This window comes from Nodosilinea sp. P-1105 (assembly GCF_012911975.1).
GTDB lineage: Bacteria > Cyanobacteriota > Cyanobacteriia > Phormidesmidales > Phormidesmidaceae > Nodosilinea.
Map to the genome: position 1 here is coordinate 1 of NZ_SMDQ01000032.1, position 57,671 is coordinate 57,671.

47 protein-coding genes, 1 other RNA gene and 1 pseudogene (1 of these 49 running past the window's edge) are annotated in these 57,671 nt (G+C 56.8%); 25 read left to right on the plus strand and 24 right to left on the minus strand.

What is annotated here, in order from left to right:
- Nucleotides 1-302: 302 nt before the first annotated feature.
- Complete coding sequence (locus tag E1H13_RS14405) at nt 303-665, minus strand: CU044_2847 family protein (RefSeq protein ID WP_169614116.1); 363 nt, start codon at nt 663-665, stop codon at nt 303-305.
- 135 nt (nt 666-800) lie between these two features.
- Between E1H13_RS14405 and E1H13_RS14410 the strand changes: the two genes are divergently transcribed.
- Nucleotides 801-4,529: a caspase family protein gene (locus E1H13_RS14410; RefSeq protein ID WP_169614117.1), complete on the plus strand. Its 3,729-nt coding sequence runs from the start codon at nt 801-803 to the stop codon at nt 4,527-4,529.
- A gap of 126 nt (nt 4,530-4,655) precedes the next feature.
- Here the strand turns inward: E1H13_RS14410 and E1H13_RS14415 are convergent, their stop codons facing one another.
- Together E1H13_RS14415 and E1H13_RS14420 are read right to left on the minus strand one after the other, a co-directional pair.
- On the minus strand, nt 4,656-4,865 hold the full coding sequence (locus E1H13_RS14415; protein ID WP_169614118.1) for a hypothetical protein: 210 nt from the start codon (nt 4,863-4,865) through the stop codon (nt 4,656-4,658).
- 137 nt (nt 4,866-5,002) lie between these two features.
- Complete coding sequence (locus tag E1H13_RS14420; protein WP_169614119.1) at nt 5,003-5,266, minus strand: UPF0175 family protein; 264 nt, start codon at nt 5,264-5,266, stop codon at nt 5,003-5,005.
- Between the two features lie 745 nt (nt 5,267-6,011).
- On the opposite strand from E1H13_RS14420, the gene E1H13_RS14425 reads away from it, so the two are divergent.
- A complete protein-coding gene (locus E1H13_RS14425; protein ID WP_169614120.1) occupies nt 6,012-6,314 on the plus strand; it encodes a nucleotidyltransferase family protein in 303 nt (100 codons plus the stop codon).
- Nucleotides 6,307-6,681 carry a HepT-like ribonuclease domain-containing protein gene (locus E1H13_RS14430; RefSeq protein ID WP_169614121.1) on the plus strand — a complete coding sequence of 125 codons (375 nt, stop codon included), beginning with the start codon at nt 6,307-6,309 and terminating at the stop codon, nt 6,679-6,681. The genes E1H13_RS14425 and E1H13_RS14430 overlap by 8 nt, the downstream gene beginning before the upstream one ends.
- A 112-nt stretch (nt 6,682-6,793) precedes the next feature.
- Here E1H13_RS14430 and E1H13_RS14435 read toward each other — a convergent pair whose 3' ends face one another.
- The 6 genes from E1H13_RS14435 to ssrS form a co-directional block, all read right to left on the minus strand.
- Nucleotides 6,794-7,417 carry a hypothetical protein gene (locus tag E1H13_RS14435; protein WP_169614122.1) on the minus strand — a complete coding sequence of 208 codons (624 nt, stop codon included), beginning with the start codon at nt 7,415-7,417 and terminating at the stop codon, nt 6,794-6,796.
- Nucleotides 7,418-7,607: 190 nt separating this feature from the next.
- On the minus strand, nt 7,608-8,651 hold the full coding sequence (locus E1H13_RS14440; RefSeq protein WP_240966638.1) for an AI-2E family transporter: 1,044 nt from the start codon (nt 8,649-8,651) through the stop codon (nt 7,608-7,610).
- Nucleotides 8,652-8,670: 19 nt separating this feature from the next.
- Complete coding sequence (locus E1H13_RS14445; RefSeq protein WP_169614124.1) at nt 8,671-10,209, minus strand: phosphomannomutase/phosphoglucomutase; 1,539 nt, start codon at nt 10,207-10,209, stop codon at nt 8,671-8,673.
- A 394-nt stretch (nt 10,210-10,603) separates the two neighbouring features.
- Complete coding sequence (locus tag E1H13_RS14450; protein WP_169614125.1) at nt 10,604-11,887, minus strand: pitrilysin family protein; 1,284 nt, start codon at nt 11,885-11,887, stop codon at nt 10,604-10,606.
- 89 nt (nt 11,888-11,976) lie between these two features.
- Complete coding sequence (locus E1H13_RS14455; protein ID WP_169614126.1) at nt 11,977-13,233, minus strand: pitrilysin family protein; 1,257 nt, start codon at nt 13,231-13,233, stop codon at nt 11,977-11,979.
- A gap of 412 nt (nt 13,234-13,645) precedes the next feature.
- Nucleotides 13,646-13,829: non-coding RNA, 6S RNA (gene ssrS / locus E1H13_RS14460), on the minus strand.
- 245 nt (nt 13,830-14,074) lie between these two features.
- Here ssrS and minC point away from each other — a divergent pair.
- The 8 genes and pseudogenes from minC (at nt 14,075) to E1H13_RS14500 (ending at nt 21,323) form a co-directional block, all read left to right on the plus strand.
- Nucleotides 14,075-14,983, plus strand: coding sequence for a septum site-determining protein MinC (minC, locus tag E1H13_RS14465; protein WP_240966639.1), 909 nt, complete (start codon nt 14,075-14,077; stop codon nt 14,981-14,983).
- 162 nt (nt 14,984-15,145) lie between these two features.
- Nucleotides 15,146-15,943 (plus strand): septum site-determining protein MinD, encoded by a 798-nt coding sequence (gene minD, locus E1H13_RS14470; protein WP_169614127.1) that lies wholly within the window; start codon nt 15,146-15,148, stop codon nt 15,941-15,943.
- Between the two features lie 124 nt (nt 15,944-16,067).
- Nucleotides 16,068-16,331 (plus strand): annotated as a pseudogene (gene minE, locus E1H13_RS28000) (cell division topological specificity factor MinE); the annotation flags it as partial.
- 223 nt (nt 16,332-16,554) lie between these two features.
- On the plus strand, nt 16,555-16,950 hold the full coding sequence (locus E1H13_RS14480) for a ferredoxin (RefSeq protein WP_169614129.1): 396 nt from the start codon (nt 16,555-16,557) through the stop codon (nt 16,948-16,950).
- 178 nt (nt 16,951-17,128) lie between these two features.
- Complete coding sequence (gene cbiT / locus E1H13_RS14485) at nt 17,129-17,728, plus strand: precorrin-6Y C5,15-methyltransferase subunit CbiT (RefSeq protein ID WP_169614130.1); 600 nt, start codon at nt 17,129-17,131, stop codon at nt 17,726-17,728.
- A gap of 297 nt (nt 17,729-18,025) precedes the next feature.
- Nucleotides 18,026-19,378: an NAD(P)/FAD-dependent oxidoreductase gene (locus E1H13_RS14490; protein WP_169614131.1), complete on the plus strand. Its 1,353-nt coding sequence runs from the start codon at nt 18,026-18,028 to the stop codon at nt 19,376-19,378.
- Nucleotides 19,379-19,387: 9 nt separating this feature from the next.
- Nucleotides 19,388-19,693: a hypothetical protein gene (locus E1H13_RS14495; RefSeq protein WP_169614132.1), complete on the plus strand. Its 306-nt coding sequence runs from the start codon at nt 19,388-19,390 to the stop codon at nt 19,691-19,693.
- A 274-nt stretch (nt 19,694-19,967) separates the two neighbouring features.
- The gene (locus tag E1H13_RS14500) at nt 19,968-21,323 is read left to right on the plus strand and encodes a D-alanyl-D-alanine carboxypeptidase (protein WP_240966640.1); all 1,356 of its coding nucleotides are present in this window, start codon (nt 19,968-19,970) and stop codon (nt 21,321-21,323) included.
- A gap of 304 nt (nt 21,324-21,627) precedes the next feature.
- Here the strand turns inward: E1H13_RS14500 and E1H13_RS14505 are convergent, their stop codons facing one another.
- From E1H13_RS14505 to E1H13_RS14535, 7 genes are all read right to left on the minus strand, one after another.
- The gene (locus E1H13_RS14505; protein WP_169614133.1) at nt 21,628-22,473 is read right to left on the minus strand and encodes an ABC transporter substrate-binding protein; all 846 of its coding nucleotides are present in this window, start codon (nt 22,471-22,473) and stop codon (nt 21,628-21,630) included.
- 220 nt (nt 22,474-22,693) lie between these two features.
- Entirely contained in the window at nt 22,694-25,075 is a 2,382-nt protein-coding gene (locus E1H13_RS14510) for a TonB-dependent hemoglobin/transferrin/lactoferrin family receptor (protein WP_169614134.1), read from the minus strand.
- A 189-nt stretch (nt 25,076-25,264) separates the two neighbouring features.
- Complete coding sequence (locus tag E1H13_RS14515; protein WP_169614135.1) at nt 25,265-26,062, minus strand: ABC transporter ATP-binding protein; 798 nt, start codon at nt 26,060-26,062, stop codon at nt 25,265-25,267.
- A 1-nt stretch (nt 26,063) separates the two neighbouring features.
- A complete protein-coding gene (locus E1H13_RS14520; protein ID WP_169614136.1) occupies nt 26,064-27,101 on the minus strand; it encodes an iron ABC transporter permease in 1,038 nt (345 codons plus the stop codon).
- Nucleotides 27,102-27,203: 102 nt separating this feature from the next.
- Nucleotides 27,204-27,638: a ferritin-like domain-containing protein gene (locus E1H13_RS14525; protein ID WP_169614137.1), complete on the minus strand. Its 435-nt coding sequence runs from the start codon at nt 27,636-27,638 to the stop codon at nt 27,204-27,206.
- Nucleotides 27,639-27,883: 245 nt separating this feature from the next.
- The gene (locus E1H13_RS14530) at nt 27,884-28,303 is read right to left on the minus strand and encodes a biopolymer transporter ExbD (RefSeq protein WP_169614163.1); all 420 of its coding nucleotides are present in this window, start codon (nt 28,301-28,303) and stop codon (nt 27,884-27,886) included.
- 267 nt (nt 28,304-28,570) lie between these two features.
- Nucleotides 28,571-29,206 carry a MotA/TolQ/ExbB proton channel family protein gene (locus E1H13_RS14535; protein ID WP_169614138.1) on the minus strand — a complete coding sequence of 212 codons (636 nt, stop codon included), beginning with the start codon at nt 29,204-29,206 and terminating at the stop codon, nt 28,571-28,573.
- Nucleotides 29,207-29,445: 239 nt separating this feature from the next.
- Between E1H13_RS14535 and E1H13_RS14540 the strand changes: the two genes are divergently transcribed.
- The 4 genes from E1H13_RS14540 (at nt 29,446) to E1H13_RS14555 (ending at nt 32,986) form a co-directional block, all read left to right on the plus strand.
- On the plus strand, nt 29,446-30,912 hold the full coding sequence (locus tag E1H13_RS14540; protein ID WP_169614139.1) for a TonB family protein: 1,467 nt from the start codon (nt 29,446-29,448) through the stop codon (nt 30,910-30,912).
- Between the two features lie 194 nt (nt 30,913-31,106).
- Complete coding sequence (locus E1H13_RS14545; protein ID WP_169614140.1) at nt 31,107-31,523, plus strand: YeeE/YedE family protein; 417 nt, start codon at nt 31,107-31,109, stop codon at nt 31,521-31,523.
- A 249-nt stretch (nt 31,524-31,772) separates the two neighbouring features.
- A complete protein-coding gene (locus tag E1H13_RS14550; RefSeq protein WP_169614141.1) occupies nt 31,773-32,231 on the plus strand; it encodes a YeeE/YedE family protein in 459 nt (152 codons plus the stop codon).
- Between the two features lie 203 nt (nt 32,232-32,434).
- Complete coding sequence (locus E1H13_RS14555) at nt 32,435-32,986, plus strand: hypothetical protein (protein WP_169614142.1); 552 nt, start codon at nt 32,435-32,437, stop codon at nt 32,984-32,986.
- A 152-nt stretch (nt 32,987-33,138) separates the two neighbouring features.
- Here the strand turns inward: E1H13_RS14555 and E1H13_RS14560 are convergent, their stop codons facing one another.
- The gene (locus E1H13_RS14560; protein ID WP_169614143.1) at nt 33,139-34,593 is read right to left on the minus strand and encodes a PP2C family protein-serine/threonine phosphatase; all 1,455 of its coding nucleotides are present in this window, start codon (nt 34,591-34,593) and stop codon (nt 33,139-33,141) included.
- A 428-nt stretch (nt 34,594-35,021) separates the two neighbouring features.
- On the opposite strand from E1H13_RS14560, the gene E1H13_RS14565 reads away from it, so the two are divergent.
- From E1H13_RS14565 to E1H13_RS14585, 5 genes are all read left to right on the plus strand, one after another.
- Nucleotides 35,022-35,228 carry an acetyltransferase gene (locus E1H13_RS14565; protein ID WP_169614144.1) on the plus strand — a complete coding sequence of 69 codons (207 nt, stop codon included), beginning with the start codon at nt 35,022-35,024 and terminating at the stop codon, nt 35,226-35,228.
- A gap of 83 nt (nt 35,229-35,311) precedes the next feature.
- Nucleotides 35,312-36,631, plus strand: a complete 1,320-nt coding sequence (locus tag E1H13_RS14570; protein WP_169614145.1) for a Mur ligase family protein — start codon at nt 35,312-35,314, stop codon at nt 36,629-36,631.
- Nucleotides 36,632-36,782: 151 nt separating this feature from the next.
- Nucleotides 36,783-37,580, plus strand: coding sequence for a glutamine amidotransferase (locus tag E1H13_RS14575; protein ID WP_169614146.1), 798 nt, complete (start codon nt 36,783-36,785; stop codon nt 37,578-37,580).
- Nucleotides 37,581-37,582: 2 nt separating this feature from the next.
- Nucleotides 37,583-38,671, plus strand: coding sequence for a signal peptidase I (gene lepB / locus E1H13_RS14580; protein WP_169614147.1), 1,089 nt, complete (start codon nt 37,583-37,585; stop codon nt 38,669-38,671).
- A 425-nt stretch (nt 38,672-39,096) separates the two neighbouring features.
- Entirely contained in the window at nt 39,097-39,282 is a 186-nt protein-coding gene (locus E1H13_RS14585) for a hypothetical protein (protein ID WP_169614148.1), read from the plus strand.
- 250 nt (nt 39,283-39,532) lie between these two features.
- Here E1H13_RS14585 and E1H13_RS14590 read toward each other — a convergent pair whose 3' ends face one another.
- Nucleotides 39,533-39,820: a DUF3288 family protein gene (locus E1H13_RS14590; protein ID WP_169614149.1), complete on the minus strand. Its 288-nt coding sequence runs from the start codon at nt 39,818-39,820 to the stop codon at nt 39,533-39,535.
- Between the two features lie 7 nt (nt 39,821-39,827).
- Nucleotides 39,828-40,946 (minus strand): tRNA 2-thiouridine(34) synthase MnmA, encoded by a 1,119-nt coding sequence (gene mnmA / locus E1H13_RS14595; protein WP_169614150.1) that lies wholly within the window; start codon nt 40,944-40,946, stop codon nt 39,828-39,830.
- Between the two features lie 217 nt (nt 40,947-41,163).
- Between mnmA and E1H13_RS14600 the strand changes: the two genes are divergently transcribed.
- A complete protein-coding gene (locus E1H13_RS14600; RefSeq protein ID WP_169614151.1) occupies nt 41,164-44,586 on the plus strand; it encodes a choice-of-anchor D domain-containing protein in 3,423 nt (1,140 codons plus the stop codon).
- Here E1H13_RS14600 and E1H13_RS14605 read toward each other — a convergent pair.
- Nucleotides 44,583-45,158 carry a DUF4347 domain-containing protein gene (locus E1H13_RS14605; protein WP_169614152.1) on the minus strand — a complete coding sequence of 192 codons (576 nt, stop codon included), beginning with the start codon at nt 45,156-45,158 and terminating at the stop codon, nt 44,583-44,585. The genes E1H13_RS14600 and E1H13_RS14605 overlap by 4 nt on opposite strands.
- Before the next feature lie 198 nt (nt 45,159-45,356).
- Here E1H13_RS14605 and E1H13_RS14610 point away from each other — a divergent pair, with 198 nt between their 5' ends.
- Nucleotides 45,357-46,508 (plus strand): methyl-accepting chemotaxis protein, encoded by a 1,152-nt coding sequence (locus E1H13_RS14610; protein WP_169614153.1) that lies wholly within the window; start codon nt 45,357-45,359, stop codon nt 46,506-46,508.
- Between the two features lie 46 nt (nt 46,509-46,554).
- Here E1H13_RS14610 and E1H13_RS14615 read toward each other — a convergent pair whose 3' ends face one another.
- The 3 genes from E1H13_RS14615 to E1H13_RS14625 form a co-directional block, all read right to left on the minus strand.
- Nucleotides 46,555-47,019, minus strand: coding sequence for a GNAT family N-acetyltransferase (locus E1H13_RS14615; protein WP_169614154.1), 465 nt, complete (start codon nt 47,017-47,019; stop codon nt 46,555-46,557).
- Nucleotides 47,019-50,690 (minus strand): NB-ARC domain-containing protein, encoded by a 3,672-nt coding sequence (locus E1H13_RS14620; protein WP_347404163.1) that lies wholly within the window; start codon nt 50,688-50,690, stop codon nt 47,019-47,021. The genes E1H13_RS14615 and E1H13_RS14620 overlap by 1 nt, the downstream gene beginning before the upstream one ends.
- A gap of 109 nt (nt 50,691-50,799) precedes the next feature.
- Nucleotides 50,800-51,276 carry a hypothetical protein gene (locus E1H13_RS14625; protein WP_169614156.1) on the minus strand — a complete coding sequence of 159 codons (477 nt, stop codon included), beginning with the start codon at nt 51,274-51,276 and terminating at the stop codon, nt 50,800-50,802.
- A gap of 419 nt (nt 51,277-51,695) precedes the next feature.
- Here E1H13_RS14625 and argS point away from each other — a divergent pair, with 419 nt between their 5' ends.
- The 3 genes from argS (at nt 51,696) to E1H13_RS14640 (ending at nt 57,563) form a co-directional block, all read left to right on the plus strand.
- On the plus strand, nt 51,696-53,453 hold the full coding sequence (gene argS / locus E1H13_RS14630) for an arginine--tRNA ligase (protein ID WP_169614157.1): 1,758 nt from the start codon (nt 51,696-51,698) through the stop codon (nt 53,451-53,453).
- Nucleotides 53,454-53,631: 178 nt separating this feature from the next.
- Nucleotides 53,632-56,346, plus strand: coding sequence for an ATP-binding protein (locus E1H13_RS14635; RefSeq protein WP_169614158.1), 2,715 nt, complete (start codon nt 53,632-53,634; stop codon nt 56,344-56,346).
- Between the two features lie 65 nt (nt 56,347-56,411).
- Nucleotides 56,412-57,563, plus strand: a complete 1,152-nt coding sequence (locus E1H13_RS14640; RefSeq protein WP_169614159.1) for an adenylate/guanylate cyclase domain-containing protein — start codon at nt 56,412-56,414, stop codon at nt 57,561-57,563.
- A gap of 27 nt (nt 57,564-57,590) precedes the next feature.
- On the opposite strand, the gene E1H13_RS14645 is transcribed toward E1H13_RS14640, so the two are convergent.
- On the minus strand, nt 57,591-57,671 hold the final stretch of the coding sequence (locus E1H13_RS14645; RefSeq protein WP_169614160.1) for a CTP synthase. It continues 1,569 nt past the right edge of the window; 81 of the gene's 1,650 nt are visible here — the last part of the coding sequence; the start codon falls outside the window, past its right edge — the gene reads right to left on this strand; its stop codon occupies nt 57,591-57,593.

Here is a 57,671-nt window from a genome sequence, read left to right on the forward strand (position 1 = left end):
CCTTGCCCGTCAGTCACTAAAAGCACAAACCCTCAGTCCCTTTCACTTAGAGGGTTTCCCGGCTTAAATCACACCCCCGGGAATGATGATGGTGCCTTGCAATTTCATGCCATACCCACCTTTGTAGCTAAACCTTAAATCCCTGCCCTACCGCCAAGCGTGCCACTCACAGGTGCGCCGCGCCAGCCGTACGGTCTCATCCACGTCGCTGCGGGCCAACAGGTAGCCGCGAATGCGATCGCTGGCTTTACCCACCCCACCCAAGGCTGTTTCCCTACCGGGTCACTTCCAGTCGTGCTCTATTATTGATTGGGAGATTTAGGAGGGAATTTACATTTCACCGAGATTTCCATGCTGCCCTCAGCACTGCCCTCGGTAAAAATGACACCGGTCTTACCGCCTAACTTGATACCAAATTTCAGATTGAGTTCTTCGACCTCAGCCCCGCCCAAACGTTGAAAGGCACCAATAGCAAAATTGGCATAGGCCGTGATGTTTGACTGAATTTCCTCCATTTTAAGCAAAACCTCGTCGGTTACTCCTTTTTCTCCAGGCCGGGTGCCTGAGCGGGATGGTTCTGCAATTGGAGGTGTGGGAGGGGCTTCTACATAGATTTCGGTGATAGTACCGTTGTCTTCGACTAGAAGTCGAGTGAGCTCCGACATCGATTTACCTCGTTGAGTTCTAAATTTGAAGCAAATCTAACTGATTTTAGAATAATCTGTCCGGAAGTGGCACCTGGCGGCTTGTTTGGGTATGGTAGGTGAAACCCCAGTTCCACAACTCAAGGTTTAGCGGCTATGCCTCGATACGCTTTAGTCATCGGTATCCAGAAGTACAGTGGATCGGGCTTTCAGGATTTAGAAAAATCAACTCAGGATGCCGAGGCGGTAGCCCAGGTTCTAGAGAAGTATGGTAATTGGGAAGTCACGCGCTTGCCACAGAGGTGGAATGCGGAAAAGCAGAATTGGAACGGGGGGCAAGGGTGCTATGAGGTTGCCCCTGATGTTGCGCTTACGGGGGCAGAGCTAGGGGCAGAGATTAGTCAGTTTTTTGAGCATGCCGGACGGAACGAAGCGCTCATCTACTTTAGCGGCCATGGGTACGAATTTACAGACAGCTTGGCCGAGATAACTGGTTACCTAGTGGCTTCTGACTGCACAGCAACGACCGTTAGCGAACGGGGGCTTTCTCTAGAAAGCTTAAACAAGTTGGTTATAAGGGCGGCTTGTAGCAGTGTCGTGGTGTTGTTGGACTGCTGCCACGCGGGTAGGCTTCTAGAACGGAGCCTAATTACTCGGTCGCTCACTGCATTTCAGCAGGGAGATCGCAACTATTTTTTAGCAGCGGCCTGCCGGGGGCATGAGAAAGCCTACGAGGGGCCAGAGTTTAGTTTGTTTACCAAGGTACTGCTGGATGGATTGGCCAGTCCAGGACGCGATGGCCGAGTACTGGCATCACATGTAAATACAGCGATAGATGAGGGCTTGTCTGGTTCTGGGCAAGAACCAGTAGTTTTGAGTTCAGGCGGAGCGATTACTCTGGCAACTTACGGAGCCAGGGCAGAAGCTCTAACACAAGAAGAAGATGCGCTGCAAACTATCCTTAAGCAGCTCGGCGATGAGAAAAAGTACGATGTCCTGGATGCAGCTTTTTTTGAGGCAGTGGCTGCCCGAGTTGCAAGCAACCAGGCCCGTGCTCAGATGTTGCGTCTACCAGGGGCAAACTGGTCGATGCTGTTTCAGGGAAACTATGTGGAGCGCGACCAACAAGGGGTGGCCCTGCAACAGACTCAGCGGCTAGCTCAACAGCCAGGAATTTCGTTGATGCTAATTCGGGGGGAACCGGGGGCTGGCAAAACGGCTCTATTGCGGTGGTTGGCTCACGAACTCGTCGGCCAGGGAAAACGAGTGCTACACAAACAGGGGACGGATCAGGCGGGCTGGTTAGAAGAATTACTGACTGTTTCCGAAGCAACTGGGGGCGAACATTTTTATGTGATCACCGATGATGTCTTCCGGGATGAAACCATTTTGGAGGAGTTGGAGCAAACAGAACTATTTTTTCCGCTGACGATTATTGCTACAACTCGCCCCAATGAAGATCGTCACACCGAACTTGATGGCACAGGCTATGAGACGATTTGCCTCGATTTGAATAAGCCCAGTCAGGCCGAGAAAGAGCGAATTCTGGCCTTGCCGGAAGTCCAAAGTCATCTTGTAGGTAAGTCCAACGCAGAACGAGAAGTACTGTTGGACTCACCAATTATGCTGGTGTTGATGTTGCAGCTCTCGGAGGGGAAACCCTTTGACGCCATATTGCGGGATATTGTCAAAAGTTTACCGAGTAGCGATGATCGCCCTATTTATCAAGCCTATGGGATACTGTGTAGTTTCTTTCAGTACAACGTGATTGTACCGTTTGAGGTTTTGCGCCTTTGCTTACCCGCTGGCAATTGGTCTGAACAGTTGATTCTGACAGAGTTAGAAGGTCTGGTAGAAACAACAACCTATGCTGGTTATGAGGGGCTGTTTCCAATTCATGAACTAATTGCCAAGACTGTGATGGACTTGGATTATAGACCTGGGTCAGCTAATCAACCCTATGCCTGGTCCCAACCGCCTTTGCTGGAGCAAAATCTGCATAAGATTGTTCCTGGTTTAGATGCGAGCGAGGAAATGCAGGAACGCTGGCTTCGTCATAGCATAAGGCTGCTTACACTCAACGGTTCTGTAGACCTGGTCGGATCTATATTGAAATACTACACACAAGAAATAGAAGCGGTTCAGCAGCAGGGAAATACTATATCCAGCTGGGTAAATTGGCATAAGGTTTACACCTTACTGAATCGGAGAGATGATCAAAACCGCTGTCTTGATGCTTTATTGGGTACGCAACCGCAAACTTCGTGGGAGTGTTCACATTGGCTATCGCGAATCTCTAAGTCTGGAACAGAGCAACAAAGGCAGGATGCGATCGAAACCACTCAAACCTGGCTCCAACAGCATCCAGATGATAGTTCTGTCCGCACTCACTTTTTAGCCTTTTTGAGTCAATGGGGAACAGATAAACAGAGACGGGATGCAATCGACACTACCCAACCCTGGCTCCAACAGCATCCAGATGACAGTTCTGTTCGCACTAAATTTTTAGGCTTTTTGGGTCAATGGGGAACAGATAAGCAAAGGCAGGATGCGATCGACAACACCCAAATCTGGCTCCAACAGCATCCAGAAGATACTAATGTCCGCACTCAATTCTTGGCCTTTTTGAGTCAATGGGGAACAGATAAACAGAGACGGGATGCGATCGACACCACTCAAACCTGGCTCCAACAGCATCCAGATGATAGTTCTGTTCGCACTCACTTTTTAGCCTTTTTGAGTCAATGGGGAACAGATAAACAAAGGCAGGATGCGATCGACAACACCCAAAATTGGCTCCAACACCATATAGAAGATAATTTTGTTCGCAGACAGTTTTTGACCTTTTTGGAGCGATGGGGAACAGAGCAACAGATGCGGGATGCGATCGACACCACTCAAACCTGGCTCCAACAGCATCCAGAAGATAGTTCTGTTCGTACTCAATTCTTAGCGTTCATCGGAAAGCAAGGAGATGATATTAAAAATATAGAAGATTTGATTATCGAGCAGTGGCATTGGCTCAGGGATCAAAGACTAGCCCCACAAAGTTCCTGGGAAGCTTTTTTGCCTGTTCTCTATCACCATGCTTCTCCTGACCTCTATCAACCAGCTACAGATCTAGTGCTCCAGCAACATCTTGGAAATAAATCGATCCAAAACCTTATCTTTGGCTATTTTCGTGACTATCTTGACCAAGTCACCTGCTATGCCTTAGCTACCAATGTGACTAAATCTAACTTACCCCCTGATAAATGGCAAAATTACATCCATGCAGCTAACTTTTTCAGAGATCAGGGTGAGTTCGAAAAGGCTGAGAAAATATACCGTAAAACATTTGGGGCCGCTAGAGCACAGGTATCTCAAATTCCACAATTGTCGAAAACAATTGACTTTATCAATCTGAGCTATGCAGAACTGCTGCTGCTCACTGAGTCGCCTAGTCCTGATGCAGCGATCAAAAAAATTAATTGGGTTCTTAAGAAAAACTCAAAGCACGGTTATGCTCATCTCTTAATGACTCAAGCATTTCAAATTAAAGGAGAATCTTGTTATGGATGGGCGATAGCTCATTTCGAGCAAGCTATAAAGTTTGATAATCGGCTGAATGGCTTTATGTACTGTCAGCTTGGCCAATTCTATCGTTATACCCTTAGTGATATCCCCGCAGCTCGTAACTGCTATGAGAATTCGATAGGTCAGCAGGTCAACTTACCTGCTTGTGTCGAACTGGCTGAGTTGGAGATTGAGAATGGCAATTTAGAGCGGGCTAAATCGCTGCTGGAACAGGGCCTAGCACTGCCACTGCTGAAACGTACTGAGCAAGAAATGCGAGACAAGCTAAGTGGACGTATTGCTTTACTAAGGCAGCAAACCGGTTTGTAATCGGTAGTAAACTCGCGGGTTTTGGTGATGGACAGGGTTGGTCTGGGTGGATTGGGCGGCCAGGGCCTGGAACCGTTGCCAGAGGCGTTGGATCTGGGTTTCGCGACCAAAGTAGCGATCGCCATCCTATTCCGTAAACGCCGCCAGTCCCTGGTAAGGGTTGGGGCCAAGTTTAGCCGAGGTGTCAGCAGCAGATCCCTGGCGCAGTGGCGGGGTCTGGTGAATCACATAGATGGTGTTGCCATCGCCAGAGACGATCGCACTGCCCACCGCACTCTCCTGAATCTGAATGCTGCGATCAGCTCCCTCAGTATTCTGATGACCGCCTGCTGACATTTCTGACTCTCCTCAATCAATTGGCAAATAATCTCTAGCTATGCTTTTGACGCAACTTTTTTATCAACTTTGAGGATGCCCGAAAATTAGTCTGCTGGAGTTTAGTAATTGGGGACGTATTGGAAACAACCCGCATATCAGGAGAGAAGCTCCCTCAAAGTGGCTGCATCATTCTCCATATCAATGGCGCGGTAAGGTGGTTCAGCGTTTTTTTGCTTGAGAAAGTCATAGGTATCCCATCGGGAGGCGAAACCCAAAAGTTGTCCAACTTCCCCAGCGCCAATATTACCTTTGCAATAGGCTTCAACAGCCAGCAACTCTAGAGAGCGGCGAGTAAGGGTTTCAGGGCTATCTGCAAGTTGGCTAGCAATGCTGTCAGGAATATCAAGGGTGATTTTCATGGATCCAAGTAATGGGTATATAGCCTCAAAGTTAGCTCACTGAACCAGGTGCCTACAACACCAACTCTACCAAACGTCTTACTCCTGGTCTTTGGTCACACCAACAATCGTCATTAGCCGTGGTGACAGGTCAGGTGGCCTAGTCACAGCTAAGCTGATGTCTCAAGATTTTGGTGTGGGGTAGCTGCGGAAGCGCTGCGATCGCAGTAGGTTTGACCAGCTCGCCCCCATCTGGCTGCTGCTGTCAGTGTTGCGCAGTGTGTGGCCAGAGCCCCCGACGGCGAATCCAGAGTAGGGCTTGGGAGACCAGAGCCAGGACGGGCAGTTCAATCAGGGGGCCAATGATCAAAGGGGGCGAGGGCCAACCCCACCGCCACTGACAGGAGGATCAAAACTGGCTGTAACCGCTCAAACCGGGTCGTCTGCACAGGGAAAAGGTTGCCGTTGGGCCAAAACCGCATTCTAAACCAAATTCAGCTCAAGCCCTGGAGTTCGCCTGGGGGAAAACTCCAGAGACTGAACTGGACATGGTTTAGCTGGCCTATAGGGCTGACAGCACTGCCCCCAAGATCGCCCCTGTGACCGGGTTCACCCACCACAATGTGATTACCCAACATGACCAATGAGCCCTAGGTCTGGAACCATTGCCACCGCCCTATAGTTGGCTCAGTCAATGTCAAAACTGGTATAACTCAATCAGCAGTGCAGCCTTGCACCTCATCTTTATCCCAAAACCTATCCTGGTATGGATAATAGCGAAATCAACCTAGCCCAAGTTTTGCAGCGGCTACACCACCACCAGCCCGATCTACAAACGCGCTATGACGTGACTCGTATTGGGATTTTTGGCTCCGTTGCCCGTGGCGAGGCTACTCCTAGCAGCGATATCGATATCGTGGTTCACATGAAACCCGACCTGCTCCAGCGCGTGCGACTCAAGGCTGAATTAGAAGCCCTATTAGGTCGATCCGTGGATGTGATCCGCTATCGCCCCACTATGAATCCCTACCTCAAAGCCCGAATTGATCAAGAGGCCCGGTATGTATAACCGTTCACTTTTGCTGGAGCTGTTGCTTGAAATCGACGAGGCCATTCGTAGAATTGAACGACGATTTGCCGGAATTCAGTCGCCTGATGACTTTACCTGCAACGATGACGGACTAGACAGATTGGATGGCATTAGCATGATGCTGATTGCCATTAGCGAGAACATTCGCCGCATCGAGGAAGCGACCGATAGTAAGCTTGAAGATGAAGAACTCAGTATTGATTGGGAAAGCATCAAGGGCATCCGCAATATTCTGGCTCATGATTACTTCAACATCGATCCTGACGAGATTTATGTCATTTGCAGCCATGATCTAGGTCATCTAAAACAGGCGATAGCTCAACTTCGAAACAACATTTTTAGCTAGTGGTCTGTATTGATTCATGAAGGGAGGAGAAAGTTTCAACCAACGCCAAGTCCATCCCTGGAGTTCGCCTGGGGAAAACTCCAGAGACTGAACTGGACATGGTTTAGCTGGCCTATAGGGCTGACAGCACCGCCCCCAAGATCGCCCCTGTGACCGGGTTCACCACCACAATGTGGTTACCCAGCATGACCAGGGCCGTATTTCTCGGCTGGCGAATCAACGCGGACACCCGTTGGGGTACCCGCAACCGTCTGACCAACCCTGTGGGCATCCAGCGGCGGCGGCCCACCTGCCGTTCGATCACAGGGAGAACATCGATGTGAGATAACACCTCTGGGGGCAGCTCTGCCACCAGGTTTTCACGGGTTGGGGCTTCCGCTGTGGAAAGTATAGCCGCGATCGCCGCCAGTTTTTCCTCAGAAAGCTGCGCCAAAATGTCTGGGGTGACGGGCGCGATCGCCAGGGTCTGGGGCTCGACTGGCTCAGACTCCAATCCAGGAGCCAGCTCCACCACAGCTTCCTGGTTCAGTACCTCCAGCCGGTCCTGGCTGGGGGCTATCTCCTCCATCTGCCCATACTCAGTCTCTGGGGTTTCAGGGAGCAGTTGATCGACTAGCACTAAATCCAGCCCGGCTTCACTGTCTGCCGGACTGGGGTAAGCCTGGGCTACCGTCCACAGGCTACTGGCCGCTACCAAACCTAAACTGACGCCTATCGTGTGTCGCCAAAGGATCATGAACGTTCTCCAAAAAATAATGGGGATTACCCGATCGGCCCTGGTATCGGTTTCTGGCTCTCAGCGGTTGAGGGAGAACGCGCAGCGATTTCTCCTAAAGGAAAGGCTAGAGCCAAGCCGTAGTCACTATCACAGCAGGTTTATCCAGCCGGTGAATGGGGTAGAGGTTCAGTTTGTTAACTGGCTGATCTTATTGGTCTGCTCGCTCAGGTCTGGGGGCGGTGCGGACGATATCGGCTATCTTTTTAACAAAGCTAGCGGTCGGGACGGCCAGTAGCAGCCCCAGGAACCCCGCAAATTTGGCCCCAACCAGCAAGGCGATGACCACCACCGCCGGATTCAAACCCGTGATGCCGCCAATCAACCGGGGGGCAATAAAATTGTCATTAATTTGGCCCAGGACGGCAGCCACCAGCAGCACCTTCAGCCCTAGCCCTAGACTTTGAAAGGTCAACAGGGTACTCACCCCCAGGATCGCCACCGTGCCGCCAAAGGGAATAATGCTGGCCAGGCCAATGCCGAGGCCAAACAAGAGGCCAAAGGGCACCTTCAGCAACACAAAGGCGATCGATTGGGCGGTGGCCAAAATCAGGGCCAGGGTGGCCTGGCCGGAAAAATAGCCTCGAAAGCTGGGGCGTAGGGCGCTACGAATATGGTTTTGCCAGGGCTCAGAAAACCAGCTCAGCAGCCCCCTCCACAGGGGTTCCCCATTAATCACCAGTAAAATAGCCAGGATCGCTGTAATCAGTAGATTGAGGGTCTTGTCCAGGGTGCTGAGGGTGACATTAATCACTTGGCTGGTGCCAGTTTGCAGGGCGCTAGACAGTTGGTTGGCAGCCTCTACTGTCAGCTGGTCGAGGTCGACGGGCAGGTTTTGAAACATGGCCCGCTCTTCCAGACGCAGGAGCTGGGTCTTCGCCAGATCGATCCAACGGGGTAGGCGCTCGGCAAAGTCGTTCAGTTGCTGCCACACCAGCGGTCCCAAGAAGATTACTAGCACGGTGGTCAGGGTAATGGTGGTCAGCAGTACAGCCGCGATCGCTACGCCTCGCTTAGCCCCCTGCTTTTCCAGCAAACCAATGGGATAGTCCAGCAAAAAGGCCACCAGGCTGGCGGTAATCACGATACTGGTGATTGGCTGCAGCAGCATGCCCAGCTTGTACAGCAGCCAACTATTCAGACATACCAGGGGAAAGGCTAACCCCACGATCGCCCATTTGGGTAGCTTAGACATGGAAACCATAGGCCTTGGGTTATTCTGCTAATGCCGACAAATCCAGCTCGGTCAGGGGGGCAAAAAAGTCGTGCAGGCGCTGGGCGATCGCCGCCACCCCACCGCTGACGTTCGATTCAATGTTCAGGGGCAACACCGGATCGTGCAGGGAAAGCCGCAGCAAAAACCAGCCCTGCTCCTGGGCCGACTCGCAGGCTACCCGCACCCCTTCGTAATTGTTGGGGACCAGGCTCCAGTCGGGCTGCTGCTGAACAAAGCGATGCAACTGGTCAATCACCTCGGTCCCATAGGGCTTAAAGTCAGGGGTTTGAATCTTCAGGCGAAACTCTCGGCTTTCCTGCGGTTCCTGCAGGTGGGCAATCAGATCCGTCAAGCGCTGACCGGCCAGGTGGGTTTTGGCCAATTCCACCAGCAACTGGCTGACCAAATAGGCCCCATCATCCAGAAAGTAGTTCTCCTTCATGGCCCCATGGCCCGAGGTTTCAATCGCCAGCCAGCAGGGTTGACCGCTGGCATTCAGCCGCTGGGCTTCGTTGATCACAGTCTTGTAGCCCCGCTTGAACCGGTGGTGAATGCCCCCCAACTCGGTTTCGATAAACTGGGTCAAGCCGTCGGAGGTGATGGAGTCGGTGACGATGGTGGAACCCGGATGGGCCCGCAATACAATGGCCGCGATCAGGGCGATCAGCCGGTTGCGGTTGAGTTCGCGGCCCTCATGGTCAACGGCGGCCCCACGATCAACATCGGTGTCAAAAATGATGCCAAAATCAGCCCCCTGGGCTATCACCGCCTGGCAAATTGAGGCCATGGCCGCCTCGTTTTCCGGGTTGGGCATATGGTTGGGGAAGGTGCCATCGGGCTCTAGAAACTGGCTACCGCTGGTGTTAGCCCCCAGGAGTTCTAGCACCTGGCTGGCATAAAAGCCACCGGCCCCATTGCCGGCATCCACCACAATGTGCAGTCCCCGCAGGGGTTGTTCAAAGTGGTCGGGGTGGTTCACCGCCTGGCGGATCTGCTGCACCAGGCGGTCAGCATAGGCGGCAATCAGGTCCCGCTGCTCCACAGAACCGGGGCGGGGAGTTGGGGTAAAGTGGCCCGGCTCGGCCAGGTGCAGAATGGCGCTGATGTCGGCTTTGCCCAGCCCTCCCTGGGGGGTAAAAAACTTGAGGCCATTGCGGTTGAAGGGCAGGTGGCTGGCAGTCAGCATAATTGCGCCATCGCAGGCAAAGTCAGGTAGCACCGTGCTGATGAACATGGCGGGGGTAGACGCCATGCCCACGTCCAGCACCCGACTGCCCAGGGCGGTCATCCCCGCGATCGCGGCCTGCATCAGGGTAGGCCCTGACAGGCGACTGTCGCGGCCGATGGCGACAGTCAGATCCGTCGCTGGCTTATCCAGGCTAGTGGCCAGCCAGGTGACAAAGGCCTGGCCCAGGGTGGTCACCACCTCGGGGGTCAGGTTTACCGCCTCGCCGGGTACCCCCTCCAGGGCAACGCCGCGAATGTCAGAACCATTTTGTAAGGCAGCCCAGTTGACTGGGGTGGTGAATAGGGGCATGGGCGATCGCTCCAAGGGGGCAACCCTTTCACCATAGGGGCAGTGTCAGGATTTTGGCGATTTCTTCAGCTTTTTTGCACAGGAGAGCGAGCGGGTGTTAGGTGGCGGGTGTGGGGTATAGGTGGCTGAGGTAGGCCGCAGTGTACTAAGGGACTCGCAAGGTAATAAAGCCCCAAGGTTATTCCCCTGCGGGCGGGAATCCATTGCGGGGTAAGAGATCTGCGAGTTAATGGTGTACCAGGTAGCCCAAAATAGGAGCAGGAGAGTCGAAGCTTTCAAAGTCCCTCTCCCAAGCTTGGGAGAGGGATTTAGGGAGAGGGCGAAGCTGTAGGGCAGTGCCCACCGGTCTTAGGGATGCCTGCTCTAATGGATATTTGGTATTGAGTACCCATCCCTAAGCGAGTTCAGCCGCCAGTGGCCCCACAACCGCCTCTGGCCCCAGCAGGGAAATGCAGGGGCTGTGGAAAAATTCCTGGGCCACAGCTTCCACATCCACCAGGGTGACCGCCGTCACCATCTCCTGAAACTGTTCGTCAAAATCGACCCCTAGCCCCAGCACTTCGTACCAGCCCAGCATTTGGGCAATTTGGGCATTGGTTTGCTTACCCAGGGCATACTGACCCAGAAGCTTGTTTTTCGCAGCCTGCAACTCCTCTTCCGACAGCACCGTGTCCCGCAGCCGCTCGACTTCAAAACGTAGCCCCTCCAGGGCGATCGCGGCATTGGTGGGGGCCGTGCCCATATAGGTAACAAACTGGGACATCCCTAACCGGGTCGGATAAAAGGCGGATACATCATAGGCTAGCCCCCGCTTTTCCCGCAGTTCTACAAACAGGCGACTGGAAAGGCCATTACCCAGGTAGGTATTCAGCAACTTCAGGGTGGCGTAGGCTGGATGCTTGACTGGGGCGGCGGTATAGCCCACCATCACCACCGCTTGATTGGTGTCCTGGGTGGTGACGGTGCAGGTGCCGCTGGGGGTCACCGGCGGAAACACCGGGGTGGCGGGTAACGAGGCCGGGGCAACCCAATCCCCCAGGTTTTTTTCGACCTGGGCGATCGCGTCCTCAGGGGTGATCCGGCCGACAATGGTAATCACCAGATTATCGGGTCGAAAATGGCGCTGGTGGAAGGCCCGTAATGTGTCCTGGTCGAAGGCGGTGACGCTGGCTTCGGTGCCAATGCCCGGCAAGGCGTAGGGATGATCGCCGTACATGGCCTGGCGCAGTTGGTTAAACGCCACCGTAAACGGCTGCTCTTGCATTGAGCGGATCTGTTGCAGGGTGAGCCGCTTTTCCAGGTCAATTTCAGCCTCAGGAAAGCTGGGCTGGCGCAGCAGGTCAGCCGCCAGGGCAAAGATGTCAGCAAAGTCGCTGGATACCGTTTTCAGGCTAATGATGCTGTAGTCGGCAGCGGCATCGGTACCTAGACTGGCTCCGACCGATTCCACCGTCTCCGCAATGTCCATGGAGGACTGGGCTTCGGTCCCCTTAGTCAGCAGCCCCATTAAAAAGCTGGCTATTCCAGCATCTTTGGCGGTTTCAAAGGCGCTACCCGCCCGGATAAACAGTCGAGCTGAGACAATATCGGCGACTGGATTTTCTAAAACTAAAACCGTCAGGCCATTGGGAAGGACGGTGCGATGCAAACGCGGGGCTTGGAGAAGGGAAGCAGTCACTGGCTAATCGGTTTCAGGATAAAAGGTCAGCAAAGCGATAGATGGGCAGGTAAACAGTTCCACTATAGTCTGCCCAGGACGGTTAAATCCTATGCAGGCCGCAAGATAGTAGAGACATAGCGCAGAGGCGTCAGATACTGGGCTGCTAGCTGACGCAGGTGGGCCTCCTCATAGCCCTGGATAATCGGTACATAGGTGAGGCAGCGATCGGGGGCGGCCACGGTACCGTAGTAGCCGTAGAGCCCAGCAATTTGTCCGGGGGCTTCGGTAGAAAAAGCGTAGTCGTTACACAACAACCGCTTGGCCCGGACCAGCTCAGGCTCAGGGATGGGGGTTGCGGTGAGTTCGCTGATTCGATCGCAGATAATCGCCTCTACCCGATCAATGTGGTCCGCCTCTAACCAGGCCTGGATGGTGAATAAGCTGCAATCTTGCTGCAACGAAAACCCGGCGGCGATGTCCTGAACCAGCTGTCGATCCTCCCGCAGTTCCCGCACCAGGCGAGAGCTGCGCCCCTCGGCCAGTAATGCCGCCAGCAGATCTAGGCCATAGGCAGCCTCCAGTTGCTTAATTCCCGGCCCCACCCAGGCCATACATAGCCGCGACTGCTCTAGGCGGGGCAAGGACAGCACTTCCCGGTGGACTCCCTGGGCTAGGGGTAACGGCGCGATCGTCGCTGCCGGACAGGGGGGGGCGGCGGGAAAGGTGCGAAAGGCATGCTTAACCATCTCGACGGTTTGGTCTAAAGGAATGCCGCCAGTAATCACCACCGTCATGTTGTGGGGCTGATAGTGGGCCTGGTGAAAGCAGCGCATCTCTTCCGGCGATCGCTGCTGTAGAATCTCGGTCGTACCCAACACCGACCGACCGTAGGGATGGTTTTGGTACACCAGCTCTGACATGGCCTGAAACCCCAACCAGTCAGGGTCATCCTGGGCCTGGCGGATTTCTTCTAAGACCACCTGCCGCTCCCGCCCAAACTCATCAGCTGGAATGGCCGCGTGCAGCAGCAGGTCGGCCAGGTAAGGCAGGGTCTGGGGCAGCGTATCAGCGGCAATGGTCATATAAAAGTGGGCGTAGTCGTGGCTGGTGGCGGCGTTGGTCATCCCCCCCTGGGTTTCAATCGCATAGTCAAACACCCCTGGGGGGAGATGATCGGTACCCTTGAAGATCATGTGCTCCAGAAAGTGGGCCATCCCCGCCCATTCTGCCGGTTCGGCCCTAGCCCCAGCCCGGACCCACACATCGGCGACGACCACTGGGGTAGCACTCATTTCTTGATGGATTAGGGTTAACCCATTGTCCAAACGAATGACACTGGCCGGAAAATTAACCGTAGTAGTCAACGGCTCAAACCCAGTTAACGAACATCAACAACAGCCTTAGCAGCAGCCTTAACCATCCCAAGGGCAATGTTGAGGCGAGCTCACCCTATTCAACCGGGATACCCATCGAAATAGCGTGTTACAAATAGCGTGTTACTTAGACAGCTAATCATCTAAACCATAGTAACGCTATTGGTGGTCAAGCGGCAGGGGAGCGCGGTTAAAAAGCTGATGACAGGGTACCTAGTACTGGAAGGCAGAAGTCAGAAGGATGTAGAGCGCAGCCCGTGCGAAGCAGGCAGAAAGGGAACCCTAAGCCCATCAAGGCTTTCCAAAGGAACCAGTGATAGGTTTATTTCCGCCCTAGAGTACTAGTGGATACATTACGAACCAAAAACATTTCCCCCATCCGTCAGGACAGGGGAAAGCTTAAAGTTCCACCGCAGCGCCGTCTTACCTCAGTCTTCGACCTGGAGAAACCAGGTGGGTACCGTGGCGTCAGGCTTTAAGTTTCCGAGTACAAGCCCGGTCTACTGCCACCGACGCAGCTCAGTTCCCGTTAAGACAAAACATAGATCGTAAAACATTGTTGGTAGTCACCAACGCCGTAGTGGAACTGACCCTATGATAACCACCCCGCCCCACTAAACCGCAAGGGGGTTGCCCCAAGATTCTGACCCCCGTTCTGCTATGGCGACTGTGATCTAATATGACAGGACATTTAGGCGATCTCTAGGAAAGACGTTCCCAACGTTATCCTTCGACCAGCGCTAGGGTAGGATGGGTCCTGTCCACCACTGGGAGATTGTTTTCCAGAGATCGCCTTAGTGTCGCTCCAATGTTCTCTTTGGTTAGGTCCTCTATGGTTTCTGACGATGCTGCCCTCCCAATGGTGACCGACCTCCCAAATCATGGTCTGCCCCCAGATCCTCCTGCTCACTCCCCGCCAGTGGAGCCTGCTGCCGAGAATGTTGAGGCCCCTGAGTCAGCGGATCAGCCGCCCCTGGCCGACCCGCGGCAGCAGGTGCAACTCACCAGCGTAGCCGGGGTGGTGCAGTTGGTGTTGCCCCCAGAAGCTGACCCTGAAACGGGCCTGATCACCTGGCCCGAGCAGCTCAAACAGCTCAAACTGCGGCTGGAAACTGGAGAGCGCTTCTGGCAGGACGACACGCCTGTGCATCTGATGGCGCAGGAACGGCTGCTGGATGCGCGTCAATTGCAAGCCCTGGACGAGGCACTCTCGGCCGCCAAACTGCGGTTGAAGCGGGTGTTTACCAGCCGTCGTCCTACGGCCCTGGCCGCTGTAACCGCTGGCTATTCGGTTGATCAACAAACGGTGGTTCAGTCCTTAGTGCAGTCCCCTGCTGATCCGGGCAAAGCCCTGGCCGAACCCCTCTACCTGCAAACCACGGTGCGATCGGGGGTGGAGGTGCGTCACCCCGGTACCCTGGTGATTATGGGAGATGCCAACCCCGGCAGTTCCCTGGTGGCAGAAGGGGACATTTTAGTCTGGGGACGGCTGCGGGGCACAGCCCATGCAGGGGCGGCTGGGAACCGCGATCGCCGGATTATGGCCCTGCACATGCAGCCCACCCAACTGCGCATCGCTGATTTAGTGGCCCGCCCCCCAGACGCCGTCCCCGAACCCTACCGACCCGAGGTGGCCTATGTGGGCGAAGGGATGATCCGGATTGCCCGGGCCCAGGATGTGGCTCAGCAAACCCTGAATCAAACCCTCAGTCGAGGGGCTCAACCCCTGGAAACGTTCTAGCTTCAAGCGGTTGAGCCAGCGGCTGTACCCGCCCCCATCGGCATTACCTGAGAAAATCTGGCCGAGATCATCAGGACAGCGATCTAGGATGCGCCTTGTCGGGGTAAGTTATTTGGGTTAAGTCATTAAATTTATTTAGACGTTGGGAAGTTGGGTTTGTCCATGACTCGCATTATCGTAATGACCTCTGGCAAGGGCGGCGTAGGGAAAACCACCTGTACCGCTAACCTGGGCATGGCTCTGGCCCAACGCAACAAAAAGGTTGCGGTGATCGATGCCGACTTTGGTCTACGCAACCTGGATTTGCTGCTGGGCTTAGAAAACCGCATCGTCTACACCGCCCTAGATGTGCTAGCGGGAGACTGCACCGTAGAAAAGGCCCTGGTTAAAGACAAGCGCCAGCCCAACCTAGCCATGCTAGCGGCAGCCCAAAACCGCAATAAAGAAGCGATTACCCCAGAGCAAATGAAAACCCTGGTGGCTGGGTTAGTAGGGCAGTACGACTTTGTGTTAATCGACTGCCCAGCCGGGATTGAGTTGGGCTTTCAAAATGCGATCGCCCCAGCCAATGAAGCGATCGTAGTCACCACCCCTGAAATCTCAGCCGTGCGGGATGCCGACCGAGTGGTGGGCCTGCTAGAGGCGAACGAAGTTAAGTACCCAAAGCTGCTGATTAACCGGCTCAAACCCAGAATGGTCCAAGATGACCAGATGATGTCGGTGCGCGATGTGCTCGATATTCTGGCCGTGCCCTTGCTGGGGGTGATCCCGGACGACGAGCGGGTGATTGTTTCGGCTAACCGGGGAGAGCCCTTGGTGCTCGATCAACAACTCTCCTTAGCCGGTACCGCCTTTACCAATGTGGCCCGCCGCCTGGTGGGAGAAGAAGTTCCCCTGCTTGACCTCACAGCCTCCCACAATGACCTGTTCAGCCGCCTCCGCCGCTTTTTTCGGAACTAACCCCACCCACGCTACGAATCCAAAATCCAAAACTCCCCCATCTCCCCACCTTCCCCCTCTCCCCCACCTCCCCCATCTCCCCCACCTCCCCCTCTCCCCCTAACCCTCCGCCCTTCTTGTGCCGATGCTAAGTGAACTTCTAGATAAACTGTTCAACCGCAACCGTGCCCTCACCAGTCGGGCAGAAGTCAAGCAGCGGTTGCAACTGGTGTTGGCCCACGATCGCGCCGACTTGACCCCTGACCTGGTGGAAAAAATGCGCCAGGAAATCTTGGAGGTGGTCTCCCGTTATGTGGAGCTGGACCAGGAGCATCTGGAATTTACCCTGGAAAATGATCAGCGGGTCACCGCTTTAATTGCCAATTTACCTATTCGGCGCATCCGCCCCGACCATCCAGAGGTGAGCCCAGAACCCGCTCCCGTCACCCCAGAGGTGAGCCCAGAACCGGCTCCCGCCACCGCTGCGCCCCCCCCGACGCCACCAGACTCGACGGCTGTCGTGTCTCTGCCAGATGCCCCTGAGGCATCCGCCTCTGACACCAAACCCCCACCGGCTGACGCTCCAGCCCCGACAGACACCCCTGCTCCTGATGCTGACCCTCCCGCCACCGATGACCAACCCTGAAGCCTTACCAGATTTGGCCCCCTGCGTTGATGCCCTGGCCCTGGGCAGCATTCAGCGTCATGTGTTTTTGTGTACCGACCAAACCAAACCCAAGTGCTGCGATAAAGTCGCTAGTCTAGCCGCCTGGGACTACTTAAAAAATCGCCTCAAAGAATTGCAGCTGGACCGGCCCACCACCGATCGCCCTGTCTCAATCTTTCGCACCAAAGCCAACTGCCTGCGGGTCTGTATGCGCGGGCCGATTTTGCTGGTTTACCCCGAAGGCGTGTGGTACCACAGCGCCACCCCGGCGGTGATTGAACGCATTATCCAAGAGCACCTGATTGGCGGCCAAATTGTCCAGGAGTTTGCCTTCTTTCAGCACCCCTTGCCGCCTGCCTGACAAGGTTCTTGAGGATCTGTCCTGGAGTACCCCGCCTGCGGCATAAGTCGGCCAACCATTCCTGACACCTGACACCTGGCAACTAGAACCTGACACCCTCAGCAACGAGGTCATTTTTTGCCAGGCAGTACTGGCTGGGTCAATATGATGTAAAGGCAGACTAACTAGCTCCTCTCCCATGGCTAAACTCTGGCCCTACGCCACCCCTGGCATCCCCGACCACCTGTTCGAGCAGCTCCCCGGTATCCCCCTCAGTAGCCGGGAAGTGCGGCTGCTGCTGTTGGGCTACCTGCGGTTGCGACCTAAGGATGTGCTGTGGGACATTGGCGCTGGTACGGGCACCCTGGCGATCGAGGCCGCCTTGATGTGCCCTGAGGGGAAAGTGGTGGCGGTGGAGCGGGATGGGGACGTGGCGGAGTTGATTCGGCGCAACTGCGATCGCTTTGCCGCCAGTAATGTCACTGTCATCCAGGGCAGTGCCCCCGATTGTCTGGGGGAACTGCCTTATCACCCCGACTGCATTTTTGTGGAGGGGGGCCGCAACGTTAAGGCGATGCTGCAGGCCGTGTGGGATTATCTGCCCTCCCTGGGCCGCTTGGTGGTGACGGCGGGTAATCTGGAAACCCTCTACGGCGTTTCAGAAACCTTTGCCCAACTCCAGGTACGCAATATCGAAGCGGCTCAGCCTGCGGTCAATCGGCTGGAGGTCAAAGGCAGCAACCAAGTCTTCACAGCCGTAGACCCAATCTTCATCCTTAGCGGCGAAAAATTTGAGTAAGGTGGAACCGGTTTTCTTGTAACGCCACTGATGACGGGCTGACAGGGGCCCCGGCGCCCGGTCTCCGGTGCACGATCTACGGCTCGCCGTGAACCGCCAACCGCCAACCGTAAACCGTGAACTGCCAACCGTAAACCGTGAACCGTGAACCGTGAACCGTGAACCGTGAACCGTGAACCGTAATTCACATCTCCAGTCCTGATTTTTTTGACTGAGCGCTAGGGCACAGTCTTGTTTAAGGCTTTGTCTTATAACCAAACTACAGCCGTTGCATTTCTTTATCTTATGCAAACGCCCATGCAAACAATAGAACAACCTTCTCTGGCGACGGCCCCAGTTGCTGCCAAGGCCGGTCCTCACCAAGTGGTGATTGTAGGGGGTGGCTTCGGTGGCCTCTATGCGGCCCAACAATTGGGTCAGGCCCAGAATGTCGAGGTCACCCTGATCGACAAGCGCAACTTCCACTTGTTTCAGCCCCTGCTATACCAGGTGGCCACCGGGGGGCTTTCCCCCGGCGACATTGCCTCCCCGCTGCGGGGGGTCTTGAGCCAACAGAAAAATACCAAAGTGTTGATGGGGGAGGTCACCGATGTGGACCCCGACAGCCAGAGCGTCACCCTGAACGATGGCCGCACCCTGCCCTATGACAGCCTGATTGTGGCCACGGGCATGAGTCACTTTTACTTTGGCCGCGATGACTGGGCCACCATTGCCCCAGGGCTGAAGACCGTAGAGGATGCTTTGGAAATGCGGCGGCGCATTTTTGACGCCTTTGAAGCTGCCGAAAATACTGACGACCCTGAACTGCGCCAGGCCCTGCTGACCTTTGTGATTGTCGGCGGCGGCCCCACCGGAGTCGAGCTGGCTGGCTCCTTGGCCGAACTGGCCTACCACACCCTGAAGCCCGATTTTCGCGATATCGATACCACCGCCACCCGGGTGATTTTGGTGGAAGGCATGGACCGAGTGCTGCCCCCCTTTCCCCCCGAACTCTCGGCCCGAGCCCAGCAAGACCTGGAAAAGATGGGGGTGCAGGTGCTGACCAAGACCCTGGTCACCGATATTCAGGGCAATCAGGTTACCCTCAAAGAGGGGGATGGGGTAACGACCCTGCAGGCGGCAACGGTACTGTGGGCCGCTGGGGTGCGAGATCCAGGCATGGGAGGCATTTTGGCCGATCGCACCGGGGTAGAGCGCGATCGCTCGGGTCGGGTGATGGTTGCCCCAGATTTGAGCCTACCGAGTCATCCCAATATTTTTGTGATTGGTGACCTAGCCCATTTTGCCCACCAAGGGGAGCGTCCCTTGCCCGGTGTTGCCCCCGTAGCGGTGCAGGAAGGCAAGTATGTGGCCAAGCTGATTCAAAAGCGCCTGGGCCAAGGTTCTGAAATCCCTGGGGACGAGGTCCCCTTTCTCTATAAAGACGGCGGCACCCTGGCGGTAATTGGGCGGCATTCGGCGGTGGTTAGCCTGCCCTGGACCAAGCTCACTGGCTTCCCGGCCTGGTTTGTGTGGCTGTTTGTGCATATTTTCTTTTTGATTGAGTTTGACAATAAGCTGATGGTCATGGTGCAGTGGGCCTCTAATTACCTCACCCGCAAGCAGGGAGCCCGGCTGATTACCGAACAAAAGTTGACCACTGGATCGTGACGTTTGTCTATGACTGACTTATCCTCCACCCTGCCCGAGTATGAAAGCCACCTGCTCGCTGCCCTGGCCTACTTTCTCGGGCGTGACCCAGAGGCCCAGGCTCGGGCCTGTCTGTGCATGTACCTGCGCCAGGCCGAACCCCGGATCATGGCCCAGGTGCGGTTTTATGCCCATCGACTCTCCGCCCAGACCGGCCGTTCCATCGACGAGTATGAACTGCTGGACCTGATTATGCGATCGCCGGATCAAGTCACCGCCGCCTTCCCTCACCTGGGCGCTGTCCACCAGCCCGAGGATCTGGATGTGTTTAGCTGATGCGATAGAAGACAGGATCGTCTGGGTAAATTTCCTGCCAGGGCGGACACACGGGTCCGCCCCTACGTGATTCGTACTCGCGGCGCTTCTCCCGAGGCATGATTCCCCGCCAGGGCGGACACACGGGTCCGCCCCTACGTGATTCGCCCCACCCCCGACCGTCTAACCCACGCTACAAATCCAAAATCCAAAATCCAAAATCCAAAATCTCCTCCCCCCATCACTTTTCGCTAAACTTACTTCCGAGCCCACCCATCGGCCACCCGTGGAGGATATGCTTGTGCGCTTAGCCCGATTACCCCTACTGGTCATGCCCCTAGGGCTGTTCTCCATGCTGCTGGGAGTCGATAGCCCTAAGCCAATACGGCCCTCCGGCCTGGCCACAGCCCCTCTTCAGGCCAACTGGCAATCCCCATGGATGGCTGGACTGGCGAACGATCCAGCGATCGAGGCAGTTTTGGCCCAGTATTTAGCCGGGTTGCAGCGGCAGGGGTGGTCTATCCCTGATCAAGGGGTTTGGATTCAGGTGGGTAACAGCGCCATTGCCCAGCACCAGGGCAATGTGCCCATGTCCGCCGCTTCCCTGACCAAGCTGGCCACCACCCTGGCCGCCCTTCACACCTGGCCCATGGACCACCGTTTCGACACCCTGGTCGGCATTGACGGCACCCTAGAGAATGGCGTGCTGGATGGTGACCTGGTGGTGCAGGGCAGCGGCGACCCCCTGTTTGTGTGGGAGGAGGGAATTGTGCTGGCTAATCGTTTGCAATCGCTTGGTATCCAGCGGGTGACGGGGGATTTGCGGGTGACAGGCCCCTTTACTATGAATTTTCAGGCAGACCCCAACGACTCGGTCACTGCCCTGAAGCAGGCGATGTCCACGGCCACCTGGCCAACTTCAGCCCGGCAGGCCCACGGGAACCTGCCCCCAGGTACCCCCCAGCCGACGATCCAAATTGATGGGACGGTGCGCCGGGTACCGGTGGGGGCAACCCCCGACCCGGAGTGGGTGGTGCGCCACCAGTCGCTGCCCCTGGTGGGGATTTTGAAAGCTATGAATATCTACAGCAATAATGTCATGTCGGACATGGTGGCCGACCTGGTAGGCGGCCCCAGGGTGGTGATTGACACGGCGGCCACAGCGGCAGACCTGCCCCCAGGGGAGATCAATGTGATTAATGGGTCGGGGTTAGGCACCGCTAACCAAATGTCGGCCCGGGTGGCGGTGGCGTTGACGGTGGCGTTGCAACAGACCCTAGCGCCCCATGGCTTTTCGGTGGCAGACGTGCTGCCAGTGGCAGGGGAAGATGTGGGTACCCTAATCGATCGCCGGATTCCGCCAACCGCAGCTGTTAAAACAGGCACCCTGGCCGAGGTCAGTGCCCTGTCGGGAATGGTACCCACCGCCGAAAAGGGTCCAGTGTGGTTTGCCATCATCAACCGTGGCTGGGATTTAAGTGGCCTGCGAGTACAGCAAGACCATCTGCTGCAGGCGATCCAGGCCCATTGGGGGGTGGCCGATGCCCCCCCAGAGATGCGCACTAAGGTGCGGATGCAGCAGGGGGATTTTCGCTACGGTGACCCCGATCGCAACATTGTGCTTGCCCCAGACCTGGAGCAAGGTGGATGAGCCATTAGCGGCCTACCTAGTGTTCAGTCAAAAAAATAATGACGAGAGATGTTACTTGGGGTTCACGGTTCACAGTAAGCGGTTTGAGGCAAGCCGTGTACCGTTTACCTTAAGCCGTGCACCGCAGCCGGTTGACCCGTCACTTTTAACTTGACAGACCACTAGAACGCCGGTTTAGATCCCAGGGTTCTGTCCCTGGATGCCCAAAAAACGTGGCCAATCAGCCCAAGAACCCTGGGATCTTGACATACTGTACCGATGCTCTAGCTGCCACCCGCGATGCAACGCTATTCAAGATGCAATGCTATTCAAACAGATCTCCCAGTTGACGGCAGGTTTGCTCAATGCTGGCGATGCTGCCGGGGTTAACCAGGCCAAAGTAGTCAAAGCTGTGCACCTGTTCTTGCTGGGTGGCTTTGAGTTGGCTCCAGAACGGTTCTCCCTGAAGCTGCTCCAGCAAGTTTTCCCCGGCATCGACCACCAGCAAAGCTTCAGGGTCGGCGCTGAGCACTTTTTCTTCAGGCAGGGTGATGTAGCCTTCGAAGGGACTGTCGCCCTGGAGATCGGCGGCGACGTTCTCAATATTGAACTGGGTGAGAAAGTCCCCGGCCCAGCTATTGCGGTTGGGGGTCAGCAGGGGTTGGCGGCTGACCAGAACTAGGGTTGTCGGGCTATGATCTGGGGCTTGGGCCAGGCAGGTGTCGTAGCGTTCCAATAACGGTTGGGGGTCAGTGTCCACCGTGGCTGCTAGATCTGTCGTTAGGGTGCGCAGGTCAGCCCAACTGCTGACTTCAGTGGTGAGGGTGGCGGTACCCAGCTCTTCGAGCCGTTGCAGGGTGCGATCGTGAAAACCAGCAGCGCCAATTACCAGGGTAGGTTCCAGGGCAACAATCTGCTCCAGATCGGGTTCAGTGCGCCCTTCGCTGACAGTAGGCAGATCTGCGAACCGGGCATCCTGCCGCAGTAGCTCATTACCCGGAATGCCTACCAGGGCGTCGCCATCCAGGGTATACACCAGGTCGGCACTGAGGGAGGTGAGGGCGACAATGCGGGGCTCCTCGGTCGGATTGGGGGCCGCGAGGGGAGACTCCTGGCCGCTGCAGGCAGTGAGGGGGAGGAGTAGGAAGGGGAGGAAGAGGGAGAGTTTCATGGGTAGGGGGTGGATGGGTGGATGGGGGGATGGGTGGATGGGTGGATGGGTGGATGGGTGGATGGGTGGATGGGGGGATGGGAAGGTGAAGAGATGAGGTAGGTGGGGAGGTAGGGGCAGACCTATGTGTCTGCCCTGGCAGGGAATTGGGAGATGGGATGTGTCTGCCCTGGCAGGGAATTGGGAGATGGGATGTGTCTGCCCTCTCGCGAAGAACCAGTTAAAAGTCGTAACTCACCCCTAGGCGCACATTAATACCCGGTTGAGAGAACCGGTCAATATCTGGGGCCGTAGCCGGTACAGCACGCACATCGTTATAGATGAAATAACGGCTGTTAAGTAGGTTATAGATGCCCAGGTTAATCCCCAGATTTGGCCGCACGTTATAAGCCCCGATTAAATCCACCACCGCATAGGCTGGAGGGACAAAGGTGGTGGTGCCCTCAGGAACACGAGCTGTGCCCACAACAGTACCAATCAGTTCAGCTCGCCAGAGGTTCTCAGGCGCTCGGTAGCGTAATCCCATCACCCCCTGAAACGGATCAACACTGCGTAAGGGCTCATTGGCAGAGAGGTCATCTCCCTGGGCAAACCCTAGGGCAGCCGTTAAGCTAAAGCCGTCAGGATCAGGGCTAAAGCGATATTCCCCGGCTAGCTCAAACCCATAGATACGAGCATTGGTGATATTTTGCGACTGGAACAGATTGACGACTGGCGTGCCCACAAAGGGAGGCGTTAGCAACTCTGTACCAGCGGGCTGCAGGGTTTCAATGAAGTTGTTGTAAGTGTTGTAGAAGCCAGTAACCCGCAGATCGAACTGGTCAAACCGACCTCGCCAGCCAATCTCGTAGCTATTACTGGTTTCTGGTTCTAGATCAGGGTTGGAAATGGTTCGATATTTAAAGAAGGGACTGGTGGTATTGGTGAAGCCACTGCTAATTTCGCTGTACAGGGGAGCGCGGAACCCTCGGGCATACTGACCATAGACCGACATCTCTGGCGTAATGTTGTAAAGCACTGCCAGTCGAGGGGATAGGGAAGAGGAACTGAAATCTGCCCCTTCGGCTCCTGCTCGACCAAAAATTTCGTCCTCGCGCAGGGATAGGTCGTAGTAATCGAAGCGTAGTCCGGCAATGATTTCAAGATTTCCGAAGCGGATTTCGTCTTGCAGATAAGCTCCGATACGCAGGGTATCACCATCAGGGAAATCTTTGACTGGAAAAGTGTTAGGACCAATCACGTTAGTAGACGTGCCGGTCGTGAGATTCGTTTGTAAACCATCCCGCAGCCGGGAATTAAACGTATTAGACAGATCGAGCCCATAGGTGAGCTGGTGGGAGAGCGAACCGGTCATAAAGTCGCTGCGCAGTTGCACTTCACCGCCTAGGATCTCGCTGTCAAAACTATTGTTGTCTCGTCGCAGGAAGGGAGTACCCGCTTGAAGAATATTGCGGGTGATCGCTTCACTAACGCGGCTGTCCTGGTAATAGACTTGAGCCCGGGCAAATTGTAGCCAGGAGTCATTTTGGGGGTCGTCATACTCATAGCTGAGCCCAACTCGCCAGCGATTGGTGCTGATGTCCTCAACTTCATCGACTACACCGCCCACAAAGGACGTGCTTGAGTCGGGGATGGCGGTATTGCGGTTGATGCGAGAGTTACGATCGAGGCTTTCCCCCAACAGGCTAATGGAACTGACATCGTTAAGCCAGTAAACCAGATTGCCAAAGAACGTAGTACCATCGCGGGTTTGCGGATTAATAAATTCTGAGGCCGCCCGTACCTGGGTTTCGCGGGCATCCTGGCGACTGACAACAAAGACACCCTCTAGATCTTCAAAGCGACCCGCTAGGCGGACAGCCGTGTTAAACCCGCCGTCTTCACTGGTGTAGTTAGGGCGTAGCTGGGCGGCAAAGGTCTGGCCAGGGGCTAACAAATCGTCAGGTCGTAGGGAGCGAAAGCTGACTACGCCGCCTAGGGCATCGCTGCCATAGAGGGTAGAGGCAGGGCCACGCAGCACTTCTACGGCTTGCAGGGTGTTGAAGTCGACATAGTCACCCCGTCCTAGGTTGAACTGACCAAACTGAAATCGTTCCGGCAGGCGAATGCCGTCAAGTTGGAACAGAATGCGGTTACCTTCTATACCGCGAATGTTGACATCCTGGAGGCCAAAACGCAGATTGTTGCGAGTAGAGACACCGGGCTCGTAGCGCAGCAGGTCTCGCAAGTCTTGCACTTGATTAAATTCAAGATCCTCTAGCTCAAAGACGGTGACCGTAGCGGGCAGGTCATCCACTTCGCGGGGGGTGCGGGTACCGGTAACGGTGATCCGCAGGGTGCCGCTGGGGGCAAATTCCACCTCAGGCAGATCGTCCGTGGTTTGGGCCAGGGTGGCGGGTGCCAGATATCGGGTTTCAGGGACGGGCCGCAGGGAGGCACTTGTGGTCTCCGGGGTGTCGAGGTCAGCAAGCAGGGGAGGGGCCGTGGGCTGAACATCGATGTGGTCAGGCATCTCCTCTATGGCGGCAGCCTGTTCACCGGTAGCCAGCGGGGATTCGGGGTCAATTTGATGATAATGATCGTCATCAGATAGCTGAGACACTTCACCTGAATCTCGCCTTTCATCAGGATAAAAAGGCTCTATGGCATTTGCGATCGCTACTCCCCCAGACAATACTGGCAATAGTGGAGCAGCACAGACAAGAAAAATTCTCAATAAAAATTGCCTAAACATCATCACACTCCTCAATCAGGAATCAAAAGGTTATGGGTGAAACAGGAAACTTAAGGGTTAGGGGACGGCCAGGGGGATATCACTGGCGGCCACGGGAAACACCTGCTGGCCAAAGGGAGTCGCAAAAATCTCCACTTCTACCTGAAAGACCTGGCGCAGGTTATCAGGGGTGAGCACCTGGTGGGGTGGGCCGATAGCCCACAGGCAGCCCTGGTGTAGCATCGCCATGCGATCGCAGTACCGGGCCGCCAGATTAATATCGTGCAGCACGGTAATAATCGAGAGCGATCGCTCCCGGTTTAGCCGCTTCAGCAGTTCCAGCAGTTGCAACTGGTAGTGAATGTCCAGAAACGTCGTCGGTTCATCCAGTAGCAACACCTGGGGGTCCTGGGCCAGGGCCAGGGCCAAAAAGGCCCGCTGACGCTCACCCCCGGAAAGCTCAGTGACTGGGCGATCGCGGTAATGGTCAATTTCGGTCCAGGCCAGAGCTTGGGCCACCTGGTGCTGTCCCGCTGCATCCAAATCCCACTGCCACCAGGGTTGGTGGGGCGATCGCCCCAGGCTCACCAACTGATGCACCGTCAACCCCTCGGGCAGGGTTTGCTGCTGGGGCAGCAGGGCCAGTCGTTGGGCGACGGCGGTGGGGGATAGCTGGTGAATATCTTGACCCGAGAGAATGACCTGCCCCCCCTGGGGCTTCAGCACTCGGCTGAGTAGTCGCAGCAGGGTCGACTTACCCGAACCATTGGCCCCCACCAAGCACAGCCATTCCCCTGGTTCCACCGCCAGGTTGACACCCTGCACAATCAGCTGCTGGCCATAGCCACCGGATAAATTGCGAGATTCTAAGGGCATCTCAGTGTCCTCCTGCAACTCCACGACGGCGAGACAATAGCCAGATGAAGACAGGTGCCCCTAAAAAGGCGGTCACCACCCCCACCGGCAGTTCCACCGGGCCAGAGCGGGCCGCCAGGTCAGCGGCGGATAGGACCAGGGCACCCCCCAGGGCCGAAAACGGCAGCACCAGGCGGTAATCAGTACCCACCAGCAACCGCACCCCATGGGGTACCATTAGCCCCACAAACCCCACCAGTCCAGCAATACTGACGGACCCGGCGGCCAGAAACGTGGCGACCGCACCGATTAGCAGGCGCGATCGCGCCAGGGAGGTCCCCAGCCCCACGGCCAGGTCATCCCCCAAGTTCAATAGATTTACCTGGCGGGCCAGCAGGCAGCCTGCCGCGATCGCCACCACCAACCCCGGTCCCACCAGTCGCACCTCGGTCCAGCCGCGACCATTGAAGCTACCGATCAGCCAGTTTAGAGCCGCTTGAATCCGGCCATCTCGCGACATCAGCAGGAGTAGGGACTGAATCGCCCCAAACAATGAGCTAAAGGCCACCCCACTGAGGATCAGCCGCTCAATGGACAGCCCGCCGCGCCCATAGGCCAGCAAATAGACGAGAGCTGTGGTGGCGATCGCCCCCAGCCAGGCCCCCAGCGGCACCCACACCTGCCAGATCCCCAGGGTGATCACCACGACCACCACCAGGCCAGCCCCTGAAGATATACCCAGCAAAAAGGGGCTGGCCAAGCCGTTACGCAGCATGCCCTGCAGCAGTGCCCCCGAAACCCCCAGGGATGCCCCTACCAACAACGTTGCCAGCAACCGGGGCAATCGCAAGTCCCACAGCACCACCTGGTGAGTCGGATTACCCTGGCGCAGTAGTGCCGCCCAAAGCTCTGGTCCTGTCATTGCCACCGATCCCTGGGTCAGCGACAACCCTACCACCAGCACCAAGCCCAACACCAAGACTCCCAGGGCCAGCGGCAACCGGTACGGTCGCTGGGTTGGCCGTACCCGTTGTACTGGCGGTCGTGTCAGCGTCTTCATTGAGAGCATTCCATCTAAAAAAACATCCTGATCATTGACGCCGAACTCAGCCCCATGGACGGGTCTCACCAGCACCCTGGATAACGCTTTAGCTGGAGCACGCTAACTAAAGTCTCGCAGCATTTTTTTGATTTCCAGGTTGTGCAACTCCTCCTGGCCAATCTTGGTGCGGGTGTATTCCTCCAAGTAAATGGAGGCATCCTCCACCAGGCCTAGCAGTTGCTTATACATCTCCAGCGCCTTTTGCTCATGGTTGAGGCTTTCTTTCAACAAATCTGTCACCGCGTGGCGATGGGTCTCTTCAATGGGGGCAATGCGTTGGCTGGGGTGGCCTTCCAGCCCCGTAATGATTTCCCCCGCTTCTTGGGCATGCAGCAGAGATTCACTCGCCTGGGCCTTGAAAAAGTCCACAATGGGAATGCGATTGGGTCCGGTCACCATTAACGAGTAGTGGGTATAGCGCACCACCCCCGCCAGTTCAAATTCCATAATCTGGTTCAACAGTTCGGTGGTGGCTTGGATGTTTAGATCTTTCATAGGTATCGGGTTTGGGGTAAACGGTTCACGGTTCACGGTATCAGGTTTGGGGTGTCGGCCATGGGACTAGTACTGCCTGGCAGAAATATGACCACCGTTGCTGAGGGTGTCAGGTATCGGCATCCCCTCCTGGGAGGGGCAGGGGTGGGTTACACAGGTGTCAGAAACGGTGGGCCAACTAATGCCTCAGAGTACTAGGTCGTCCGCCGTCCGCCGTCCGCCACTCCCCGTTTGCTGTCCACCGCTCACCGCCCATTGTCCACCGGCTGCCGTGTGGCAATCCCCAATGTCGCCCCTTCAATTTCACGCAGCTCATCCATCACCGCTACCACCCGGCCATGACTCACCGCTTCATCGGCGTTGATTACCACCACCGACTCCTGGGTGTCCGCCATCAGGTCGCGCACGCCCGCCTGCAGATTTTCCAGGGCGATCGCATTTTGATTTAGCGCAATCTCCCCGGCTTCATCTATCGAGACCGCAATCCGGGTGCGTTCTTGCAGTTCGGCACTGGCCGCCTGGGGCAGGTTCACTGGCAACGACTCTGAGCGGGTCAGAAACAGGCTGGAAATAATGAAGAAGGTCAAAATCGCGAAGATCACATCGATCATTGGCACGATGTTGAGTTCAAAGTCGTCTTCGGGTTCTTCGGGGAGGTAGGGCATGGGAGGGGGAGTGGGGGAGGTGGGGGAGGTGGGGGAGGTGGGGAGTGGGAGAGTGGGAGAGTGGGAGAGTGGATGGGTTTTGGGTATACGGTTTACGGTGGGCGGTTTACGGTTCATGGCTGGCGGTGGGCGGTGGGCGGTTTACGGTGGGTGGTTTTGCCTAACACCTAACACCCGCTACCACCCCATCACCCCATCACCCCATCACCCCATCACCCATCCACCCATCCACCCATCCACCCATCACCCCATCACCCCATCACCCCATCACCCCACCATCACCCGACTCTGCCGTCCATAGTGGGTTTCATACAAAATCTCCAACTGGCCGCCGTACTCTTGAATCAGGGCGATTTGGCGTTTGTAGAGGCCGCGAAACAGGTTGGCAAAAATCAGGGTACCGATGGCGACAACCAGGCCAGCGGCGGTAGAGACCAGGGCTTCACTGATGCCGCCGGTGACGGTGTCGGCGTTGGCGGCGATGTCGCCGAGTTGAAGGGCGGCAAAGGAGCGAATCAGGCCGAGGATGGTGCCCAGCAGCCCCAGCAGAGGGGCGACGCTGATGATGGTGGCGAACACAGTGTTGAAGCGGCGCAGTTGGGGTAATTCTGCCTGCATGGCGCTGGCCAGGGCCAGGTGAAACTGGCTGGGGCTGGCGCCTTCAATTTCCAGGGCTTCTAAGAAAATGCGCACCATGGGTAAGTTCACGTTCTGCCGTAGCTTGGGATACACGTCCATGGGCGCTTGGCGGTAGGTGCGCAAGATACCTTGCATCACTGGGCGTTGGCGGCGGTTGATGCGGAACCAAAATAGGGATCGTTCGATGATCAGGGCGATCGCCAGGATGGAAAACCCCAGCAGCGGCCACATGACAATGCCCCCGGCCGCAAAAATGGTACCCATAGCCTAAAGTTTATTGAAAATTACTGTCAAAAACATTCACCCTGATTTGTCGGCTGTTGTCAAGGGGTAAGGGGCATGGATGGGGGCAACCAACCCATGGTTCTGGTGTTATGCCCCAGGGGGGTAGGCGATCGCGATCGCCTATAATTCCGGGCAGGCCAGAACTTAATCCCAAAATATCGAGCTTTTGCTGTCCGTTGCCTGATCCTCTGACAGGCCTAAGTGGATAGTTGGGCTTAATGAAAAAAACTGTTAATTGTGTAATATGGATAGAGCAGATTTCTACCATCCCTGGGCGATCGCGCATGAGCCTTTCTGATATTTGTGGTCAACAGCATCAGCAAGAGCAGCAAAAGCTGCGCAAGATTTTGCTGTGGGGTCTGCTGGGGTCTGTGGGTGTACATGCTATCGGCTTCAGCCTCAGTCAGTTTAGCTTCTGGCAGGCGGCCACCGAGGAGCTGTCGCCAATTGAATTGATTGTTACCGAAGCCATTCCTGACGATCCGGAGACGCTGGTCGAGCCTGAGCAGCCCACCGAACTTAGCACCGAGACCAATGATCCAGCTCCCCCTGCGGCCAGTGCCCCGCCGCGCCCCGCTGCCGTAGTGGCTCCTCCCACGCTGGCCCCACCTCCGGTAGAATCGGTGACCCCAGACAGCCCTGAACCAGACACCCAGGCTGAGTCAGACCTGGAGGAAGCAGTCGCTGCAGAAGACGTGGACGAGGAGAGCCCTGAGGGGGCAGAGCAGGAAGCCCCTGAAGTGGTCGAAGAAGCACCAGAGGCGGTGGATCTAGATGCGATCGCCGCTGAACTTGACGCCCCCCAGGTGGAATCCCAGACCGAACGTTTGCGCGATTTGCTGCAACGCTTGCGTGAAGCGCAGGCGCAAGGAAATTCTAACGGGGCTGAAACGGACCCCGGTCCATCAACCACTGCTGGCAGGGGCAATGTCCCCGAAGCCCCAGCGGGCAACGATACTGGGGTGGCTGCTGCCCCCTCAAACACCAGCGGTAGTGGTCAGGGGCAGGGCAATCGTACGGTGGCTTGTCAAAATTGTGTGCGCCCCAGCTATCCCCAGAGTGCTCTGAACGCCGGGGCCGAGGGCCAGCCAATGGTCAACGTCGACATTAACCCCGATGGCAGCGTGCGCAATGTCACCCTAACCCGCTCCAGTGGTAATGCCGCCATTGACCAGGCGGCGATCCAGGCGGCTAGACAGTCTCGCTTTCAGCCCATTGCTGGTGGGGCCACCAGCGTGCCAATTGAGTACGACCTCACCATCGAGGGATCTCGTCGCAACCGCGACGCTCGCCGCCGGGGGGAGCGCCAGTCTGTGGAAGTGCCGACCCCACCCCCTGCCGCCGACACCCCAGAACCACCACCAGCAGCAGCGACCCCTGCGCCGGAGCCCTCGGCAGAGGAAGCTGACACCCCCCCTACGGCAGAGACGCCAGCGCCCCCAGCCCCAGCATCTACTGCACCAGAGCCAGCTGCATCAGAGCCATCCCCGCCGCCAGCATCCACCCCGGAGCCCAACCAGGGCGGTGCTTCCCCAGAACGGACAACCCCCGCGCCGGAACCAGCAACTCCCGCTGCCCCACTGCCAGTCGCGCCACCGCCCGTTACCCCACCACCAGCCACACCGCCGCCAGCCACCCCACCATCCCCGGTGGAACCACCACCAGCTAGCGACGAAGCAAACTAACCCTAACGACTTTCAGTGATTTCGAAGACATGCAGAGCATCATGGCTTTTATGGCACAAGTCGACCAATCATTCCTGACACCTGATACCTGACACTCTCAGCAAAGGCGGTCATATTTCTGCCAACCGCTACGAGTATGATCGCGACGGGGCTTATATTGCTATATTGTTAAGTAGTTGATTAAAGGGACTGCTATGCAAGTGGAATGGTGGTATGGCCTGCTGGGTGGTGGGTTAATTGGTCTCAGCGCCACGCTGCTGCTGGCTTGTAATGGCCGAATTGCTGGCATCAGCGGCATGGTGAATGGGGCAATCACATTTACGGCGGCTGAGATTTGGCGTTGGTTGTTTTTGATTGGCCTGCTGGGGGGTGGATTGCTCTATGAGTATGGTTTAGCGCCCCAGCCCACCCCGACCTATGGATTTACCCCGTTGACCATGATTGTGGCTGGCTTTTTAGTGGGTTTTGGCACCCGCATGGGTAACGGTTGTACCAGTGGCCATGGGGTCTGTGGCCTGGGGCGACTGTCGGGGCGATCGCTGGCAGCGGTTATCAGCTTTATGGTGGCCGGTTTTGTCACGGTGTTTATCACCCGGCATCTGCTGGCTTAAGTGACTTCTGGAAAACGTTCTCCCCAGCCACGCCCCCCAGGGAGTTCACTCCCTGGCTAACCGTAGACGTCTGCGGTCGCAGACCAGAGAACTCGGCTCCCAATCCTTTTCAGAGGATTTCTGCTTTGAGCCTTGAACGTCTAGTCCTTGGCTTAGCGGCCTTAACGCAGGGATGCCCTTATTCAGAAGTCTCCTGCCAGTCACTGACTTAATGAACCAATACTTTGCACTACTCAAGGCATACAGACAATGAAAACTCAGCAACATATAGTTGCCCTGGTGGCTGGTTTAATCTTTGGCTTGGGGCTGGGCTATTCCCAAATGATTGACCCCGAGCGGGTGATCGGGTTCCTTGATTTGGCGGGGGCCTGGGACCCCACCCTGGCCTTTGTGATGGGTGGGGCTGTGGCAGTAACTGTCGTCACCTTCCGGTGGGTTCTCAAACGACCCCACCCCCTGTTTAACGGCAAGTTCTACCTGCCCACCCGCCAGGATATCGATCAGCCGCTGATTTTGGGGGCCGTCTTGTTTGGCATTGGCTGGGGGATTGGGGGATACTGCCCTGGTCCAGCGATCACCTCTCTGGTCCTGGGCCAATGGAATCCGGCGCTGTTTGTGGTGGCGATGATTGTCGGTTCCCTCACCGCCCGCTGGTGGACCGCCCGCCAAAACCGCCCCAGCCCTGCCGCCCCAGACCCCAGGGGGTAATAAACCAAATCCAAGTCCAGACCTGGAGTTCTGCCTGCAGGAAAACTCCAGTTCCCGAGCTGGACTTGGTATAAACCGTAAACCAGGTGCAGCGTCAAGCCAAAAATTCGCTACCCTAGACGGTCGTATAGTCTGATTTGGCCGTTGTCAGGTGATCTACTGATGATCAGCTCGCTATGGCCACTTGGGGAGTGGTGTGACCTATGGTTAGTCTGCACAAAATTGTTTTGGGACTGGTCCTGAGCGGCATCAGTCTGGAGTTAGGACTGGGTCGTTTACCGACTCTAGCTAAGCCAGGTTCGGGGATAGAGCCTGGGATCGCGGCTGACATCGTTCAGACCAAGCAAAATGCCGCCCAAACCTATACTCAAGCTATGCTGGCTGGCTATAACGCGGCCGAAAGAAGGGATTACCACACGGCCTTGATTAACTTTCGGCGAGCGTTAGCGGTTCGGCCTGGCGATCGCTATGCCACCGCCGCAATTCGTAATATGGAAACTTACATTGCCCAACAGCGGGCGGAAGCGGCAAAACAAGCAGAAATTGCCCGCCTGCAGGAAACCCTGGCAGCAGCGGTGGGAGCCAATGATTGGGCCTGTGCCGCCGCGACGGTGGATCGTTTAGTCACCCTGGTACCGCCCGATTCTACAGACCGGGCTCGGCTGATCGCCTATCGGGGTGAGGTGGGGGGCTTTATTCAGTCTCGGGATAATTTGGACCAGTGGTCGACCATTTGCCCTGGGGGGCAGGTTTAAACTGGTGCATCCCACTTTTGCAGCCCTCTCCCTAAATCCCTCTCCCAGAGCGGGAGAGGGACTTTGAATCCGGCCCCCCTTCTCCCATTTCAACAAGGAAACAACCCTGATACACAACCCCTCAGGAGGGGCAGGGTAGGGTCGGCGAGGGCTTAATTTTCAAACAGCTTCAGTTGCAGCTCTGGCTTCACCCGCATCACCACCAGGGTCATGTCGTCGTCATTACTGCGATCGCCGCCAATGAATCGATCAAGCAGATCAAAGACATAGTTCAAAATTTCATCAGCGGTCGTGCAGTTACGACAGGCCCATTGCAGCGCCCGCTCCAGGTTTTCTTCTTCAAACCGTTCCCCTCGGGCATTGGCTGCTTCGGTAAAGCCATCGGTGTAAAACACCACCGTATCTCCGGGTTGCAGCTCAATTTCAGCTTCGTAGTACTGGGTACTCATATCTAGCCCCAGCAACATGCCGACCGTATCCAGGCGAGTAATGGTGTTGGTGGCCGCCTGCCACAAAAAGGGCGGGTTATGGGCCGCATTGCCGTAGGCCAAAATCCGCGTTTTGGGATTGTATTCGGCATAGAACAGAGTGACAAACCGGTTGGAATTCTCCAAATCCCCATGCATCACAAAGTTCAAGTGCTGCAAAATCTGGGCCGGAGAATGGCCATTCAGTACCTCTGCCCGCAGTAGCCCCCGCATCATGGTCATGATTAGCCCGGCGGGTACCCCCTTGCCCATCACGTCGCCAATGGCAAAACTCCAAGGATCGGCGGCAGAGCGAGGAGCACTGGGATGACGCAGTTGCTCAAAGGTGGTCGGGATAAAGTCGTAATAGTCGCCCCCGACTCGGTGGGCCGTCTTACATTTGGCGGCCAGATCCATCCCTTCAATCACGGGACACTCCCGAGGCAGCAGTTGCAGCTGAATTTCAGCCCCAATTTCTAGCTCTCGGTCCAACCGCTCTTTTTTGCGTAGAGCTACCGTCAGCTCATTATTTTCGATCGCCACCGAAGTTTGATCCGCCACCAGCCGCACCAGCTTCTGGCGGGTCTCGGTCCAGGCATAGTCCGGGTCTCGGCTAAATACATAGAGCCGACCCCGCTCTACATTTTGCACGATGATCGCCGTGCCAAACAGTTGAAAGTCTTCCCCTAGGTAGCGATTCACCTGGCGATCGAGGGACAACATGGCATTGCGAGCCATGGCCATGGCACTACTTTCAGGGGCAGGCTGAAAGCTGGCGGTCACCTGGCGAGTTGCTGCTTCCAGGGCCGATCGCACATCCTGACACTGGTCTTCGCTCTGGCAGTGGAGCCGTTCTAAGCGCACCTGGCCATCGGCCCGAAACAGAACCAGTGCTCCGCCACTGGCATCGGTAACCCGACTGGCAATCATCGGAATCAGCTCTAAAAACTGATTCAGGTTGTTGAGGCTGCGGAGGGCAAACCCCAAAGAACTTAATAAGTCCTGAATTTTATATTGTTCTCGCTGCAGGCGAGCCACTAATTCCTTAAGCGCAAAAACCGGTGGCGTATCGGGTAGACCGCCAGCGCTAGCGCTTTCAAAGGAGGGGGATGGCCCTGATGGCATCGGCACAGCTGTCATGGGAGACCTAGACAAGACGAATACGTAAATGGAACGACAAACGGGCTAATTATGGACCCTAATTGCAAATTTGGAGCAAAAATTCTAAAAATTCTCCCTTAGGTATCCCTTCACTCCCATAAAACCATGATCTAAGAGCTGATTGAGACATTTGGCCTAAGCCCCAAATTTGCGCCTTAATCTTAGGCCACTACCCCAAAGCTTGGGGCCATTCTAGCGGATGAATTGAGAATTGGCTGGACGAAAGGCGAACTTATTTCCCTCCTTCGGCAGACGTTGGCCACGGGCCGTCTTCCTTAGGCTGGGCAAGGGATCAGCCTGATTGAATGACCATGAGCGATGGCAGAGCCGTCTGAGTCATTTATCTGGGTCATGTCACGGGCTGCACCTGATTTCGAGAAAACGAGCCACTTGGAGAATGAAAATCTATGTTTGTCAAAGACCGCCAAAGTCAAAGCCTGATAAAAGTGATCGATACCGATACGTTGTTTAACCCAACCCACGCTACGGTGCAGGGAAGACCACAGCAGGGGGAAGAAGAGCAACCGGCCCAGTCCTTTGATAAAGCTAAGCTGATATTTCCCTCAGGAGAGCCCCTGCCCCAATGCTGGATTGATCCTGACTATCAGATGTAGCGGCCTTCTGCCTTCTGCCTTTCTAGGCTAGACTCTGGTACGCTTTGCGGAAGATCCTGCACGTTTGGGGGGAGTCGTCTACCATGAATCAACTCTTGCTGATTCCCATTGTTGCTTTCGCCAAGTTGTTAACCTGGGTGCTCAAGGTATCGGGCCGTGGCTCTGGCACCGCCCTGCCCGGCTATCTGGTGGGTAAGTACTTCCCCTTTGCCTTGGGTGCACTGGTCAGCCAGATCCCGATCATTGTGGCGATTACTGGAACTAATGGCAAAACCACCACCCAAACCATGCTCAGCGCTACCCTGAGCCAGGTGCCAGGGGTAAAGATCTTGCGGAATAAGGCCGGGGCCAACCTCAGCCAGGGAATTTTGTCTGAACTGCTGAAGCAGAGCAATGTCTGGGGGAGGCTCGACGTGACCCACGCCATTTTAGAGGTGGAGGAAGCCACCTTGCCCCGGATTGCGGCCCTCTTGCAGCCCCAGATTATTGCGGTCACCAACCTCTATCGAGACCAGTTGGATGCCTACGGTGAAATCGATCGCACCGAAAAGCTGATTCGCGACGGCATTGCCCAATGTCCCCAGGCGGTGGTGGTGGTGAATGGTGACGACCCCCGTACAGCCCGGCTCACCCATGGCTTGGGAAATCCCACTTACTTCATGTCCTTGGCGGCCGACTACGCCAAGTTCTTACCCTACGAAGGTGCCCTGCACCAACGGCAGCAGCAGGAGCAAGGGCTGGAGGCGAGCCATATTCGCATCAACCCCGATCTGACCACTGACTTTGCCATCCACGGCACCCTGGCTGAAGCGATCGTGGAACTACCCCAGGTAAGAACCGCATCCCCAGGTTTTTTTCATGTCTATAACGCCCTGATGGCGATCGCCATTGCCAAGCTGCTGGGGGTGGCCGATGACACGGCTCTGGCTGGGCTGCAAACCTTTAAGCCGGCCTTTGGTCGAGGCGAAATTCTGACCAAACAGGTGGGGGCTAAACAGGTCCACTACCGGCTGTTGCTGGTGAAGAATCCGGCCAGCTTTAGCCTCAGCCTGGAATTACTGAAGGCCATCCCCACCCTGAAGCTGATATTGGCCATTAACGACAACACCGCCGATGGTAAGGATGTCTCTTGGTTATGGGATAGCGAGTTAGAACGGCTGAACCAGGCCCAGATCGACTGGATCCTCTGCACCGGCATTCGGGCTAAAGACATGGCAGTGCGGCTGAAGTATGCCCTGGATACCCCGCCAGCAGAGCCGATTCTCACCCTGGAGTCCATTCGGGAGGCGATCGCCCAATCTTTTGATACCGCTGCGGCTGGGGAGACAGTTTTTGTCATGCCCACTTACACCGCCATGCTAGAGTTTCGCAAGCTGATGGGCAAGACCCTGGATATTGTTTAAGCCATCCTGGGAAACACCCCCTGCTGGGCACATAGGAATCAACCCTATCCGCCAGCCCAACCCCCCACGCAGCACAGGATTCCCTTTCATCCTTCTGCCTGCTTCGCACGGGCATAGCCCTACATCCTTCATCCTTCATCCTTTCCCTACCATGCCCTACGCCCTTACCCTGACCCACCTGTACCCCGACCACCTGAATCTCTATGGGGATACGGGTAATTTAATTGTGCTCAAACGCCGCTGCCAGTGGATGGGCATTGACTGTATGGTGCAGCCGCTGACCATGGGCGATCGCCCCACCCCCGGCCACACCGACCTCTATTTTATGGGGGGTGGCCAGGACAACGACCAGGTGGCGGTGGTGGACGACTTTCACCAGCTCAAAGCCGACACCATCCAAGCCGATACCGAGGCCGGAGTGGTCTTTTTGGGGGTATGCGGCGGCTATCAACTGATGGGCCACACCTTTCTGATGGGCAATGGCGAAGAGACCCCAGGTCTTGGCATTATTAATGTCAGAACTAAGGCCCCTGGCACCGAGGTCAAGCAACGCTGTATTGGCAATTTGATCGGCGAACTCAGTGCCGACATTTACACCGAGATCACCGCCATGTATGCCAGCCCCAAACCCGTGCCGCGCACCATCGTCGGCTTTGAAAACCACTCTGGGCAAACCTACCTGGGCCAGGGGGTTGCCCCCCTGGCCAAAACCAGAGTTGGCTTTGGCAACAATGCCACCGCCGAGGATGAAGGAGCCCGCTACCGCAATGTGTTTGGCAGCTACATGCATGGGTCACTGCTGCCCAAAAATCCCCATTTTGCTGACTACTTAATCTGGCTGGCCCTGCGGCGTAAATATCAGGACGATACCCTGAGGTTGCCTGCCCTGGGCGATCGCGAAGAACTGGAAGCCCACCACTATGCTGTACAGCGCTACGGCAGAGGCTAGGCATGGGGCGCAACAGCAGCTACGGCGAGCCCAGGCGGGGGACGGGGCAAAAGCCAGAAAAGAGTCCCTGGTTGGCGGTGAATTGGTCCATGGTCCTACCAGGGGTAGGGCAGATGTACGACGGGGCGATCGCCCTGGGTTGGTTTCTGCTGCTCAGCCATCTGGGGTTGATCGGGTTTATCGCCTGGTCTATTTTCGCCCCCCAGGGCAACACCCTGCGGGGGCTGCTCACCCTGCTGCCCCTGGGAGGGCTCTACCTCGCTACCCTGTGGGACAGCCATCGAGAAGCGAAACGGGGCCTCACCCTGGAGGAATTCAGCCCCCTCAGCTACCGGTCTACCGATCCCTGGTACCCGGTATTTCTCTCGCAAATTTTGCCGGGGTTGGGGCATCTATTTTTGCAAAAGGCGCTGCTGGGGGGCGGGCTACTGCTGCTGGGCATCGGTACCGCCTACGCCGCTAATTTTCATCCAGCCCTGTTGCCCCTGCCGCCTGTGATTTGGGCTGTGGCCTGTGGTTTAGCCTATGGTGCCACCCCCGGCAAACGCACCCAGTGGCCCATGCTCAAGGCCCTGCTGCTGGCCCTGGTGGTCACTCGTCTGCTAATCACCGCCACCCCCGCCCTGATCTACCAGGTAGTGGAGCAAACGGTGATTCCCAGTGAATCTATGTTGCCGACCCTGGAGGTGGGCGATCGCCTGTTTGTGCGGCGGCGTTCCCCGGCTTACCAGCCTGCGGCCGGGGAACTGGTGGTGTTTTACCCGCCCCCTGCGGCCCTGGCCCGGCTGGCCACAGCTAGCCCCAGCGATTTATGGATTAAGCGGGTGGTGGCGATCCCAGGGCAACAGGTGGAGGTGCGCGACGGGCAAGTTTGGATCAATGGCGCTCCACTGTTTGAGTCCTACATTGCCCAGCCCCCCAACTATCAATGGGGACCCGCAACGGTTCCCCCTGGGGAATGTTTTGTATTGGGGGACAACCGCAACGCCAGCAATGATTCCCATGTTTGGGGATTTTTGCCCCAGGCTAACCTGCTGGGGAATGCCTACAAGATTTTCTGGCCTCCCCACCGGGTGCAGCCCCTGCCGTAGGTAGGAAGAGAGGGCGGAGGGCGGAGGGCGGAAGGCAGAAGGATGAAGGCAGAAGGATGAAGGATGAAGGGCGGAGGGTGGAATCCAGGAGGCAGGAGGCAGGAGGCAGGAGGCAGATCTTGCTTGTGTGCTGATCCCTGGCGCTTGGATTCGATTATAGGCATAGCTTCCCACCTGCAGGAATACGCCTCTGTTGCAGGATACTGGGGAAAATACAGATTACTTAATCAGCCGTTATCAATAGTTATCGGTAATTTTTCTGGAATTACGGTTAAATCGAAGCATTAAGCACAGGCCAGGGAACAATAGCCCTGTAACCTAGTGAAGGGAGAGTCTCAGCTGGTCCTGGTCATATCCTTGTCTTAGGATTGTCCGATAAGGTGACGGTGGGGATTCCCCAAGACCATCTGGTGCTTGTTAGTCCTATGAAAAAAATACGTCATTGCCTGCCCTGCCATCTGATTATTCGCAATGTGGCCTTGCTGCTGGGGGTAATCGCTGGGTTCCTGATCGCCGCCGCTGAGGTACAGGAAGCCGCCCAGGAACCCCGTCCGGAAGATGTGGCGATGCGTCGGCTGGTGGTATTGCAAATCATGATGAATAATGACTGACCAGACTTCGGAGGTTTTAGAAACCTCCGAAGTCTCAGTTTAATGACGGGAGATATGGCTTGGGATTCACGGTACACGGTTTAAGGCGAGCCGTAGACATTGCACCGCAGACCCTGCTGAACCGTCGCGTCTGGCTTGACAGACCATTAAATACTCTGAGGCAGAAATGACCCACCTACTTCTGCCCTCTGCCTGCTCCGTACGGGCAAAGTCCTACATCCTTCTGCCTTTATCCTTCTGCCTTCCTACACTAGCTCCAGTCTTCTCGGCCTCGGCCCAGGCCCCGATAGACCTCCCCCTGATGGTGAATGGTCCGGGTTTTCTCAAACAGCTCCGCTTCACTCAACTGCCAGCGGTTCAGGGCCTTTTTCAGGTCAGCTTGAATATCCCTGGCCCCTGGGAACCCGTCGTAGCGGATCATTAGTCGGGCCAGTTCCACCAGATTGTAATCCGTGGCTTCCCCCGCCAGCAGTTGATTGACCACCTGGCGATCGCTTTTGTACTGAGGATGTTGTTGATCTTGGGAGGTATCTGTCATCGGTCACCTAATCTACGGCGGCGGTCGCCAACTGGTCGACTTGACCTGGGGCTGGCTCAGACGCGGCAGCTTCAATCAGCCCGCCCCCCAGCACCCGGTCATGGTCGTACCATACGGCGGCCTGGCCTGGGGTCACCCCAAACTGAGGCTCGTCGAACACCAGCTTCACCCGTCCAGCCTGTTGGCCCGGTTCCAGGGGCACCAGGGTAGCCGCGACCGCTGGGCTGCGGTAGCGAATTTGCACCGATACCCGGATGGGCTCTTGGGGAGCATCTATAGAGACCCAGTTCACCCGCTGCACGGTGCAGTCAGGCCAGTGGGCATCGCTGCGATCGGCAACGATTACTTGGTTGCGACCCACATCAAACCCCACCACGTAGAGGGGGTTAGGGGCGGCAATGCCCAGCCCTTTGCGTTGGCCGATAGTGTAGTGGTGAATGCCGGTGTGCTGCCCCAAAATCCGCCCGTCGGTATCGACAATGTCGCCAGGTTTGGAGGCCAGGTATTTGTCCAGGAAGGTTTGCATCGAGCCGTGGTGCTCAATCAAACAGAGATCCTGACTTTCGGGCTTGTCGGCGGTGTGCAAGCCTAACTCGGCGGCAATCCGTCGGGTTTCGGTTTTGGTTTGGTGGCCCAAGGGAAAGTGGCAGGCGGCCAGTAACTCCTGGGTCAGGTCATAGAGAAAGTAGGACTGGTCTTTGCTGAGGTCAACGGCCCGACGCAGTTCATAGCGCCCCGTGTCAGCGTTTTGGGTAATGCGGGCGTAGTGGCCGGTGGCGATGCGATCGCAGCCCAGTTCTTCTTTAGCATATTGCAGCATAGGGCCAAACTTGACCGCCCGGTTGCACTGGGAACAGGGCAGCGGGGTAACACCACTGCCATAGCCTTCTACCAGGTAATCGACAATTTCCCGCTGGAACACCTCGCGGCTGTCGACGATGTGGTGGGGAATGCCCAGCTCATCGCACAGCTGCGCCGCATCTACCATGCCTTCAGAGCAGCACTGGCCTTTGCCCTGCATGAGCCATAGGGTGAGGCCCACAACGTCGTATCCCTGACGATGCAGGCTGGCCGCTGCCACTGAACTATCTACGCCTCCTGAGAGACCGACGACTATTCTTTCCATGGGAATCTTTGAAAACCAGCTTGATCCTAGTGTTTTATTGTAGCGTAGGCCCTTAAGCCCCATCCCAGTCCAGCCGTGGAGTCAGCCATTCTCGTGCTGAGAATGGCTCGACTGGCAGCTTCTATGTTGACAATTGTTGCGCTTACGGAATCTCAGCAAGTCGGCATGAAGTCTACAACATTGCCCCCCATGCCGTTGGTCAATCGGCTGCTATACCATGGCCCCCAGCGTTTCAGCCCCCGATGCTCATTGCTGGCATTTAGCCCAGGCGGGTGATGCCGATGCGATCGCCCGTTTGATCAATCACTCGCTGCGGGGCCAGGCGGTGCGGGCCACCGCTACGGTGGAAGGCCGATGCCTAGATATCACCCTGCGTTCCCCCTATGGCCTGCATCCAGACAAGGTATTCGCTTGGCTGCAAGCGGGGCTCTCAAAGCTAAGTCTACCTGGGGTGCAGCGCCTCAGCGTCACGGCCTGGACCGGGGAAGTTGTCGCCCCCACCTGGCAGCGAACGGTGGATTTGCCAACAGAGCCAGGGGTGGGGCATCAGACCCGAGTGGACCTTACCCCCAGCCCAGATGCCACCAGCGTCACCATCCAGGCCCGCGACATTATCGGACAGGTGGTGGTGGGCAACAACAATACGGTGATTGGCCCTGGCGGTAACTTAGTGGTGTATCCCCTGTCCCCTAATCAACGCCCTAGGGTGAGACCGGTCGCTGTGGGCGATCGCTTCTGTCCGCCGCCATTTCCCCACCTGCTGGACCGGGTTGAGGAGACCCAACAGATCGCCACGGCCTGCCAGCGGGGCCAGACTGTGGACTGCTTTAGTGCCCCGGGGTTTGGCAAAACTGCTTTGTTGCGGGCCACAGCCCATCGCCCAGAGATCACTGCCCAGTGCCCGGAGGGGGTGATCTATCTGCGGGCTGGTCGCCATACCGCTGCCGATTTGGCCCAAGCTTTGTTTGAGGCCTTTTACACCGCCGATGTTCCTTTTAAGCCCACAGACATTCAGATTCGTCGGGCTCTCAAGGGCAAAAAAGCCCTCGTTTTGATTGATGACCTGGCGATCGAACGGGAGGAGGTGCAGGGGTTACTACTGAGCTTTCCCGATCTCACTTTCCTCTTAGCCAGCCAGCGCCGATCCCTCTGGGGGGAAGAGGCAGCGGCGATTCCCCTGCCAGGATTACCCTTGAGGGATGCGATCGCCTTGATCGACCATACCCTGGGTAACCGGCTCCAGGGATCAGAGCTCCAGGCCGCCGAAGCTCTCTGCCGCCATCTGCAAGGCCATCCCCTGCGGATTTTGCAAGCGGTCAGCCAAGCCCAACACCAGCGGTTGGGGATGGTCACCCTGGCCCAACAGGTGATGGCGGCCCCCAGCCCCGAACAAGCTATTCTAGCGACCCTGAACCAACTGCCTAACTCTGACCAACGGGCGATCGCGGTGTTAGCCCTACTGGGCGGTACCCCCCTCGATATTGGGGCGCTGGCCCATGTTACCGGCAACCCGACTGTGGCTACCTTGATAGAAACCTTGCAGGCCTGGCACTGGGTGCTGGGGGATGGTCTGGGGTACCGGCTGGCCGAAAATTTGGTTCAGCCTTTGCAGCCGCTGTTTCCCCTGGGGGATTGGCTGCCCCGTCTGGCCACCGGGCTGACCACCTGGATGCAGCAGCACTCTCCGGCATTGATTGCCGATCATGGCGATGCCATTGTGCAGGTGATGGAGTTGGCGGCCCAGGCTGGACAGTGGACCGAGGTGCTGCGGTTGGGTCAGGCCCTGGATGGGGCCTTAATTGTGGAGGCCCAATGGGGGCTGTGGGAGCAGGCCCTGCAGGTGAGCTTGCAGGCGGCTCGGGCAGTGGGCGATCAGGCGGCAGAGGCCTGGGTGCTGCATCAGCGGGGCTCCCGCTGCCTCAGCCTGGGGGATACGATTGGGGCCTATCCTGACCTGCTCCAGGCGCTTGCGATCAGGGAAGCCTTGCAAGACACGGCCGCCGCTACCCTCACCCGCCATAACCTCAGCCTGTTTTCTCACCTGCTGAACCAGGATGCTGACCCGCCCCTGGAATTGCTGCCGCCAACAGTGACGACGCCCGATCTTCAGCACCGCTGGCCCCTAGGCCGCTGGCTGGCGATCGCGGCCCCCCTGCTGCTGGCTGTGGTCACCACCTGGCTGGTGTGGCCTCGCCCTAACCCCCCTGGCGATCCCGTACCGGAGGAGCCTTCTGGGGATCCTCTCAGGCCAGAAGAGGACCAGCCCCTAACCCCCGACATGCGGGTGGATCGGGCGACCATCAACTTTGAGCCCCAGGAAATTGGCACCACCAGTGCCCCTCAAACCCTGACCATCACCAACCCAGGGGAGGCCCCCCTGCCCCTTAATCCTCAGGCGTGGCTCACGGGCCGCCACCCAGAAGACTTTGTGATCACCCAGGTTTGCACCAGCGGCGATGGGGCCTTACCCGCAACCCTAGCGATCGCCCCGGGAGAGACCTGTACGGTGCAACTGGTTTTTCAGCCCCAGCAGGCGGGCGATCGCACCGCTACTCTCACCCTGTCCAGTGATGCCCTCGACCAGTCGCTGCAGATTCCCCTGGCCGGTACTGGCACCACCATCCCTAGGCTGTCGATCAGCCCATCCACCCTCACCTTTGAGTCCCAGGTGGCTGGTTCCCAAAGTGACGCCCAGACCCTGACTGTCACCAACCACGGCACTGGAGCCCTCACCCTTGACGCGGTCACCCTGACCGCAGACCAGGCTGCAGCCTTTCGCCTCGACCCCCAAACCTGCGCCGAGCAAACCCTAGAGCCCCAGGCCAGTTGTACGATTCAGGTGGCCTTTAGCCCCGGGCGAACCAGCCCCAGCCAAACCGTCCAGGCCCAGCTGCAGGTGCAAAGCAATGCCCCTGACGCCCCTCACACCATCCCCCTGACCGGCGAGGTTGTGGCTAACGACCCGGACCCCCTGCCCGAGGCCCGCTTGCAGGTTAGCCCAACCCAATTGGCCTTTGGGGCTCAGCCCGTCAATGGTGATGGCCAGTCTGCCCCCCTGGTGCTCGCCAACCCCGGCAGAGCCCCCCTGCAAGTGGAGGCATTGCGGATCGGTGGGCCCCAGGCCAGTGATTTTTCCCTCCAGCGCCGTTGCTCGGTGGTCGAACCTGGAGGGGAATGCCAGTTATCGGTGCAATTTCGGCCTACGGCCCCAGGCGATCGCCAGGCGACCCTCACCCTCACCAGCAACGCCGTCAATACCCCAACTGTGACCATTGGGCTCCAGGGGCGAGGGGTGGTCCCTGAGGTTACGGTCAGTCCCAGCACCATCAACTTTGGCTATCAAACCCAAACGGTTGAATCCATCGTGATCACCAGTCGGGGGGAAGCTCCCCTGCGGATTGAGGGCATTAGCCTGGCAGGCAACAATCCTGACTATTTTGAAATTACCGCTAACCGCTGTGCTGGTCTCACCCTAGCGACGGCGGGCAGCACCTGTACCATTGACCTGCGATACCACGGCGATAGCCGCTCACCCAATCCAACTCAAGCTGATTCGTTACCTAACGCGCAGCTGCTGATTCGCAGCAATGCCACCACCACCCCTGACACCGTGGCCCTCTCAGGGCAGCGGTTGATTTAGCTGATAGCCGCTGCCGGTTGTACCCCCTGCTTTGGTGGCTGATCGCTGTGGGGTATCACTGGAGGGCCGAAGACAAAAGACGGGCTCCAGGCGGGGTGGGCACAGTCGAATTCCCATCTGCCTGAATCTACAGTGGCCGTGGCGGGGGTGATACAGGCGGCGATCGCGGCGCCGGTCAGGTAGTGCAAAACATCGATGCATAGCCGTCCAGCCTCGGTGCGGGCAAACACCCCGTTATAAATTAAAATTTCTGCCCCCGGGGCCAGAACCGATTTCCACTGGCACAGGTCTCTGGCATAGGTGGGTAAACTATCGTATTGCAGAGACGCCGTGCCCAGGTTTAACCCGTCCGCCTGGCCCGGCATCACTAAATGCAGCCGGTGAACCGGATAGAAATTGATCAACATCTGGGTGATCGTGACCACCCCATTACCGTGCTGAGGGAGCCGCAATATGCCCACCTGAGGCGTCATGGCTTGTAGTGAATCGCGATCACCAACGCGATCGCAGCCAATTACCACCAGGTCTTTGCCCAGGCAAAGACCAGACTGCGCTGTCGGGGTAGGGCACATGGGGGGTCCTCAGAAATCGCAAAAGGCACTGAAGCCTAAGGCAGACACCTACCCTTGCAGTGTGGCCTAAGTTCGCCTGGGGCGAAAGATCAGCTCTGGATCAGATTTGGATCAGACTAGCCCCGGGTCACTGATCTTGACAGCAACTGGCCGCAGCCAGCAGTTTAGAGGCATCTACTCCAGCTCGATGGTAGTGCTATGCCGTCCTTACCCCCAGCCTTTCACGTTACTGGCAGACTCTTCCGTTCCCCCCTATCTCAGCGGATTATTTTAGGCATATTCGTTAGCCTGGTGGCGATCGAAGGGATTGTGCTAGTCCCTTCAGTACAGCGTCGCCGCCGCGAGCTGTTGGCTCAAATCGAAGATGTCTCTACCGGCAAAGTGCGATGGATTGTCACTGCCTTTCCTACGGCATCGGGGGTTGAGTTGGCAGACCATCTGCAACAGCTAAAGGCTGATCCCATGTTGCAGGGCATTGTGGGTGGGGCGGTGTTCAATGCCCAGGGAGAGCCGGTGGCCCAGTTCGGTGAGCCGCCGACCCTTGCCCCTGGCGATCGCGATGCCGAGCGGCAACAACTGGTGACCACCACCGCTGGTCAACGCTACGATCTGGCCTGGACCACCACCGCCCTAGGGGAAGGGATGATCCCCGATCTCACCGAAAACCACTGGTTGGTATTACGCCACAACGCTGACGCGATGCAGTGGGCCTTGATCGGCTACATCCTCAGGATTGCTGGCTTGGTGCTGCTGATTGCCGCCTTCATTACCCTGGTGATGATGGCCTTCTTGAGCCACCAACTGATTACCCCGATTCTCAATCTGCGGCGTGATTTGGCCATGGCTGGGGAGACCCTAACCGCTGATGCAGCGACTGAGGCAGCCCCCCCCGAATTCGCCTCTCTGGCCTATCCACGGCAGGATGAACTGGGGGAGGTGATCGCCACCTTCAATCAGATGTATCACCAAATTAGTCAGGCCATCAGCGATCGCCAGCAAGCGGAAGCCCAACTGCGCCGCCATAACGCCGCCATGCAGCAATACATTGCCCAGGTAGATCAAATCACTGCTGCGGCTGCCGCTGTCGATCAAGGCACCTTTCAACCCGCCAGCTTAGACACCGTTGCCCAGCGCAGCGACCACCTGGGACAATTGGCCCGCATGTTTCAACAGATGGCAGACCATGTGGTGCAGCGAGAACATCAGCTCAAGCAACAACTCAAACAGCTCACCATTGACATTGATCAGGCCAAGTTGCAACAGCAAGTAACGCAGATCACCCAAAGCGACTATTTTCAAGAAATCCAGGCCGAACTCGAAACCCTGCAAGTGGATGAGTTTTGGCAGTAATCTTTGGCCGTAATCTTATAGACTGCCTCCATCTATCGAGGCCGCCCTACCCCAGGTATCTTTCCACCAGATAGCGCTTGAATAGCACCCCAGAGCGGTGCGCCACCTCTGTGTCATAGCACCGAAAGCCAAATTTTTTAAATAACCCCAAACTCAACTCACTGGCCTCGGCATACAACCGGGGCAGGGCTTGCCGTTGGGCTTGGTCGAGAATTGTTTGCAGAAGTCGTGACCCAATCCCCTGATGTACCCGGTCATGGCGTACATAGACTGAGGCCACATGGCCATCGGCCCCCAGACCTGCAAACCCAACAATTCCAGAGTCATCCACCGCCAGGTAGGTGGTTACCGCCAAAATGAGCGGGTGAAACGACTCAGCATCAGCGGCCTCGGCCCAGACAGTCGTTTGGGCCGGGGTATAGTAATGGGGAGCATGGGTGAGGACTGTCTGGCGATACAGGGTCGCCAACTCTTGCAGATCAGCCGCTGTCGCCTGTCGTATCGTAGCCATTAAACTACAGCTCCCAGCAGTTGTAGGGTGGTTAGGGTGGCCGAGGTTAAGCCAGTGACCCCTCGCAGGTTCATGCCTTCATACAGGCGGTCAGCCACCAGAATTCGCAGACACTGGCCGGTTTCGACCTGCCAAAGCCGTACCGTTTGATCTTGAGAGCCACTGGCAATCACCTGGCCATCGGGGCTAAAGGCCAGGGCAGACACCAGGTGGCGGTGCCCCTCAAAGACCCGCAGGCAGGTGCCAGTGGCCACCTCCCACAGGCGGATGGTGTAGTCGTGGGAGGCACTGGCCAGGTGGCGGCCATCGGGGCTAAAGGCCACTGCAAACACCCAGTTAGTATGACCCTCCAAACGCTTAAGGCACTGACCAGTGGCCACATCCCATAGCCGTAGGGAGCGATCGGTACTGCTGCTGGCCAGGAGCTGCGCTCCACCAACAGGGCTAAAGGCCACAGACCAGACACGACTGCGATGCCCGGTCAGGGTCTGGATGGGTTGGCCGGTGGCCACAGACCAGAGGCGAATGGTTTGGTCGACGCCGCAGCTAGCCAGCAGTTGACCATCGGGGCTAAAGGCTACCCCCAGCACTTTAGCGCTGTGTTGGCTGAGGGTGTGTAAGCACTGACCTGTGGTGCAGTGCCACAGTTTGACGGTCCAGTCAGCGCTGGCGGTGGCCAGTACCGGTTGGTGGGGATGGTAAGCCAGGCCATTGATCCAATCTCCATGGCCTTGCAACACCTGAATGCAGCGCCCTGTGGCCACATCCCACAGGCGGGCGGTAGAGTCGGTGCTGCCGCTAGCTAGCTGCTGGCCATCGGGGCTAAAGGCGATGCCATAAATGAAATCCCCATGGCCGCTCAGGGTGTTTAGGCGCTGGCCAGTGTGCCAGTTCCACAGCACCACCGTTTTGTCGTTACTGCCGCTGGCCAGCAGTTGCCCCTGCCCCGCTGGGCCGGTAGCGTCACCTGGGCTAAAGGCCACAGGCAGAGCCCAGTCAGTGTGCCCCTCCCAGGTTCTGAGGCAGTGGAGGGTATCGATATCCCATAACTTCACCGACTGATCAAGGCTGACCCCCACCAGGCGACGCCCGTCCGGATGCGGGGCCACCGAGCATACTTCATTGTGATGGCCCACCAGGGTTTTGAGACAGGTGTCGGTCTGCCAGTCCCAGACCTTAATGGTGCGATCGCCGCCACCGCTGACTAGCCAGTGATCGATGGGGCTAAAGGCTACACAGTAAACACTGCTGCCATGATCTCGGTACGTAGCTAGGCAGTCCCAAGTGCGGCAGTCCCAGAGGTTGATGGTGCCATCGCCACTACCACTGGCCAGCAGATGCCCATCCCGGTTAAACGCCAGGGCATGCACCCAACCCTGGTGGCCCCCGAGGGTTCGCAGACAGGCCCCGGTCACCCCATCCCAGAGTTTGATCTGGTGATCGACCCCACCACTAGCCAGTAGGAGGTGGGAGGAGGCGATCGCAGCGGGGGCAAAGGCCACGGACCGCACCCAGTCCCTATGGCCTACCAGGGTTTGCCAGCATTGCCCCGTGCCCACATCCCAGAGTTTGATGGTGTTGTCTCCGCCGCCACTGGCCAGGGTTTGGCCGTCGGGGCTAAAGGCGATCGCAAACACCTCGTGCCCATGGCCCGTCAAGGTCTTGACCCCGACCCCATCGGCGGCCTGCCAGAGGCGAATAGTTTGATCGGCGCCACAGCTGGCGATCAACTGACCATCGGGGCTAAAGGCCACCGCCCGTACCCAGTTGGCATGCCCCCGACAAATCAGCTGCAACTGGCCGGTTTGGGTATCCCACACCCGCACCTGACAGTCCGTATCCCCGGTGGCAAGCCGCCGCCCATCGGGGCTAAAGGCCGCCGTCAGCACATTGCCCAGGGATTCTGTAAACACGCAATGGGTTAAATCGGCCCTGGCAAAGTTCACCCCATGCAGCTTCACATTCTGCAAATACGCCTGCCATACTGTCAGGTCAGAAAAGTCGTAGCCGCTAATGTCCACCGCCAGCTGCAACAAGAGATTTAAGCTGTTGCCCCCGGCGTAGCCCATCGCCTGGGGAGTTCCCCCCCGCAGGGTAGATAGCAGCTGCTGTAGGGTGGTGGCAACGGTAGCAGCACTGCCCAGGTGGTTGATCAACTGATCGACAATGGGGCGCAGAATCAGGTTGACCTGGGTTTCCCGCACAAAGTCTTTGGCCTGGGCCTGGCATAGGGCATGGCTGATGAATAACCGGGGGGACTGGGTAACAATTTCCTGACTAATGTGGTCAATCAGGCGGTGGGTGACATACTCCATGACCACCGGCTGCTGGGTGATGGCGGTGGATTTCCCCGCCTGGGTCGGGGGGGCAGCGGTCTCCACCAGACAGCGCCGCCGCAGGGAATTTAACGATTCCCACAGGTCCGGGGGGGTGACCCGGGTTAGCAGAGCGGCCTGCACCTCTGCCACCGTGGCAGGCTCGCGATCAATGGCCAGCCAGTACATGACGGTTTTTTCTAGCTCAGTCAGGCGCTGAAAGTGTTGATCGAGCAAATCCCGAATGTCGTCAAATAAAAAACCGCCCGGTTCAGACACCGCCAAAAACTGGCTGATATCACCGCCAAAAAAGTCGTGGATGGAGGACGCCACAATCTTGAGGGCCAACGGGTTGCCCCCATAACGCTGAATCAGCCGCTGCCACTGGTCTGCCGTAGCCTGAAACTCGCCTTTGAGCGCGAATAACGCTTTGCCGTCTTGGTGCGGCAAGCCAGTTAACGGCAGCGATCGCACCGGCAAGGTCTCTCCCTCTAAGGCCGCTAGACCCTTTGGCTTCTCCCGGGAGGTCACTACCACACAACTCTGGTGGGCAGATTCCGCCAGACAACGCAACACCTCCCCATAGGCCTCAAACCCAGCCCGATACCGCCCAGTGCGATCGCCCCCCTGCAAAATCGACTCAGCATTGTCTAAGACAATCAAGCAGCGATCGCGCCGCAAGTAGTGCAGCAACCGCGACAGCTGCCCTTCTAAGCGGAGGGGCAGATCCTGTTCCTGCTGGTTTGACAAGACTTGTATCAAATCCACCAGAATGTCTGAGGGAGGTGGGGGGTTGCGGAGGGACCGCCAGATCACCGCTTGCCAGCAGGCCATGGGTGAAGGACTGGGGGTGGCAATCAGATCTTGAGCCAGGCGAATGGACAGGGCGGTTTTACCAATCCCCCCCATGCCCAAGACGGTAATAAAGCGGCAACGCTCCCCCGGACTGTCGGCCAAGATCCAGCGCTTTAAGGTGGCTAGCTCCTGTTGTCGCCCATAAAAGACCGTTGCGTCAGGGGCATTGCCCCAGTCAATCCGTAGGGGGGACAGGTTGTCGAGGGTAGCTGCCGAGGCGGTAGGGGCAAAATGCCATTTAGGTCGCTCTGGGTTAGGCTGCTCTGGGTTCCACCGAGGTTCAGCCCCCTGGGCTGCCAGGCTGTCTGCCTCAGCCACGGCTTGCCAATCTAACTTCAAGACCTCACAGTAGGCTTTAAATGCACTGGCATTAATCGCTACTTTTCCGGCCAGAAACCGCTTCCAAGTGCCTTCAGAAATTCCCGCTGCCAATACCCCTGCTGTGTCCCAGTCAGTTCCCAAGATGTGGCTAGCGGCTACCACCCAACGAAAATCATTCACTGGCCAGCCTTGTTCCAGTCTGGCGCGTTTAATTTGTTCCCGCCCTGATGTCGAAGCTTTGAGGGTAATCACAAGCCATAGCCCCAGGCTGCAAAATCAGACCCAAAAGTTAGTGCAATATACTGTCAATATCCCGGTTATGTAAATATCCTACCAACATCGGGCTGATCCCTGTTATCAACGTCACAAACACCACAATGATCAGCTGTCCAGGACTGAGGCTAGCCAGCACATCTCCCAGGGCCAAACTATCGCTGGCACCTTCCCCAATAAACCAGGCATTACAAGTCAACGATGTCCATAAATCCACCAGCAGGGCCGTCAGCCACACCAGGCGCAATCCCAACAGGGGTAGGCGGGCTGCCGTCAACCGCTGACGGCGTCGCCAGATGGCCTGGGTAGAAAAGTTAAAGGCCACCACAATCAGCGTGCCAATCACGGCTAGGCTAATGGCCACCAGGTTGAGGTTATCCAAAATCAGCAAAATACCCAGACCAGTAGTTACCAGGTCCCACAAAGCACTGAGTTGTAGCGCCCCTAGCACAACGAGCTTACGCAGACTGATCGATGGCTGAGACGGTTGCATAGCTAAACCCAGGATAACGCTACCGTTAATAGCTCTACTCTAGTCTGGGTGGTTGAGGCCAGGGTAAAAACGATAGGTTTCTTCCAAGTTTTTTGCGGAGATTTAGACGTATGGCCGCCAGAGCTTTAGGCTTCCAGCACCCCATAGTCCCGCTGATGTCTACGACGGTAGAGGCGGGTACTGACGTGAGGATAGTGGCAACGATCAAAAACCAGTTTCATGGCCCAAGGACTTGCTGTGGCGGATTGCCTTAGGATTGAGAGGGCACACAAATACCGTTTCTAGCAGGGCTGCAATAGTCCTTTGAGATTGCCCTCCGGCCATCGTGCTGGCCTTTAGTAAGAGGTGGAGTGGGTGAGGGTGGTTCATAGGCCTGTTGGGAGTCAACTTAGGGAATAGAAGGTTAGGTAAAACACAACATGAAGTCTACACTTACACAGCTAACGGCACAGTTTGACCAGGCCATTGTGGCCGCTTTTGGGCCAGAACTGACCGGTACCGACCCAATGCTGGAGCCCACCACCAACCCTAAGTTTGGCGACTACCAGGCCAATCTGGCCATGTCCCTGGCCAAGCCTTTGAAGAACAACCCGCGGGCGATCGCTAGCCAAATTGTCGAGCATCTCGACGTTAGTGCCCTCTGCGAACCACCGGAAATTGCTGGCCCAGGCTTTATCAACCTGCGGCTCAGAACCGACTACCTAGAGCAGCAGCTCCAGCAGATGCAGGCTGACCCCCGGTTGGGGATCCCCCCTGTGGCCCAACCCCAGCGAGTCATTGTCGACTTTTCTAGCCCCAACATTGCCAAAGAAATGCACGTGGGCCACCTGCGCTCCACCATCATCGGCGATTCCATTGCCCGGGTGCAGGAGTTTATGGGCCACGACGTGTTGCGGCTAAACCATGTGGGGGACTGGGGCACCCAATTTGGCATGCTAATCACCCACTTGCAAGAGGCTTGTCCAGACGCTTTAGAGGCCGATTCCAGCGTCGACATTGGCGACCTAGTCGCCTTCTACAAGCAAGCAAAACAGCGGTTTGACACTGACGACGACTTCAAAACCCGCTCTCGGGAAGCAGTGGTGGCTTTGCAGGCGGGCGACGACACCGCCACCAAAGCCTGGAAGGTACTCTGTACCCAGTCTCGCCAAGAATTCCAAAAAATCTACGATCGCCTCGGTATCACCATCCAAGAGCGGGGCGAATCTTTCTACAACCCCCTGCTAGCTGATGTGGTCAAAGACCTAGACACCCAAGGCTTATTGGTAGAAGACCAGGGGGCCAAGGTGGTGTTTGTGGACGGGTTCACCAACAAAGCTGGCGACCCTTTGCCCTTGATCATCCAAAAATCTGATGGCGGTTACAACTACGCCACCACCGACCTGGCCGCCATTCGCTATCGCACCCAGCAGGATGGTGCCCAGCGGGTGCTTTACGTGGTCGATGCCGGGCAAAGCAACCACTTTGCCCTGGTGTTTCAGGTGGCCGCCAAAGCAGGCTGGATCCCAGACGGGGTAGAGCTGACCCATGTCCCTTTTGGAGTGGTGCAGGGGGAGGACGGCAAAAAATTCAAAACCCGCTCTGGGGAGACCGTACGGTTGAAAGACCTACTAGACGAAGCCGTTAGCCGAGCCCGAGCCGACCTAGAAAGGCGGATTGAGGCCGAGGGGCGGCAAGAGTCAGAGAGCTTCATTCAAACGGTGGCCGAAACCGTAGGGATTGATGCGGTTAAGTATGCCGACTTGAGCCAGAACCGCACCAGCAACTACATCTTTAGCTTTGATAAAATGCTGGCCCTGCAGGGCAACACCGCCCCCTACATGCTCTACGCCTATGTGCGAGTGCAGGGCATCAGTCGTAAGGGAAACATCGACTTTGATCATCTCCCTGACGAGGCCAGGATTCACCTGGAAGAGGCCAGCGAGTTTGCCCTGGCCCGCCACCTTTTGCAGCTGGATGAAGTGCTAGACGAGGTGGCCCAAGACCTCTACCCCAACCGCCTCTGCCAGTACCTGTTTGAGCTCAGCCAAAAGTTTAACCAGTTCTACGATCGCTGCTCCGTGCTCCAGGCCCCAGAACCCCAGCGCACGTCCCGACTGCTGCTCTGCGACCTGACCGCCCAAACTCTAAAGCTGGGCCTGTCGCTACTGGGAATTTCGGTGCTAGAACGCATGTAACTGAAGCAGGGGCGATCGCTATAGCCAAAGGCAGTAGAGCTTTACTCAAGCCACATAATGTTGAAGACATTGCGGCTTTATCAAGGGATTCCCGTTGCAGATGTCAGAGTCCAGGGAACTCTAAAGATGGGTGTTTTTCAGGTTTCAGGACTGAGTCCGGAGCGATTGTAGAGGGGTAATGTTGCAGTCTATTCAAACGTTAGGGTTGGGGTTGCCAATGGCCGCTACCCTGGGGTTGGCCATTGGGGCGGGGGGGGCTGTGCTGTTGCCGATGGCGTGGCCCAGGCTCAGGGGACATCAGCGCTGCATGGAGCAGCACTTGCAGGCGACCACCCTGGCCCAGAGTGAGCAACGGTTCCGCACCCTAATTCGAGATCTGGGGGTGGGGGTACTGCTGCTCAACCCCCAGGCTGAAGTTGTGGTCGGCAACCAAGCGGCTCGACGATTTTTTCACCTGCCGGATACATCAGTAACCACTGAACCCATAGAGTTTGGTCCTCAACTGGGTTACTTTCAGCGGCAGGACGGCACCCTTTGTCCCCCGGAAGAGTTACCCGTACAACGGGCGATCGCCCAAAAAGCGCCCCTCAACGATGCGGTGATTGGCTTTGTGGATCACGCCACAGTGGCCGTACGCTGGCTGCTGGTTAATGTCGATCCCCAGTTGGACCAGGCTGGTGAGGTGGAGCGGATCCTATGCACCTTTAGCGACATCACCCTTCAAAAGCAGGCGGAAGCAGCGGTGCAAGCGGTCGCCAACCGAGAAACCGCCATTAGTCGCATTGTGCAGCGGATGCGTCAAACACTAGATTTGGAGACGATTTTTGCGGCTACGACCCAAGAGTTACAACAGGCGGTAAGCTGCGATCGCGTTTGGATCTATCGTTTCAACCCCGACTGGAGTGGGGTGGTGGTGGCTGAAGACCTGGCCGACCCGACCGCTCCTTCTACCCTAGCAATGGCCGATGCCAATGGGGCTAGTGTGGCAATACCAGAGAACCCTCGGCTGATTGATCGCTCGGACTGTGGTGCCCGTAAGCTGCAACAGGATGGCTTCGACGATAGCTATCTAGTGTTCCAAGACACCTACCTACAAGAAACCCAGGCCGAAACCTATCGCCGCGATCGCACCTATCACTGCGTCACAGATATCTACGATGAAGGGTTTGACCGTTGCTACTTGCAATTTTTAGAACAGTGGCAGGTGCGGGCCTACGTAATTGTGCCAATTTTCGCCGGTAGCCAGTTGTGGGGGCTATTGGGCATCTATAGCCATCACCATCCCCGTCCCTGGACCCGTCACGAGGTGAAACTGGTTCTCCAGGTGGGCGTACATTTAGGCACGGCTGTCCAGCAGGCCAATTTACTCAACCAAACCCAGCAGCAGGCCCAGGCCCTGGAATTGGCCAAACAGGCTGCCGATGCCGCCAACCAAGCCAAGGGAGACTTTCTGGCCAGCATGAGCCATGAATTGCGCACTCCCCTCAACGCCATTTTGGGATTCACCCAGATTCTGCACAGGGATCCGGCCTTGGCCGATAACCACCGCAACCTGGTGGGCATTGTCAATCGCAGTGGCAACCATTTATTGGGGCTGATTAACAATGTCCTATCTTTAGCTAAAATTGAGGCCAACAAAATCACCCTGGATGAAGGCCCCTTCGATTTATCCGAGCTATTGCAGTCCGTCGACGATTTATTGCGGCTCAAGGCCGAGTCTCGGGGCCTTGAGCTGAAGCTGGTAGGAGCCGCAGATCTGCCCCCAACCCTGTGGGCCGACCACGGTAAGCTGCGGCAAATTTTAATTAACTTAATCGGCAACGCCATCAAATTTACCCCCCAGGGCTCAATCACCGTACGGTGGGTCTTGGCTAACGACCACCCAGTTCGGCCCTTGCCATCCACCGATGGCGATGGCGATCGCCCCCCCAAAAACCACCGACTAACCCTGAGCGTCGAAGATACCGGCGTTGGCATTGCTCCGGCAGAAATCCCCCATCTATTCCAACCGTTTGAGCAGACCCAATCGGGGCGTCGTGCCGCCGAAGGCAGTGGCTTAGGACTATCCCTCAGTCACACCTTCGCCCAGCTCATGGGAGGGGATATTGCTGTGACAAGCGTCCCCGAGCAGGGGTCCACATTTACCCTGACCCTACCGGTTGGCCTAACGACCGCTGCCCCCACCGTCAGGGAGGCGGAGATCAAAACCTACCGACTCCCCGCCCACCTGACCTATCGCATTTTGGTGGCTGACGACGTGGCCGAAAGTCGTCTGCTGCTGCGCCATTGGCTAGAGGAAGCCGGGTTTGAGGTGCGTGAAGCCAACGCTGGTCCAGCCGCCATTGAGGTATGGCAAGCTTGGGCTCCCCAACTGATTTGTCTGGATATGCAGATGCCAGAGCTGGATGGCTACGCTGTCGCCCGCCATATTCGCCAATCCACTCTAGGGGATGACCCGGTTATTTTAGCGGTCACGGCGAGTGTATTTGAAGCACAGCAGGGTGATTGCTTGGCCGCTGGGTGCAACGCTGTCCTGCCTAAACCCTTGACTCGAGAGCTGCTGCTGGCGTGCATTGGTGAGCACCTAGGGTTAGCCGATGCTAGGGCCACCTGGCCAGAATGGCCATCGTTCCCTGGGGTATCCCCTGGAACGGTGGGGCAGCTTCCGTCTCGGCTCACCCCAGCAGATATGGCAGTCTTGGATTCAGCCTGGCTGGCTCAAGTGCATCGGGCCGCCCAAGCCGTTGACGATCGGCAGATTCGTCAATTGATGCGCCAACTGCCCCCAGTCCACCGACCCTTGGGTCAGCGGCTCACCCAACTTCTCGATGAGTTTCGCTTTGACATCATCATTCAGTTAACGGCCCCATCCCCGGTTCAGCCCACCCCTTAACTTTCTAGCCCTCAGCCTTTTGGTGAATAGTCCCTGTGTTATATCCCACCCCAGCACTAACGCCTATGACTGCTCATTCGCCACCACCCCAGGCGGTTGATATTTTGATCGTCGATGACATCCCCGATAATTTGCGGGTGTTATCCACGATTTTGGAGACCGAGGGCTACAGCTGTCGCAAGGCCATCAGTGGTGCCCTAGCAGTACAAGCCACCCTGCTGGCCCCCCCAGACTTAATTTTGCTGGATATCACCATGCCCACCATGGATGGCTTTGAGGTGTGCCAAAAACTGAAAGCCAACCCCACCACCCAAGATATTCCGATAATTTTTCTCACAGCTCGGGATGCTGAAGCCGAAAAGAAGCGGGCGTTTTCCCTGGGGGCAGCAGATTATATTGTTAAACCTTTTCAAGCCTATGAAGTGCTACTGCGGGTGAAGCACCAACTGGCTTTGCGTTGTCAGCAGCAACAGTTAGCTCGACAAAACCAGCAGCTACAAGCCGAGATCAAAGAACGCCAGCAGATCGAAGCGGAACTGCGTCAACAGCGCTTGCGATCTGAGCAACTGCTGATGAATGTGCTGCCGTTTCAGATTGCCCAGCGGCTCAAAGAACAAGACGAAGCGATCGCCGATCAGTTTGATGCCGTCACCATTTTGTTTGCTGACATTGTCGGCTTCAGTACCGTAGCGGCCCAGCTAGCCCCTGCGGAACTGGTGCAGCTGCTCAACCAAATCTTCTCTAAATTTGACGAGTTAGCGGCCCTCTACCGCTTGGAGAAAATTAAAACCATTGGCGACGCTTACATGGTAGCAGCAGGGGTGCCAGTACCTCGCCCTGACCATGCCAAGGCGATCGCCCAAATGGCCCTGGATATGCAGGCCACCATCGGCGAATTCTGGCGTCCCGATGGCCAACCCTTCCAGCTGCGCATCGGTATTAATTCCGGCAGTTTGGTGGCTGGGGTGATTGGCATTCGCAAGTTCATCTACGACCTGTGGGGAGACACGGTCAATATCGCTAGCTTCATGGAAGCCACCGGTGAAGCTGGCAAAATTCAAGTATCAGAGGCAGCCTACCAGCATTTGCGGGATGACTTTCCGCTGATCTCCCGAGGCCAGGTGGTGCTCAAAACGGCTGATAGTCTTAACACCTACTGGTTACTGTCACAACCTATCCCAAGTCCAGCTCACAATCTGGAGTTTTCCCACAGGTAGATCTTTAGGTCTGGACTTGAGTTTGGTTTAGATCACCCCGGCCTGCTCAGGGGCCGCAGACTCAGCCAGCCCTGGACTTGATTGTCCGTTGAGAGCCGCCTGCATCAG

Bases quoted from the DNA above. Each gene is read 5' to 3' on its own strand.
- E1H13_RS14410 (WP_169614117.1), top strand. From the start codon at position 801: ATGCCTCGATACGCTTTAGTCATCGGTATCCAGAAGTACAGTGGATCG.
- E1H13_RS14635 (WP_169614158.1), top strand. From the start codon at position 53,632: ATGTTGCAGTCTATTCAAACGTTAGGGTTGGGGTTGCCAATGGCCGCT.
- E1H13_RS14415 (WP_169614118.1), bottom strand. From the start codon at position 4,865: ATGTCAGCAGGCGGTCATCAGAATACTGAGGGAGCTGATCGCAGCATT.
- argS (WP_169614157.1), top strand. From the start codon at position 51,696: ATGAAGTCTACACTTACACAGCTAACGGCACAGTTTGACCAGGCCATT.
- E1H13_RS14405 (WP_169614116.1), bottom strand. From the start codon at position 665: ATGTCGGAGCTCACTCGACTTCTAGTCGAAGACAACGGTACTATCACC.
- E1H13_RS14500 (WP_240966640.1), top strand. From the start codon at position 19,968: ATGCTTGTGCGCTTAGCCCGATTACCCCTACTGGTCATGCCCCTAGGG.
- E1H13_RS14480 (WP_169614129.1), top strand. From the start codon at position 16,555: ATGACCAACCCTGAAGCCTTACCAGATTTGGCCCCCTGCGTTGATGCC.
- E1H13_RS14615 (WP_169614154.1), bottom strand. From the start codon at position 47,019: ATGGCTACGATACGACAGGCGACAGCGGCTGATCTGCAAGAGTTGGCG.
- E1H13_RS14625 (WP_169614156.1), bottom strand. From the start codon at position 51,276: ATGCAACCGTCTCAGCCATCGATCAGTCTGCGTAAGCTCGTTGTGCTA.
- E1H13_RS14525 (WP_169614137.1), bottom strand. From the start codon at position 27,638: ATGAAAGATCTAAACATCCAAGCCACCACCGAACTGTTGAACCAGATT.
- E1H13_RS14560 (WP_169614143.1), bottom strand. From the start codon at position 34,593: ATGACAGCTGTGCCGATGCCATCAGGGCCATCCCCCTCCTTTGAAAGC.
- E1H13_RS14435 (WP_169614122.1), bottom strand. From the start codon at position 7,417: ATGATCCTTTGGCGACACACGATAGGCGTCAGTTTAGGTTTGGTAGCG.
- E1H13_RS14540 (WP_169614139.1), top strand. From the start codon at position 29,446: ATGAAAAAAACTGTTAATTGTGTAATATGGATAGAGCAGATTTCTACC.
- minC (WP_240966639.1), top strand. From the start codon at position 14,075: ATGGTTTCTGACGATGCTGCCCTCCCAATGGTGACCGACCTCCCAAAT.
- E1H13_RS14590 (WP_169614149.1), bottom strand. From the start codon at position 39,820: ATGACAGATACCTCCCAAGATCAACAACATCCTCAGTACAAAAGCGAT.
- E1H13_RS14430 (WP_169614121.1), top strand. From the start codon at position 6,307: ATGTATAACCGTTCACTTTTGCTGGAGCTGTTGCTTGAAATCGACGAG.
- E1H13_RS14505 (WP_169614133.1), bottom strand. From the start codon at position 22,473: ATGAAACTCTCCCTCTTCCTCCCCTTCCTACTCCTCCCCCTCACTGCC.
- E1H13_RS14440 (WP_240966638.1), bottom strand. From the start codon at position 8,651: ATGTCTAAGCTACCCAAATGGGCGATCGTGGGGTTAGCCTTTCCCCTG.
- E1H13_RS14490 (WP_169614131.1), top strand. From the start codon at position 18,026: ATGCAAACAATAGAACAACCTTCTCTGGCGACGGCCCCAGTTGCTGCC.
- E1H13_RS14515 (WP_169614135.1), bottom strand. From the start codon at position 26,062: ATGCCCTTAGAATCTCGCAATTTATCCGGTGGCTATGGCCAGCAGCTG.
- E1H13_RS14425 (WP_169614120.1), top strand. From the start codon at position 6,012: ATGGATAATAGCGAAATCAACCTAGCCCAAGTTTTGCAGCGGCTACAC.
- E1H13_RS14640 (WP_169614159.1), top strand. From the start codon at position 56,412: ATGACTGCTCATTCGCCACCACCCCAGGCGGTTGATATTTTGATCGTC.
- E1H13_RS14420 (WP_169614119.1), bottom strand. From the start codon at position 5,266: ATGAAAATCACCCTTGATATTCCTGACAGCATTGCTAGCCAACTTGCA.
- E1H13_RS14575 (WP_169614146.1), top strand. From the start codon at position 36,783: ATGCCCTACGCCCTTACCCTGACCCACCTGTACCCCGACCACCTGAAT.
- E1H13_RS14550 (WP_169614141.1), top strand. From the start codon at position 31,773: ATGAAAACTCAGCAACATATAGTTGCCCTGGTGGCTGGTTTAATCTTT.
- E1H13_RS14555 (WP_169614142.1), top strand. From the start codon at position 32,435: ATGGTTAGTCTGCACAAAATTGTTTTGGGACTGGTCCTGAGCGGCATC.
- minD (WP_169614127.1), top strand. From the start codon at position 15,146: ATGACTCGCATTATCGTAATGACCTCTGGCAAGGGCGGCGTAGGGAAA.
- E1H13_RS14585 (WP_169614148.1), top strand. From the start codon at position 39,097: ATGAAAAAAATACGTCATTGCCTGCCCTGCCATCTGATTATTCGCAAT.
- lepB (WP_169614147.1), top strand. From the start codon at position 37,583: ATGGGGCGCAACAGCAGCTACGGCGAGCCCAGGCGGGGGACGGGGCAA.
- E1H13_RS14570 (WP_169614145.1), top strand. From the start codon at position 35,312: ATGAATCAACTCTTGCTGATTCCCATTGTTGCTTTCGCCAAGTTGTTA.
- E1H13_RS14545 (WP_169614140.1), top strand. From the start codon at position 31,107: ATGCAAGTGGAATGGTGGTATGGCCTGCTGGGTGGTGGGTTAATTGGT.
- E1H13_RS14600 (WP_169614151.1), top strand. From the start codon at position 41,164: ATGGCCCCCAGCGTTTCAGCCCCCGATGCTCATTGCTGGCATTTAGCC.
- E1H13_RS14520 (WP_169614136.1), bottom strand. From the start codon at position 27,101: ATGAAGACGCTGACACGACCGCCAGTACAACGGGTACGGCCAACCCAG.
- E1H13_RS14495 (WP_169614132.1), top strand. From the start codon at position 19,388: ATGACTGACTTATCCTCCACCCTGCCCGAGTATGAAAGCCACCTGCTC.
- mnmA (WP_169614150.1), bottom strand. From the start codon at position 40,946: ATGGAAAGAATAGTCGTCGGTCTCTCAGGAGGCGTAGATAGTTCAGTG.
- cbiT (WP_169614130.1), top strand. From the start codon at position 17,129: ATGGCTAAACTCTGGCCCTACGCCACCCCTGGCATCCCCGACCACCTG.
- E1H13_RS14610 (WP_169614153.1), top strand. From the start codon at position 45,357: ATGCCGTCCTTACCCCCAGCCTTTCACGTTACTGGCAGACTCTTCCGT.
- E1H13_RS14565 (WP_169614144.1), top strand. From the start codon at position 35,022: ATGTTTGTCAAAGACCGCCAAAGTCAAAGCCTGATAAAAGTGATCGAT.
- E1H13_RS14535 (WP_169614138.1), bottom strand. From the start codon at position 29,206: ATGGGTACCATTTTTGCGGCCGGGGGCATTGTCATGTGGCCGCTGCTG.
- E1H13_RS14530 (WP_169614163.1), bottom strand. From the start codon at position 28,303: ATGCCCTACCTCCCCGAAGAACCCGAAGACGACTTTGAACTCAACATC.
- E1H13_RS14445 (WP_169614124.1), bottom strand. From the start codon at position 10,209: ATGCCCCTATTCACCACCCCAGTCAACTGGGCTGCCTTACAAAATGGT.
- E1H13_RS14605 (WP_169614152.1), bottom strand. From the start codon at position 45,158: ATGTGCCCTACCCCGACAGCGCAGTCTGGTCTTTGCCTGGGCAAAGAC.